Annotated in this window: 47 protein-coding genes and 1 other annotated feature (2 of these 48 cut by a window edge); of the genes, 6 read left to right on the top strand and 41 right to left on the bottom strand. The window is 43.8% G+C overall.

The genetic code is table 11. The annotated features are described in order from the left end of the window. The 3 genes in view from BK120_RS20050 to BK120_RS20040 are tightly spaced (at most 2 nt apart) and all read right to left on the bottom strand, a layout consistent with a single transcriptional unit that may run on beyond the window. Positions 1-729 carry the 5' portion of a heme ABC transporter ATP-binding protein gene (locus BK120_RS20050; RefSeq protein ID WP_076269271.1) on the bottom strand. It extends 54 nt beyond the left edge of the window, so only the first 729 of its 783 coding nucleotides appear in the window; the start codon lies at positions 727-729; its stop codon lies beyond the left edge, outside the window. After that, a complete protein-coding gene (locus tag BK120_RS20045) occupies positions 726-1,763 on the bottom strand; it encodes a FecCD family ABC transporter permease (RefSeq protein ID WP_076269388.1) in 1,038 nt (345 codons plus the stop codon). Before BK120_RS20045 ends, BK120_RS20050 begins: the two co-directional genes overlap by 4 nt. A gap of 2 nt (positions 1,764-1,765) precedes the next feature. After that, positions 1,766-2,758 carry an ABC transporter substrate-binding protein gene (locus BK120_RS20040; protein ID WP_083682211.1) on the bottom strand — a complete coding sequence of 331 codons (993 nt, stop codon included), beginning with the start codon at positions 2,756-2,758 and terminating at the stop codon, positions 1,766-1,768. A gap of 1,379 nt (positions 2,759-4,137) precedes the next feature. Between BK120_RS20040 and BK120_RS20035 the strand changes: the two genes are divergently transcribed. Beyond that, entirely contained in the window at positions 4,138-4,581 is a 444-nt protein-coding gene (locus BK120_RS20035) for a FixH family protein (RefSeq protein ID WP_179089836.1), read from the top strand. A gap of 20 nt (positions 4,582-4,601) precedes the next feature. Here the strand turns inward: BK120_RS20035 and BK120_RS20030 are convergent, their stop codons facing one another. From BK120_RS20030 to BK120_RS20015, 4 genes are all read right to left on the bottom strand, one after another. After that, entirely contained in the window at positions 4,602-5,288 is a 687-nt protein-coding gene (locus BK120_RS20030; RefSeq protein ID WP_076269269.1) for a sulfite exporter TauE/SafE family protein, read from the bottom strand. After that, on the bottom strand, positions 5,285-7,561 hold the full coding sequence (locus tag BK120_RS20025) for a heavy metal translocating P-type ATPase (RefSeq protein WP_076269268.1): 2,277 nt from the start codon (positions 7,559-7,561) through the stop codon (positions 5,285-5,287). Before BK120_RS20025 ends, BK120_RS20030 begins: the two co-directional genes overlap by 4 nt. 95 nt (positions 7,562-7,656) lie before the next feature. Then, positions 7,657-9,528, bottom strand: coding sequence for an arginine--tRNA ligase (locus BK120_RS20020; RefSeq protein WP_076269267.1), 1,872 nt, complete (start codon positions 9,526-9,528; stop codon positions 7,657-7,659). Between the two features lie 46 nt (positions 9,529-9,574). Continuing rightward, positions 9,575-9,811 (bottom strand) — a binding site (T-box leader). A gap of 76 nt (positions 9,812-9,887) precedes the next feature. Then, positions 9,888-10,424, bottom strand: coding sequence for a hypothetical protein (locus BK120_RS20015; protein WP_076269266.1), 537 nt, complete (start codon positions 10,422-10,424; stop codon positions 9,888-9,890). A 121-nt stretch (positions 10,425-10,545) separates the two neighbouring features. On the opposite strand from BK120_RS20015, the gene BK120_RS20010 reads away from it, so the two are divergent. Next, positions 10,546-10,911 (top strand): VOC family protein, encoded by a 366-nt coding sequence (locus tag BK120_RS20010; protein ID WP_076269265.1) that lies wholly within the window; start codon positions 10,546-10,548, stop codon positions 10,909-10,911. Positions 10,912-11,030: 119 nt separating this feature from the next. Here BK120_RS20010 and BK120_RS20005 read toward each other — a convergent pair whose 3' ends face one another. The 17 genes from BK120_RS20005 to BK120_RS19925 form a co-directional block, all read right to left on the bottom strand. Continuing rightward, on the bottom strand, positions 11,031-11,303 hold the full coding sequence (locus BK120_RS20005) for an S-layer homology domain-containing protein (RefSeq protein WP_076269264.1): 273 nt from the start codon (positions 11,301-11,303) through the stop codon (positions 11,031-11,033). Positions 11,304-11,464: 161 nt separating this feature from the next. After that, positions 11,465-11,869: a hypothetical protein gene (locus tag BK120_RS20000; protein ID WP_076269263.1), complete on the bottom strand. Its 405-nt coding sequence runs from the start codon at positions 11,867-11,869 to the stop codon at positions 11,465-11,467. Between the two features lie 452 nt (positions 11,870-12,321). After that, complete coding sequence (map, locus tag BK120_RS19995) at positions 12,322-13,068, bottom strand: type I methionyl aminopeptidase (protein ID WP_076269262.1); 747 nt, start codon at positions 13,066-13,068, stop codon at positions 12,322-12,324. 196 nt (positions 13,069-13,264) lie between these two features. Then, positions 13,265-13,621: a phosphotransferase gene (locus tag BK120_RS19990; RefSeq protein ID WP_076269261.1), complete on the bottom strand. Its 357-nt coding sequence runs from the start codon at positions 13,619-13,621 to the stop codon at positions 13,265-13,267. Then, positions 13,621-14,190 (bottom strand): hypothetical protein, encoded by a 570-nt coding sequence (locus BK120_RS19985; RefSeq protein ID WP_076269260.1) that lies wholly within the window; start codon positions 14,188-14,190, stop codon positions 13,621-13,623. Before BK120_RS19985 ends, BK120_RS19990 begins: the two co-directional genes overlap by 1 nt. A gap of 171 nt (positions 14,191-14,361) precedes the next feature. Further along, positions 14,362-14,673, bottom strand: coding sequence for a rhodanese-like domain-containing protein (locus BK120_RS19980; RefSeq protein WP_076269386.1), 312 nt, complete (start codon positions 14,671-14,673; stop codon positions 14,362-14,364). Positions 14,674-14,779: 106 nt separating this feature from the next. Beyond that, complete coding sequence (locus BK120_RS19975; RefSeq protein ID WP_076269259.1) at positions 14,780-15,856, bottom strand: CHAP domain-containing protein; 1,077 nt, start codon at positions 15,854-15,856, stop codon at positions 14,780-14,782. A 32-nt stretch (positions 15,857-15,888) separates the two neighbouring features. Then, positions 15,889-18,846 (bottom strand): VWA domain-containing protein, encoded by a 2,958-nt coding sequence (locus tag BK120_RS19970; RefSeq protein ID WP_076269258.1) that lies wholly within the window; start codon positions 18,844-18,846, stop codon positions 15,889-15,891. Beyond that, positions 18,830-20,818 carry a vWA domain-containing protein gene (locus tag BK120_RS19965; RefSeq protein ID WP_076269257.1) on the bottom strand — a complete coding sequence of 663 codons (1,989 nt, stop codon included), beginning with the start codon at positions 20,816-20,818 and terminating at the stop codon, positions 18,830-18,832. Before BK120_RS19965 ends, BK120_RS19970 begins: the two co-directional genes overlap by 17 nt. 88 nt (positions 20,819-20,906) lie before the next feature. Beyond that, positions 20,907-21,914 carry a DUF58 domain-containing protein gene (locus BK120_RS19960; RefSeq protein ID WP_083682207.1) on the bottom strand — a complete coding sequence of 336 codons (1,008 nt, stop codon included), beginning with the start codon at positions 21,912-21,914 and terminating at the stop codon, positions 20,907-20,909. Continuing rightward, complete coding sequence (locus BK120_RS19955; RefSeq protein WP_076269256.1) at positions 21,911-22,900, bottom strand: AAA family ATPase; 990 nt, start codon at positions 22,898-22,900, stop codon at positions 21,911-21,913. Before BK120_RS19955 ends, BK120_RS19960 begins: the two co-directional genes overlap by 4 nt. Before the next feature lie 15 nt (positions 22,901-22,915). Continuing rightward, positions 22,916-24,814, bottom strand: coding sequence for a coiled-coil domain-containing protein (locus BK120_RS35355; RefSeq protein ID WP_179089835.1), 1,899 nt, complete (start codon positions 24,812-24,814; stop codon positions 22,916-22,918). A 164-nt stretch (positions 24,815-24,978) separates the two neighbouring features. Further along, a complete protein-coding gene (locus BK120_RS19945; protein ID WP_076269255.1) occupies positions 24,979-25,884 on the bottom strand; it encodes an ABC transporter permease in 906 nt (301 codons plus the stop codon). Beyond that, positions 25,881-26,813, bottom strand: coding sequence for an ABC transporter ATP-binding protein (locus tag BK120_RS19940; RefSeq protein ID WP_076269383.1), 933 nt, complete (start codon positions 26,811-26,813; stop codon positions 25,881-25,883). Before BK120_RS19940 ends, BK120_RS19945 begins: the two co-directional genes overlap by 4 nt. Positions 26,814-26,902: 89 nt before the next feature. Next, positions 26,903-29,266: a DUF4350 domain-containing protein gene (locus tag BK120_RS19935; RefSeq protein ID WP_076269254.1), complete on the bottom strand. Its 2,364-nt coding sequence runs from the start codon at positions 29,264-29,266 to the stop codon at positions 26,903-26,905. Between the two features lie 187 nt (positions 29,267-29,453). After that, positions 29,454-29,765, bottom strand: a complete 312-nt coding sequence (locus tag BK120_RS19930; RefSeq protein ID WP_076269253.1) for a YbjQ family protein — start codon at positions 29,763-29,765, stop codon at positions 29,454-29,456. 83 nt (positions 29,766-29,848) lie between these two features. After that, complete coding sequence (locus BK120_RS19925; RefSeq protein ID WP_076269252.1) at positions 29,849-30,190, bottom strand: DUF3889 domain-containing protein; 342 nt, start codon at positions 30,188-30,190, stop codon at positions 29,849-29,851. Positions 30,191-30,348: 158 nt separating this feature from the next. Here BK120_RS19925 and BK120_RS19920 point away from each other — a divergent pair, with 158 nt between their 5' ends. Then, complete coding sequence (locus BK120_RS19920) at positions 30,349-30,852, top strand: hypothetical protein (protein ID WP_076269251.1); 504 nt, start codon at positions 30,349-30,351, stop codon at positions 30,850-30,852. Positions 30,853-30,923: 71 nt separating this feature from the next. Here BK120_RS19920 and BK120_RS19915 read toward each other — a convergent pair whose 3' ends face one another. The 8 genes from BK120_RS19915 to lepB form a co-directional block, all read right to left on the bottom strand. Continuing rightward, on the bottom strand, positions 30,924-32,504 hold the full coding sequence (locus BK120_RS19915; RefSeq protein WP_076269250.1) for a SagB family peptide dehydrogenase: 1,581 nt from the start codon (positions 32,502-32,504) through the stop codon (positions 30,924-30,926). 56 nt (positions 32,505-32,560) lie between these two features. Further along, positions 32,561-34,501: a TOMM precursor leader peptide-binding protein gene (locus BK120_RS19910; RefSeq protein ID WP_076269249.1), complete on the bottom strand. Its 1,941-nt coding sequence runs from the start codon at positions 34,499-34,501 to the stop codon at positions 32,561-32,563. Beyond that, the gene (locus BK120_RS19905; protein ID WP_305953894.1) at positions 34,498-36,435 is read right to left on the bottom strand and encodes a putative thiazole-containing bacteriocin maturation protein; all 1,938 of its coding nucleotides are present in this window, start codon (positions 36,433-36,435) and stop codon (positions 34,498-34,500) included. The genes BK120_RS19910 and BK120_RS19905 overlap by 4 nt, the downstream gene beginning before the upstream one ends. A 160-nt stretch (positions 36,436-36,595) precedes the next feature. Next, complete coding sequence (locus tag BK120_RS35350) at positions 36,596-36,760, bottom strand: hypothetical protein (protein ID WP_179089834.1); 165 nt, start codon at positions 36,758-36,760, stop codon at positions 36,596-36,598. A 344-nt stretch (positions 36,761-37,104) separates the two neighbouring features. After that, entirely contained in the window at positions 37,105-40,134 is a 3,030-nt protein-coding gene (locus BK120_RS19895) for an efflux RND transporter permease subunit (protein WP_076269247.1), read from the bottom strand. A 24-nt stretch (positions 40,135-40,158) separates the two neighbouring features. Continuing rightward, positions 40,159-40,848: a response regulator transcription factor gene (locus tag BK120_RS19890; protein ID WP_076269246.1), complete on the bottom strand. Its 690-nt coding sequence runs from the start codon at positions 40,846-40,848 to the stop codon at positions 40,159-40,161. Continuing rightward, on the bottom strand, positions 40,826-42,304 hold the full coding sequence (locus BK120_RS19885) for a sensor histidine kinase (protein WP_076269245.1): 1,479 nt from the start codon (positions 42,302-42,304) through the stop codon (positions 40,826-40,828). Before BK120_RS19885 ends, BK120_RS19890 begins: the two co-directional genes overlap by 23 nt. 173 nt (positions 42,305-42,477) lie before the next feature. Next, the gene (lepB, locus tag BK120_RS19880; RefSeq protein ID WP_076269244.1) at positions 42,478-43,020 is read right to left on the bottom strand and encodes a signal peptidase I; all 543 of its coding nucleotides are present in this window, start codon (positions 43,018-43,020) and stop codon (positions 42,478-42,480) included. A gap of 165 nt (positions 43,021-43,185) precedes the next feature. On the opposite strand from lepB, the gene BK120_RS19875 reads away from it, so the two are divergent. Continuing rightward, complete coding sequence (locus BK120_RS19875) at positions 43,186-44,397, top strand: MFS transporter (protein WP_076269243.1); 1,212 nt, start codon at positions 43,186-43,188, stop codon at positions 44,395-44,397. Continuing rightward, positions 44,394-44,993, top strand: a complete 600-nt coding sequence (locus BK120_RS19870) for an HAD family hydrolase (RefSeq protein ID WP_076269242.1) — start codon at positions 44,394-44,396, stop codon at positions 44,991-44,993. The genes BK120_RS19875 and BK120_RS19870 overlap by 4 nt, the downstream gene beginning before the upstream one ends. Here BK120_RS19870 and BK120_RS19865 read toward each other — a convergent pair. Together BK120_RS19865 and BK120_RS19860 are read right to left on the bottom strand one after the other, a co-directional pair. Beyond that, positions 44,967-46,802 (bottom strand): ATP-binding cassette domain-containing protein, encoded by a 1,836-nt coding sequence (locus BK120_RS19865; protein WP_076269241.1) that lies wholly within the window; start codon positions 46,800-46,802, stop codon positions 44,967-44,969. The two genes, BK120_RS19870 and BK120_RS19865, sit on opposite strands and share 27 nt — an antisense overlap. Beyond that, entirely contained in the window at positions 46,792-47,643 is an 852-nt protein-coding gene (locus BK120_RS19860) for an ATP-binding cassette domain-containing protein (RefSeq protein WP_076269240.1), read from the bottom strand. Before BK120_RS19860 ends, BK120_RS19865 begins: the two co-directional genes overlap by 11 nt. 122 nt (positions 47,644-47,765) lie before the next feature. On the opposite strand from BK120_RS19860, the gene BK120_RS19855 reads away from it, so the two are divergent. Further along, on the top strand, positions 47,766-48,380 hold the full coding sequence (locus BK120_RS19855) for a biotin transporter BioY (protein WP_076269239.1): 615 nt from the start codon (positions 47,766-47,768) through the stop codon (positions 48,378-48,380). A gap of 105 nt (positions 48,381-48,485) precedes the next feature. Here the strand turns inward: BK120_RS19855 and BK120_RS19850 are convergent, their stop codons facing one another. The 7 genes from BK120_RS19850 to BK120_RS19820 all read right to left on the bottom strand — a co-directional run. After that, a complete protein-coding gene (locus BK120_RS19850; protein WP_076269238.1) occupies positions 48,486-49,004 on the bottom strand; it encodes a hypothetical protein in 519 nt (172 codons plus the stop codon). Between the two features lie 132 nt (positions 49,005-49,136). Further along, positions 49,137-49,631: a YlbF/YmcA family competence regulator gene (locus tag BK120_RS19845; protein WP_076269237.1), complete on the bottom strand. Its 495-nt coding sequence runs from the start codon at positions 49,629-49,631 to the stop codon at positions 49,137-49,139. A gap of 23 nt (positions 49,632-49,654) precedes the next feature. Further along, positions 49,655-51,265, bottom strand: a complete 1,611-nt coding sequence (gene miaB, locus BK120_RS19840; RefSeq protein ID WP_076269236.1) for a tRNA (N6-isopentenyl adenosine(37)-C2)-methylthiotransferase MiaB — start codon at positions 51,263-51,265, stop codon at positions 49,655-49,657. Positions 51,266-51,656: 391 nt separating this feature from the next. Next, a complete protein-coding gene (locus BK120_RS19835) occupies positions 51,657-51,884 on the bottom strand; it encodes a hypothetical protein (RefSeq protein WP_076269235.1) in 228 nt (75 codons plus the stop codon). Between the two features lie 424 nt (positions 51,885-52,308). After that, positions 52,309-53,727 (bottom strand): BREX system Lon protease-like protein BrxL, encoded by a 1,419-nt coding sequence (gene brxL / locus BK120_RS19830; RefSeq protein WP_076269234.1) that lies wholly within the window; start codon positions 53,725-53,727, stop codon positions 52,309-52,311. A 12-nt stretch (positions 53,728-53,739) separates the two neighbouring features. Then, on the bottom strand, positions 53,740-56,067 hold the full coding sequence (locus BK120_RS19825) for a PglZ domain-containing protein (protein WP_144376800.1): 2,328 nt from the start codon (positions 56,065-56,067) through the stop codon (positions 53,740-53,742). A 3-nt stretch (positions 56,068-56,070) separates the two neighbouring features. Next, on the bottom strand, positions 56,071-57,671 hold the 3' portion of the coding sequence (locus BK120_RS19820; RefSeq protein ID WP_076269232.1) for a hypothetical protein. 2,554 nt of this gene lie beyond the right edge of the window; only the last 1,601 of its 4,155 coding nucleotides appear in the window; the start codon falls outside the window, past its right edge; its stop codon occupies positions 56,071-56,073.

Raw genomic sequence — 57,671 nt, 5'->3', positions numbered from 1 at the left:
GGCAATCACAGTTGTATCGGCCTGATAAACCTGCTTGATAAGACCAGCAGTTATGACCGCCCTGGGTGTTCCAGCTGCTGCAACTTTGCCTTCATGAAGAACGACAAGCTCATCGCAATATAGTGAAGCCAAATTAAGATCATGCAGGACAGCAATAACGGTCAGTTCACGTTCACGCTGCCAAGCACGTACCGTATCCAAAAGCTGAATTTGGTAACCAATGTCCAAATAAGTCGTGGGCTCGTCCAATAATATAATAGAGGGCTCCTGCGCCATAACCTTTGCCAAGGCAACACGTTGACGTTCACCGCCGCTTAGTTGATCCATTTTGCGATGCGACAGCTCTTCGAGTCCCATGGTCATTATCGCTTTAGCAATAATTTCCTCTGAATCATGTATATCGCTGCCAAGCCAGTTTTGGAAAGGGTATCTTCCCATGCTAACCACCTCACGCACAGAGAATCCTACCTGAGGCAACCCGCTTTGCTGCAAAACTGCCATCTTTTGTGCAATTTGTTTTCTTGGATATGCGGAGATGCTCTGCCCCTCGAATAAAACCTCACCTTGCACCGGCTGTTCAACGCCTGACAATACATGCAGCAGCGTTGATTTGCCTACGCCATTAGGTCCAATAACACCGTACATCCGCCCTTTTTGAAATGAGCAGGAAAGCTTATTGAGTACCGTCCTCCCTTGCACCGTCTGAACGATGCTGCGCACCTCAATCATAACGCCCCTCCTTGCTTCAGCTTTCGCCGATGCAGCAAATACGCAAAAAATGGCGCACCAAGCAGAGCCGTAACAACGCCAAGCGGTATTTCCTTAGGCGTCAGCGCCATGCGCGCAAGCGTATCAGCCCATAAAATAAATATACCCCCGCCGATAGCCGATAAAGGGGTAATTAATCGATAGTCGGGTCCAACGAGCAACCGAATGAGATGTGGAACCACGAGCCCAACAAAACCAATTACACCAGAAACAGAGACTGCTGCTGCCGTCAGCAAGGTCGAGCTGATTAAGACGATCAGCTTCGTTCTCTCGACATGGATGCCAAGATGCGCTGCATGGCGTTCACCGAGCACAAATAAATTGAGGGATTGCCCATATGCAAGCAAAAGTGGAAAGCCTACCGCGAGAAAAGGAATAAGCATATATACATGTTCCCAGCTTCTCATCGCAAGCGATCCCATTAACCAGAACAAAATTTGATTCACGACGCCCTCTGAGACGGACACCATGAAGGATACAAAAGCGCCTAAAAAAGACTGGATGATAACCCCTGATAAAATAAGCGTTTCAATATGTATAACACCCTTGTTGCGTGACAGCCAAAAAACACCAAGCAGCGTCAAGGTTCCTGTGGCAAAAGCAACTAGCGGTATCGTCCACATGCCAATCGCTGACTGCAAGCCGAATAGAATAATGAACGAAGCACCAACCGAGCTCCCCGAAGATACTCCTAGCGTATAGGGATCAGCCAGCGGGTTTCGAAGAACCCCTTGAAAGCCCGTGCCAGCAAGTGCAAGACAAGCTCCAACGAGGACGGCAAGCAAAATACGCGATAGACGTACTTGCGTGACAATCGCTATTTCGGCAGGCGTATAAGGGACAGAGTTATCGGCAAGCCAGGGCAGCTGATGAAGCAAAATACCCCAAACATCTCGAATGGAAATACCAGCCGAGCCAATCGACAAACTTACAACGATAGAAACAGCAAGAAGGAGCATAGCTGCTCCTCCATACCAAACTAATTTATAGGTCATCATTATTTTACGAGATCCGGGTGAATCACTTTCGCAAGCTCCAGCAAACCATCTGCAAGTCTCGGCCCTACACGAACAAGCGGGTCCTCCGTTACTGCATGCATTTGCTTATTTTTCACCGCATCAATGACATTCCAGCCTGGACGGCTTTCAATGCCAACAACAATCGGATTCGGGTCCTCCTTCAATGCAGGGTATATAATAAGCTCGGGATTCTGAGTAACAATCGACTCCGCACTCACCTCATACCAGCCTGGGGCAGCTCCAGCAACATTTTCGCCGCCAGCCAGTACTAGCAATTCGTCAAGGAATGTGCCAGATCCAACGGTCCAGCCTGGGGAAAATTCTAAATACACTTTCTTTTTCACTGCATCCTTAACTGCATCCGAAACTTGTTGCTTCACAGAAAGCATGTGGCCAGCAACCTCAGCCGCTTCGGATTGTTTATTCATAATATGACCTAAATTTTCGATTTTGGCAATAACTGCATCATACGTGAGAGGGTCTGTCGCGTAGACTGGAATTTTCAGTTCTCTGAGCTTCGTGATTGCCTCTCCATTCATTGAAGAAGACGCCAGCACGAGATCCGGATTGAGAGCTGCAACAGCTTCAATATTCGTTGTCATATCGCCAACCTTTGCCTTGCTTGCTGCCTCCTCGGGATAGTTGCTTGACTCGTCAACACCTACAACACGATCACCAGAGCCGATTGCATAAATAGCTTCAGTTTCACTAGGAGCAAGCGAGACAATTTTAGTTGGCTGTTGCTCAAACGTAATTTCCGTACCTGTATCATCCTTTAAAGTTAGCGGATAAACGGTCGAATCATTCGCCGTGGATGGCTCGTTAGTTGCAGCCTGACCAGCATTGTTCGTTGTTTTTCCCGGCTCGTTAACCGTGTCCTTATTTGCACCGCATGCTCCTGTGAATACGAGCATCATCACGAGCAGCAAACCTACTAGCGTTTTCATTGTGCTTTTATGTAACCTTTTCATTTTCCTTACTCCTCCTGCGTCAGATATCGTATTAAAAATAGCATCCCCGACCTTGAGTCAGAAATGCTAGTATACGCTTTTTCTAATTAGGCTAAGCGAACAGCTTCTCCAACAATATCGGATCATGCAGGTGAAGATATGGTGCATCTATCCCCTTCCACCATCAATAAAATGATCCGTTGTTACTATACAACGTCTTGTTCTATTTGTCTAATGACATCCATGCCATACTCATCCTAATTATCGACGTTCTGCTTCACTCATTTGCCGCATAGGTAACGTAATGGGTCTATTTCTTAGCGCGCGTTTTTTTAACCATGACAAGTGCGATTAGCCTTGGACTTAACTGAGCATTAAGATGTAATTTTCAAAAAACGGGCTCATATTGGGATCTTACGGACATAGAATCCTCCTCTATTTTGGCAAAAGGGGCTATAAACTAACTCATGGAGCCGAATAAGGGGGGCTTCTATATTCGTTACGGTTGCGTATTCAGCCAAAATGAGCATAATAACGTATCTGGTGTCCGTTAGCTTTTCGCAATTGTCACTTCAGACCTCCTAACGGACATACATTCCGCTATTTTCAACAATCGGGCGCGTATTTGAGTCTAACGGACATAGGATCCGCTATTTAGGCAAAAGAGAGCTAATAACTAACTAGTGGAGCCAAATAAGGGCTTCTATGTCCGTTACGGTTGCGTATACAGCGAAAATGAGCACAATAACGTATCTGATGTCCGTTAGCTTTTCGCACTAGTCACTTCAGACCTCCTAACGGACATACATTCCGCTATTTTCTAGAATTGGGCTCATATTTGAGTCTAACGGACATAGGATCCGCTATTTAGGCGAAAGAGGGCTAATAACTAACTAGTGGAGCCAAATAAGGGCTTCTATGTCCGTTACAATTGCGAAAACAGCCAAAATGAGCACAATAACGTATCTGATATCCGTTAGCTTTTCGCAATAGTCACTTCAAACCTCCTAACGGACATATATTCCGCTATTTTCAACAAGAAGGCTCATATTTGAGTCTAACGGACATATATTCCGTTATTTTCAACAAAAAGGCCCATATTCGAGTCTAACGGACATAGAATCCGCTATTTGTGCAAATGGGAGCTAAAAACCAACTTGTGAAGCCAAATAAGGGCTTCTATGTCCGTTACGGTTGCGTATACAGCGAAAATGAGCACAATAACGTATCTGATGTCCGTTACCTCTCCTTGCAACTTCTTCGCCCATGCTATGCTTTTTTTACCATTCGTATCGCAAGTTGATAGCAAACAGCATTTAATACATCCCTTTACAACACTCATTCTTTTTATGAATCTTACAAAAGAATATGCAACTCATAAAGGAGGTTCTTTCCTAAATATGAAAGCAGAACACAAACCAAATTATAACCTGCTAAAATTCACTATCATTTTACTGGTTATAGCAATCGTCGTTGGCATAGTTTTTACTTGGCTACGTAAAGGAGCAGAATTATCGCCGCCCATGACGGAACATATTTTCGACAAAGGCGAAGCTAAGTGGTCCATCGATGGTTATCCTGCGAAGGTGCTTCACAACAATTTATTTAAAATCGAGCTTACTGATCTATCGGGTGCCCCATTACAAGGAGCTGAGCTATCAGTCAAGCTTGAGATGATGGATATGGTATGCGGCGATTACGAGTTTAAAATGACGGAAGCTGACCCTGGAACGTATACGGGCGAAGGCGTACCACTGATGGCTGGCACATGGAAAGCGACTCTAACACTCAAGACGGTTGACCAAACGTATACCATCGACAGATTACTGCGAGCGGTTCATTAGCAAATTAGCAAATTAGCAATTTACCAAAGCCATGGATTAATCGACGGTATGACACCATTCACCGCAAGACCGCGCAAAATCGAGATGACACCCACAGCAATCGCAGTGACTACACTTGCTTTACGCATAAATCGCCGCCATTTCTTATTGGCAAAAGCAGCGATAGAAGCAGCCGCAGCTAAAGCAGGGAAAGTCGATAGCCCAAACAAGGCCATGACAGCCGCGCCTTCAAGTCCTGAGCCAGTGGAGGCTGCCGTCATCTGCATCGCATAAGTTAAGCCGCACGGCAAAAATCCGAAGGCTATTCCAGTTGCGAGCAAATGGAACGTTTCCTGCTTAGTTGAGCGAGAAGCACCGCCTACTAACCTTTTGTGCAGGAAGCTAGACAATCGGTTCATGAGCGGCAGCTGAAATCTCCGCCAAAGCCAGAGCAGCAAGAAACAGCCGCCAATAATGGATGCCAATCCTTGAACCCCTGCAAATTTACCTGCGACATCCACAAAAGAACCTACTGTTCCCATTACAGCCCCTAATAAGGAATAAGAGATAATGCGGCCTGTATTATATAGAAGCATTGATTTTTTGACTGGCGCTGAGGAGTTTAATGAGACGGTTGATACAATCCCCCCGCACATACCAATGCAATGAGGTGCGCTGAATAAGCCTGTTAAAATAATGAATCCAATCAGCTGCCAAGTCAGCGTCATCTTATTGCACCAACCCGGCTCTTGCTTTGCAACTGACCAGAAAGCCGAAGCGCATTGCTTACAACTGATACAGAGCTTAGCGCCATCGCCGTTCCAGCCATCCAAGGCTCAAGCAAACCAAAAGCAGCAAAAGGGATGACGATAACATTGTATAGGAAAGCAAAGGTTAGATTTTGACGCACATTTCGAATCGTTAATCGGCTAATTCGAATCGCTTCTGGAATGGCGTGCAGACGAGAGAAAAGCAGCGTCATATGGCCAGCGCTAAGCGCTGCATCTGTTCCTTCACCCATTGCTAAGCCAACATCGGCTGCGGCTAATGCCGGTGCGTCATTCCATCCATCCCCTGCCATTGCGACTCGTTTGCCGCGACGCTTTAACTGCTCCACCAGTGCCAGCTTGCCCTCGGGAAGCATGGAAGCATGGATGCTTGTAATGCCAACCGCTTTTGCAGCAGCAAATGCCGGCGCCTTGTGATCACCTGTCGCTAGAACAGCGGAAACTCCTAAATTTTTAAGCTCTTTCACTGTCTCTCTCGCGTTTTCCTTTATCTTATCGCTAAATGCGATTGCACCAGCAATCTGATCGTCTATTGCTGCATATAGTACGGTTTCTCCAAAATCCTCACGCTGCCTTGCGAAAGCAATGATATCGACGCTCATAGTCCATTGGCGTTCTGCTGCAAAACGAGCGTTCCCGATAGCGAAGCGCTGCTCCTCAATTATCGCTTTAACGCCTCCGCCTGGCGTGAAGACATGATGACTAGAAGCTGGAATAATAAGCCCTAGTCTGACCGCCTCCTTCTCAATTGCTCTTGAAAGCGGATGTGTGGAGTCCGCTTCAGCAGCTGCCGCCAATCTCAACAAAGCATTTCGGCTTCCTTTAATAGCTAGTGAAGCACTTATATGAGGCTTGCCTTCCGTTAATGTTCCTGTTTTATCAAAAATGATCGTTTGTATACTTGCCAAACGTTCTAGCGCACCTGCTTCCTTCGTAATAATGCCTTGTTTCGCAAGTCTGCTGGCTGCAATGACAAGTGAGATCGGTGCGGCTAGACCAAGCGCGCATGGACAAGCTGCTAATAAAACAGCAATGCCGCATATGAATGCTCGGCTCCAATTCCCCGGCTCAAGATATAATCCCCACATAAAAACCGTTGCTACGGCGAAGAAAAGCATAACAGGAACAAACCAGCTTGCAGCCGCATCTACATTTCGCTGAATGGCTGATTTCGACCGTTGTGCTTGACGAACAAGCTCCTGTATGCGGTTAAGCATTGTATCATGGCCTGCCGCCTTCGTACGAATGCGAAGCTGTGAGCTTTCATTCCAAGTTCCCGCCCACACTTGATCTCCTTCCCGCTTTGCAATCGGCAGACTCTCGCCTGTTAGCAATGATTCGTTGGTTGCGGAGTGACCGCCGCATACAATGCCATCGACCGGAATCGTTTCACCAGCCTGTACGATAACAATATCGCCCGCTCTAACAAATTCGGTCTGAATATGTAACACTTCACCTGCCCGTTCAACAGCCGCCGTCTGACTTTGCAGCTTGCCGAAGCCGTCCGATCCGCGCTGCGCACGCAGCGAGGCGGAAACTTCAATGTATTTACCCAGCAGGACAGCTGTGATTACGACAGCAGAAGTTTCAAAATACAATGGCGGTGCATGAGCAGCCACCTCTGAGAGCGGCCGAAACAAGCCGTTCTGAAATACCACATAATGGCTGTACAAATAAGCGGCTGTCGTTCCAATGACAACAAGCACGTCCATATTGGCGCTTCGCTCGCGTACCGCATGATATGCACCGAAATAAAAAGGCAAGCCTATAGCGAATTGAATAATCGTGGCTAGTATGAGCTGCAGCCATGGGATAGTGAGCCAAGCAGGCAAATAATCAAGCATCGGCCTTAAAAACGGCAAATGCTGCATCATCCCGGTTAATAGCGGCAACGTTAGCACTGCTGAAGCAATGAGTCGCAGCTTCAAAATACGATGTTCCTTGTGCAAGCCTTCTTTAGCTGTCTCATTAAGCATCGCTTCAAAACCTAATTGCTTGACACGCTCTGCAATTTGTTTCGCTCCGAGCCGCTCAGGCTTAAACTGCACCCAAGCGGTGCGAAGCGGAAAGCTGACGGCAGCCAATTGAACACCATCCATTTTGCTGACTGCTTTCTCTATTCTTGCCGCACAAGCTGAACAGCTCATGCCCTGAACCGCAAAATCTATCGTAAGGTCGCTATCCTCTACACGATTATCATGTACCTGCTCCATTTGCAGCACCCGCCCTTCGTTCATCGCTGTTAATGCCTGTACCTCTGCGTTAAACTATATGACGGGCAAGCCAATTGCATGATTGGAACATCTGTTTACATTCTATTTGGCGCTGGAAGCCCCAGTATGTGAAGTGCATCCTGCATCGTTTGCTTATAACGCTCGGTAAGCCAAATACGCAAGCTTTTCGCTGAGCCTTCAGCCTTCAAAATAGGACATGTAGCGTAGAAATGGTTAAACAATGCGGAAAGCTCATATACATACGTACAAAGCTGATTAGGTGACAGCTCCAAAGCGGCAGTTTCCAGCGTTTCTGGCCAATAAGCTAATTGTCTCAGCAATGAATGCTCTTGCATCTCAAGATCGCTAATTTCAGCTAGAGCTTGTGGGTTAAACTCAGTGTCGCCTGCTCTCTTCAAAATACTGCTGGAGCGAGCATACGTATACATCAGATAAACACCTGTATTACCGGATATTTCGGTTGCTTGATCAAGATCAAACACAACCTCTGTTTGCAAATGAAAACGAAGCAAGTAATAACGAATCGATGCTGCTGCTATCGTACGGCTTGCCAAGCCGCCTTTACGGGATCTTTTTGCGTCTATGATTTGTTCCATTCTTACTAAGAAATCCGCTATTTTTATGCCGATTCCTTGCCTGCCTGACATCGCATACGCAAGCTTGCCATCTGACGTATCGATACCTAAACCATTTGCCGTATTAGGGCTTAATGCGACAACACCATAACTGACATGCTTTAACTGCTCTGCTTGCTCCTGAAAACCTAAAGCGAGCAATGCTTGTTTAACCATAGCCTGCGGATACTCTTGGCGCTGATCAATTACATTTATGACCATATCCGCATGACCGATTTTTTTCCTTACACCGCTCGTATGCGTTGACCACAGGCCATCAGAAAACTTCTGGTAACGGAAATCGTTATCTAGCAATCCAAACTTCCACAGATGGTAAGCAATATCTTTAGCCGTATAAGTCAAAATTCCGTTTGAGCGAACGAGCACTTTATCTGCGTGGAAATCCGATTGTTCCTCTTGTTCTCCGTTTTCATCAGAATGCTTCAGCACATAACAGCCCTTCAGCTTCCCTTCTGTTTCCTTGCGGAATATTCCCGTTGACTGCAGCAGTTCAAACGCGCGAGCCCAGAAGCCTTCACGCACAATATTGCTTTCCCACACCAGAACATCATACGTGATGCCAAACTGCTTCATTTCCTCGACATGCTCGCGTACAATTCTTTCTGCGACCAACAAGCCCATCCATGCTACATTCGAATGCCCTTCTTCCAGCTCTGCAAGAACCTTGGTACGTTGTTCAAGCAATTCTGGCTGCTCTTTATAAGCTCGATTAATGCTTGAATACGTATCCCAGCAAAAATCCCCAAAACGCTCATAAGGCAGCACCGACTTTGTCTGAAGAATGCCTACCACCGTATCCGCCAATTGGTTGCCTAGATCATCAATATAGTTGTGCACCTCAACCTGATGACCCGTCCTTCTCAGCATTCGCGCAATCGTATCGCCTACGCAGGAATTACGTAAATGACCAATATGCGCTGATTTATTTGGATTGATAGATGTATGCTCAACAAGCACTTTTTTGTTAACTGTCGTTTTCTGCGAAGATAGCTGATCTGCATTGACTGCCCACCAAGTCCAATTCACATAAAAGTTAAGAAACCCAGGTGAAGCAATTTCAATCTTTTTTATGGATGAGGAAAGACTTGGATGCTTGATTAATTTTTGTTTGAAGTCGTCTGCAATCAATGAAGGCGCACGTTTTAAAAGCCTAGCAAGCTGCATCGCAATATTGCTGCTATAATCGCCATGCGCTAAGTTAACGGGATGCTCGACCGCAATTTTGAGATTTTCAGGTCGCTCTGTACGTCCCTCTTCCAGCATGCCTTGCGTTATTTCTTCAATTGCTCCAATAATCAGCTTATGAATCATTGTAATTCCTCCTATTATCAAAATAAAAAAGGCCCCCGTCTCTAAAATAAGAGACGAGAGCCATAAAGATCCCGTGGTACCACTCTAAGTGCCAAGCCTGATAAGCAGCTTGACCCCTCATTTTCGTAACGGTCATTGACCGGATTTGCCTACTAAGTAACTTCGTTCGTTTCGGCAAACCATTTCATGGGCCCGCTTCATCTAAGACATCCGTACCGGCTTCCACTAACCCGGCTCGCTGCAACTATCGGTCCTAGACTACTGTCCCAATCGCTAATGTTGTTATTTCTAACTCATATGCTTAGAAGTATTTATACAGGAAGTGTATGGCGGTGTCAAGTCTCGCTGCATTTTTCGAACTATAACTTCCATTTGTTCAACGGTTCATCATCCCACACTTGCACTTCGATGTATCTTTCTGGTCCTCTTTCTCCCTTGGCATTCCATTCTTGTGGCAATCCAAATTCTCTTACTACTTCAATAATCTCGTTCATAGTATAGAGCTGACCTCGATAAGGCTTTCCGTCTTGGAACCTCATCGTTGGAAACAAATCTCCATAGGTAAAACTAATCGTATTTGACTCGAAATTCGAAATTGGAACTTGCAGTACTTTACCTGCTGGATACCATTCTAAGAGCCATGGACATTCCCCGAGAGTCATATAATGGGGAAACTTCCGAATGGGCATACCGCCTTTATTTATAAATAAATCTCTTGCTTTTAATTCGAGACTCCGTCGAATTTTCAGATAATCCGCGGACCGTTTGCTGGCGAAGCCTTTTTTTTGAACAATGATTTCGTTTAAAACACGATCTGCTTCCTCTGGATTTAAGTCTGATAAATTGCGGAATGGACCCGTCGATTCATCATAGTAGTGATACAAGAATTCAAGCATGCCTACATTCCCCCCAATCCATAAAAAGTATAATACTGCTAATGCTTGCTTTTCAATATGGAAAATAGTAGAATCTTTTATAGAACATATGTTCCTGTTAATAACAAAGGAGTTGGACCTGATGTTTAAGAAACTAGAGTGCGTTTGCATTCACACGATCGAAATTGAGAAATCTCTTACCTTTTACAATGCGATGGGTCTAACAGAAAGCTGGAAAATAGAACGAGCATTAGAAGATGGGTTTGTTTGGAAAATCATCGGTCTAAAATTTCCAATGAAGGACAGCTCTGAACTTGTTCTTAGCAATCATCCTGACAATAAATTTACTGAAGTTGAAATTCTGGTTGAAGATGTCATTGAAGCACACAACGAGTTAAGCAAAAATGAAGAAATTCAATGGATTAGAACACCCTTTGCTACGGAGTCTGGACATGTCGCTGTATTCGAAGCCCCTGATGGCAATGTATTTGTACTAGTTGGAAAATAAACCAAGAGCCGTTAAGAATAGTTGTATACGAGCCAGCCCCAGAACGGGTCCAGCACTCATATCCCAACAAACATCTTATCGGCTCTTTTTTAACAATTTGTATTTGAAATACATAGAAGTTATTTCGTAGATTTTTGCAGCAACTGATAAAAAATGACAGCTGCTTGTGCACGGCTTGCCGTTTGACTTGGTGCAAAGCTGCCGTTGCCCATGCCATTAATTGTACTTATATTCTTAAGTACTTCAAGCTTCCTATCCTCAGAAATACCTGCCGTTTTCGCAGCTTGTACTTGCTCAACAGAAATTTTGAAAGTGACCTGCTTCGCCTTATCCACGGCTTTAGCCTGGAATTTCAACAAACCAGCTTTAGCATCAGCAATAGCAGCTTTCACATCGGCTGCACTGATTGATGCCTTGGCATTGCCGTTCGCATCTATAGTAGCATTAATTTCCCCTGGCTTATTACCGGGAATGCTGCCTGTATTGCTGTTGCTTCCAGGATTAGGGTCTCCTGCATATTACGGAACCTGCACATTTGAGAGTTCAACAAGTTTTACATGCACTTTTGTTCATTTTCTGCAACTCCATTATTATCAATGGTTAACTTCGTGCTCCCAGAAAGGGATTCAGTATAACCGCAAGCAACAGTCTCCTTCGTCATTCCCCTGTCATCGGTATATTTCAAGTATACGGCACCTTCACCTGTTAATTTCAATTGCGGTTTTATTCGAACCGTGTCGCCAGCTTTAATTATTTTTGCATAGCTATGCTTTTCAAGGCTTGAAATAATTCCAGTTTCAACCGAAACGATATCATAATCTGATTGATTATTAATCGTCACAGAGAAGCTCTGCAGCATTCCGAAATTGTCAGTATTTGTTCTAAGCCAGTTGAATAAAAAAATGACAAGCAGCAAAGAGAAAACACCCAATAACATATATCCCATTTTTTTGCTCAATATGGCTCCTCCCTCTCTTCAAGGTGTTCATCTGAATATCGATGCGTTTATCCGAAATATGCATGAAGCCTCACTTCTGCCTGATATGTAATAAGACACTCTTTCTATTAAAAAAGTAACCTGTCATTAAAAAATGTTTCAAAAGAAGGGTGTTCCAAAAAGTTAACTTCGGAATCCATAACCAAGTTTTACATATATTAATGATCGAAAAAAGAACCTTTATTTCCACTTTCACAGTGATTTGGAAGGGTCTTTCTGCATCGATAAAAGTCCGCTTACTCACGACCTTTTAGGGACAGTTTCTAAACTTAGAATTTTGTTCTACAAAATAAAAAAGCCTGTGACCCGTTGTTCCACTAGAAACAAACAGGCACGCAGGCCAAGTACAATGAAATTTATAGTAGTGGCCATTAGGCCATATTAATTGGCTAAAGTCTGTTCATTTATTACATCTATTGCTCGGTTAAAATAATCGGACCATTTTCTGTAATAGCAAGCGTGTGCTCGTATTGCGCAGATAAACCGCCATCGATCGTTCTAGCCGTCCATCCGTCTTCATCGATTTTGCTGTGGTACTTCCCAGTATTAAGCATAGGCTCAATTGTCAAAACCATCCCGGCTTTTAGACGTGTACCACGATTCGGCGGGCCATAATGAGGCACTTGAGGCTCCTCATGCATTTTCTGACCAATTCCGTGACCTATAAAATCTCTTACAACCGAGAAGCCTTGTGCTTCAGCAAAAACTTGAATCGCGTGAGATATGTCGCCGATTCTGTTTCCCACTACAGCCTGCTCTATCCCTTTATACATGGATTCCTTTGTCACATCAAGCAGCTTTTGCGATGTTTCCGATATATTGCCGACTGCATAAGACCAAGCGGAATCTGCTAACCAACCGTCTAGGTTGACTACCATATCAATGGTTACGATATCACCATCGACTAATGCCCGCTCACTTGGAAAACCGTGGCATATTACATCATTAACTGAGGCGCATGTTGCAAAAGGGTAGCCGTGATATCCTTTTTGTTCAGGAGTTGCTCCATTCTTTTGCAAAAAAGCTTCGACAAATTTATCAATCTCTAATGTCGTTTTGCCTGCTTGAATAAATGTACGCAGCTCCCTATGGCAAGCAGCTAAAATTTCACCAGCTTTTTTCATCTTTGCTATTTCTTCACTCGTCTTGATAACAATCATTTCAATCACCCAATCCTTTACTTCATGGACAATGATGCCTGAAGTATTTTTCTAAAAAACAGTGTGATTCTAAGGATACCTCAAATGGTGATAAAAATATATCCAAACTGCACAAAAACCGTCAGCATGTTGTCAGTTGCGTGTTCTCATTATATGTGCAAATGTCTCTGCGTGTGTAGAGAGGCATTCTAATGATTTACCCTTTAGGGAGAGATAGCAGCTTATCGCGAAGCTCGATATATGCATGATCCCAGCCCATTTTCGCAAAAAAACGAAGACCGTCCAGACCTTTAAAGTATCGTGCTCCAATAAGCCGTTCTTTAAAGTTATCAATTGGTTTGCCTAAATGCTCATAATGAACACGGAATGCTTCGCCCAAATCTATACCAGGTACTGCTTCTTCTATCGTCGCTATATCGATCATAAAGTCCCCGTAGATGAACCCTGCATCTATAATTCCGGTAATGCTGCTGCCATCAGAAATAATATTCCACTCATGACAATCATTATGAACAAAATGTCTATGTGCTGCGTTATAGCTGCAAAATGCCATCAGCCTCGAAATATGTCTTCAAAAACATCACGCTCTAAACAGGTCTTCTGATACAGCTCATGCCAGTTTTCCCAAAAGGTTCCCTCCTGATTCTCTGCAAAAAACGCTGCTACAAATGACTCCCAATCCGCATATTGACCATTTTTTCCGTCGACGACCGGGCCATATCCTATTGTTTGTCCTAATTGAACCTGATTCATCTTGGAAATGACATGAACCAAATCGGGGACAACGGCCATTTTTTGCTCAGTCTGCAAATCCGCCAGTACGATTCCAAGCTTTCGCTCTGAAATACAATAGGAGAAATGCCGCTCTTCACCGATACCGCAAACTTTCGGATAAGGCAGCTCTTGTGAAGAAAGCAGATTTGAAATCGTCTCTTCCTGCAGAAATGATTCCTTGGATGAATTGAAGCGTATCACATATGGTTCATTTGCCCATTCGAAGAAAAAAACGCTGCTGAAATTACCGCCCTCATTAGCCATAATATGGCTTGCTTCGCTTCCAAAGTGACGCTGCAGCACCGTATTCACTTCTTGAATCGATAAGCTCGGTTTCGTGTGCGACATAATCAAGCCCCCCTATAATTTGGACTAAATATAGCTTGATTTCGTTGATCACAGCAAGAGAAACAATAGATATATTCATTTGATACTTTTACCTCAGGTGATTTATTTCTGCATTCGAATATGCAAATAAAAAAAGCCCGCAATGGGCTTTTTTAGAAACCTATTATTCTATTATTCTCCAGTAGCTACTTCGCCTTGCCATTGAAGCATGCCGCCAGCTACGTTTACAACTTTATAACCTTGAGATTCGAGGTAATCACAAGCTTTCCCGCTGCGGCCGCCGCTGCGACAAATAATAATGATATCTTCTTCCCCTTGCTGAAACTCATCAATCCGCTCTTGGAGCACCGAAAGCGGGATGCTGCGTGCTTCTTTAATATGGCCTTCTTGCCACTCCTCTGTTTCACGAACATCAACTAGATTTAAGGTTTTACCTTCCTTCAACTGGCTCTCTAACTCGGCTGTCGTAATCTCTGAGTACATGTTACCCATCCCTTCAAGCGCTGCATTTAAATTTTCATTTACAAGCATTGTAACGCTATGGCCAGCTCATGTCTATCTTGATTAACCCACTTAATCATTAATAGCATTAAGTATTTGGAATGTACTCGCCGCACCATTCATACTGGTAGTCATTGCTTATCCGTATGTATCCCAGTATAAAGCGTTGTCTCTCCCTGTAAAAAACATCTGAGTAGTTCTGATTGTCTCGATTACCCTCGGCTACGAGTATCTGAGTATCCTCGCAACTCAAAATAATGCCAATATGATCATGAGGCTCATCAGATAACAGCTTATCGTAAATGACAATATCGCCTCGCTGAGGTGTAAATCCATTCTGCCCATCCTTATAAAAAAAACCGGTTTCAGGCAGTTGTGCCCATTCCAGCCAAGCAGCTACACCCGCGAAACGACAAACACCATTCGGGTAACGAATGGGGAGACGAAAGCCGGCTAATTTGCAGCAATAATAAACAAATGCAGCGCACCAGCTATTTTTCAACACTTTATGGATATCAGAGTCCGGCCAATATCGGCATATTTCTCTATACCTTTCATCGCCAGGCACGCCAATAATATCTTCACCCGCAAGCGACTCCGCGATGTCAGCAAGCAGCTCGCGCGTAGTTGAACGCTCATCTATCCCAACAGTATCACTGTCTATTGACGCTCCTACAAACTTGGCGGGAATCATAAGTTCACTAAATACCTTTTCAAGTCTACTTTTCCCGACCTGATCAAAACAATGATTTGGTTGGTGAAGATACAATTGCAATAAATAGGCGTCCTTTAAAATTTCTTCATAAGGCCCTTGGCTTCTGCTTCTGTCTTCATAATAAAAGATCGCTCTAAGAATTGTATTTTGCTCCTCCTTCATAAACAGATCCAAATCCCGAATAAAAGGTCGTACGGACTCCGCACTGTTAAGACCAGAAAACTCACTAATACCGGTTTTGTAATCATAATATCGATGAAGCAATGCTGCGATTGAAGCGAGCTCGGCATCCTGTCCTCTTTTCATTGCCAACATGGAGGCCAAGCTAGCAACGCCGAATAGATGAATAGAAGCTTCTTGTTTTTTCGCCTCATTATTGATTGATGAAATCAATTCTTGGACAAAAAAACGAATACTTTCCATTCGGTGCTCTTTTTTTATTGTGTTCAATTGGGCACCTCCTCCGCATTAATAGTAGTATACTAACGCTTCTTTCTGTTTTTCGCTGCAAGCAGACGATTGATCGTGGCTCCGTTATCTGCTTTGCCTTGCATATTAGCTCGACTCGAATCTAGTTCTCTTGCAACACGGGGATCATTTTCTTGCGCGCGCTCCACCTCTTTGGTTGGCACTTGTAAGCTCGTGTTCCTTGCAATAGAAACGTTCACTTTTTTCTCATCGTCTCGTTTGCCCGAAGCCTCTCCCGATTGACCTTTTTCTTCACGATTTCGTGGAGGGTTATCTCCGCTATAAAAACGGACTGCTTCTGACTTTCTTTCTTTTAAGCGACTCACAGAGCTTGACGAATGGTCACTTAAAGCTCTTTCGTTATCTCGCTCGATTGATAACTTCGTTTTTCTAGTTTGATTAAGCAGCTGAAACCTACGTTTCCATGAAATAGACAATCTGCGAATGGCGATATCAAGCAGCCATAGCAGCAGTGCTGCCAAGAGAAGGCCATGTGTCCAGTTATAAACTTGCCGTGTAAGAACAGGTTCAAATTGGAAGGCTTGCTTTGGGTCTGTTGGATCTAAAATTCTTCCAGTAGTTGTGGCGGCCACCTGTTCAAGCAGCTTTAAACCATCCTGATTTGCGATTCGATATTCTGGCGAATAAGGGATCACAAATCCTGCCGTATTCCCATTTTGAATAGACGATTGACTATCCCCTTGACCAATCTGCGCCAAATAAACACCGGGTTCAGTAACTGTTAGCTTCGTTTCAAATTCACCAGGTGCCACTGGCATTAACCGCTTCCGTTCGCTTTCTCCCTCTTGATTCAGGATGCCTGCGGAAAGCTTGCTGTCAGCCCCTGCTCCCTCCGCCTGTGAATGAACGGTTAACTTTGCTTCATTACCATTCACTTGTGCAGTAATGGAATAGGGTGCACGCTCAAACTGGGGAAACGTCCATTTTACCCAATCAACGAAAACTTTAGGAAGCTCCGCCCATTGCACCCATTGGCTTGACCATTTTCCGCTTAAATCGCTTGTCCATGCAACTGCCCTTCCAGAACCATAAGACCAGCGTGCGAGAAGTGGATCGCCTTCGGGTGTCCATAATGCAATCTCAGCTGTTTCTTTCGGCGTAGTTGCAATATAGGCATGGATTGCAGGCAATCCATTGCGCCAAAGGGAAGACCACTCTCCTGCTTGACCGATACTTGGGGTGAAGGTTTGCTCCACGACGTACGTTCTAGACATCATCACGGTCTCTCGGCTAAAAATAGCGGGAAGCGTGCTTTCGTCTTTCGTAAAGTAATACCGACCTTTGGCATTTTTCGCCAGCTGCTCTAGCAGTTTTTGATCGGCGCCTTCTCCTACAGCAATTGTCGATAGCGTCATATTTTTCTCATTCATTGCATCTGTAATCGTATTGTAGTTGGCATTCGTTGAAGATTGACCATCCGTCAGCAAAATCATGTGCTTGCGCTGTGCGTCAAGCTTATTTAAACCTTCATAACCTTCATTCAGCGCTGAAAATATTTCGGTGCCTCCTTCAGGCTGAATGCTTTGGATTTGATCAAGGACAGCTTGGCGATCAGTAAGCTTCGTCGGCTTTACAACCCACCAAGGTGAAGAATCAAACGCAACTACTCCTACTGTATCTGTATCTCGCAGCAGCTCAATCGTTCGCATGGCAGCTTCTTTCGCAAGGTCAAGCTTGCCATCCGACATGCTTCCAGATCGATCAATGACGAGTACAAGTCCTAGCGATGGAATTTGTTTTCTTCCTTGCAAGTCCATATATACGGGCAACGCACGCTCAACTGGCGTTTTGAAATAACCGCCAAGCCCAAAGCTTTCGTCACCTCCGACCATCATCAAGCCTACCCCATAATCGCTAACGGCTTTTGCAATCCATTCCATCGGCTTCTCCGCTATTCGCGCAGCGGATACATTATTCAAAATAATGCTGTCATATGCTGCATATTGTGCTAGCTCGACCGACAATTGCTCTGGCATGATCGTCTCGTAACGGATGACGGAAGCTTGCAGCGCAGCTTCTATGTTAGCTGAGGAGTCCTGGACGCCTTCCACAATTAATACATTTGGTGGACCACTTACCCGGCTAAAGGCATGTGCTGTATTATTTGCCGGCTGTTCATCGCCTGCCGTAAATATTTCAGCTCTAAAACGGTGAAAGCCCGGGTCCAGTGCAACACTTTGCAGCGAATAACGATTTTCGCCTCTTTCAAGCTGAATATCCGATACAGAAAGCTCAGTATCATCTGCAAAAAGTCGCAGCTGCGCCTGACCCGCAAATGTACTGTTAATGGCAATCTCAAAGGTAAAGGTCTCCCCTTGCTTAAGAGCTGCCGGTACATTCAATTCTTCAATCGAGGTATCCGTTACAACCGAAGTGTTAATATGGACAACATCGACTGAAATACCTGCATTTTTGAGCATACGTGCTTGTCGAAGCACATCACCAGTATTTTCTGCACCATCAGAGAGCAGAACAATACGTCCTCCGCCTTCTTTTTGCAGCATAGCTCCTGCTAACTGAAGCCCCTGTGACAGATCGGTATAGTTCCGATTGACATTCGCTTGGAAATTAAACTCGGTATCCCCTGTTAAGTTCTTATTCGTAACCGTCCGTTCAACTGCCGCATTCAACCCAGAAGAAATGATTCCCCCCCGATCAGCTTCTTCTTTAGCAGTCCACGCCTCATTTATCCACTTGCCTATACGCTTATCGGCTCGCATGCTCTCTGACCTGTCAGCGACAAACACGAGGCTGCGCTGCTCTCGCTCAATATACGGCTGGACTTGAGCCGCAATTGCAATCAGGAGTAGCAGTATAATCGATCGTGTGACAATAGACATTATTTTTCTGCGGCCGCGAAGTCGAAGCGTCATTTTGAACATCCAAACGATATATAAGAGCCAAGGAAGCAGCAATAGAAACGCGAGCGGGAACTCAGCCTGAAAGCCCACGGCGATACACCTCCCATTCAGCTGCCATTATGAAGAGCAATAAAATCGCAATATACAATTGCAATGATATCTGCTGTTCTTCTGTTGAACGATCTATGCCGTGAGCTGGAGCGAGCTCAGAGGCTGCGTTCGGCAAAAACACCCCTGCATCGGCTCCATTATTCTGAAGCTCCTCATGATCAACCGTGACAGCGAGCAACCGACTGCTTACAGCCATTTGTTCTTTGTCGCTTTCCACGAGGCGGTATAACCCTGGAATGGAGGGTGCGATATATAATCCAGCTGAATCCAAATCAAGCTCTGCTGACTGACGAAGCAGCGCACGCTCAGCTCGGGAGTCTCCTCCTGTAAGCTCAACCGCCTCCCAAACCGCTTTGACCGTATTCGTATGTAGAGAAATTTCCATTAACTGATCTGCAATGACAGAACCAAGCTCAAGGTGAGAACCGCCGCTCATCCACTGTGCAGCTTGAAGGATAAGAATCGGAAACTCTGGCCGAAGCGGCAAATCTGTATCTTGAAAATTAAAAGTAAAGCGCAGCTTCGCCTTGCCATTCTCCTTGCCTGCATAAATTGCCGGAATTCCGCCATAGCTAAGTACCGGCTCTCCCCATAAGAGCTCTGAAGCATCAGGCTTCTCCAGTCGACCAATATGAGTATCAGCAAATGTGATATAAGTCGTAAGGGGATGATCCTTCTTCTCTACTCTCGTGTTCGATGGAATGCTTGCTGTTTCATCCGATTGATCGGGATGATCGATCATCCATAGCGGCTTTGATTTAAGCAGCAGAGACCACTCAGCGTCGGCCATCAGCCGTTCATTCATCCCATCCAAAATAATCCAATCCAGCTTATTAACCTGCTCACCTGTTGGAACGGCGCTGTCTGGACTTATTTTTACCGTTTGTACGCCTGCCAGCTGAAGTGCTTTCTCCAGAAACAAATTTCCTTCCGAAATGAGAAGTGCTTGCCTAGCACTTGGAATTGTCGGGAATTGAAATGCCGTGTTATCAATGACAACAGCATCCATGCGTTGTTCAATTCTGGCCTTGTAATAAAGGGCTGGAGGAAGATCGACGATCTCCACGCTTTCCCACTCGCCTGCTGGAACAATAACGGTTCGATTTGCAGCTAAATTCTGCTTTTTTACGTCACTCTCATCATTTGCAGCGAATACATCAAGCGTTACTGTCTGCTCCCGCTTGCTGTCATTTTGAATCGTAATCATACCCACACTTTTACCGTTATCGTTCGAATCTGCTTTGATGCCAAAATATAAAAGCGATACATTGCTGTCAGAGCTCGCTTGTCCTATGATTACACGCTCAACTTTTGCATGCAGGTTGAGCTTGTTGGCTTCTGCAGCATCTGACCACTGGCCATCTGTAAAAATTACGACCTCTCCATTTGAATCCTCTTGCAACAAAGAATCTGCTAACGAAAGGGCTGCGGTATGATCTGTTTTTCCATAAAAAGGAGTTATCGCTTGCAGTTGTCGTTTCATCTGCTCTTTGTTTCTTTGGCGATTCGTCAACACTTCAGGCTGCGCGCCTGTGGCAACAATCGTAATCAACCGAGCACTTGATTGTTTGTCAAGCCAGATCTCTGCTGCTTCTATTGCTGATTCAAGGCTTGTATTTGCAGTAAGATTGATGTCTCCTGTTTTTGCCGACATGCTTGCAGAACGATCAATAAGGAGGACAGCATGACCAGCTGGTGCTGCCTGCCTCAAGACTATTGGCTCCATTAAAGCGAAAACGAGTATTAGCGCAACGAGCAGCTGCAAAATGAGAAGCCAGCGGCTGCGGAGCTTTTGCCATGGCCGATTCGCTTCCTGCTCCTGCAATACCCGTCTCCATAAAAGGTGACTAGCGATATGCTGGTTCTTATAGGTTCTCTTTAGGATATACATGGCAGCGATAGCTGGCAACGCAAATGCAAACCAAGCCGATGCCACGGACAAAAACTGCATCCAATACCCTCCAATCCATTCTAATCATGCTTTAAAGAGAGCTAGGAAAGTACATATGCAAAAACCTTATAAAGCAGTAAATTTAGAACTAGCTGTTAAGTACATGCGAGGATAAAAAAGCGTGTCTAACCGTTTCCTCTAATGGAACGCCAGTATTCACGAAAATATAAGAGGCGCCGCGTGCTGCGCATATGCTCTTCAGTTCATCTTGATAGCCTGCAACCGCACTGCGGTATTCCTGAAGCAGCTTTTGACCTATCGCTACTTCCTTTCCCGTCCCCAGCTCGCTGTCAATTAGGTTGAGTTCTCCGCTCAAATCGGGGCTCAACTCATCAGGCGACAATAGATGTACCAGCACAACCTGTTGACCTGCTGCTGTTAACGAAATGAGAGTCTCTTCGATTCCCTGTTCAAACATAGCATCTGTAAGTACCCACGCTGAACCAGAACGCCTCGGCAATGCAGCTGCCGTCTGGAATGGTGCTGCCATGTTAACGAATTTTGTTTCGGCAGGGGAAGAAGAATCGCTATCCCTCTCCAGCTGCTGCATGGCATCTGCTAAAAAATGAAAAAGCTTTGATGAAGAAACACACCCATGCAGCGGCTGCAGCTCTCTAATGATCGTATCACGAAACAAACGCACAGATATTCGATCATCACCGCAAAGCGTGATATGCCCTATACATGCAGCTAGTCTTAACGCATATTGAAGCTTGTTTGTATCTGAATGTCCAAAAGCCATGGATTGAGATACATCAATGTAGAGGCTAACCTGCAGCTCTTGTTCATCCCAATATTGCCGAATAAACGCTTTGCCTGTTCGGCCGTAAACATTCCAATCTATTCGGCGGATATCATCACCGGATGAATAAGGCCGATAATCAGCAAATTCTTGCGATCCGCCAAGCGAGCTGGAACGCCTTTTGCCTGCCAGCATGCCTTTGATGCGGTTGCCTGCACGAATACGCATTCGTTCAAGCTCCGTTAGAAAAGATAGATTAGGAAATAATAGCTTTAAAGCTTCCTGATTCGAAAGTCCGGCAGATGGAGAACAGCCATTCTGTGATGAGTTTGCTGATTCGTTGCTCACGCTCATCGCGCGGCCTCCACAGCTGTTAAAATCGCTTCGGACATCTGGTCGCTCGACATGCCCATCGCTTGTGCTTCATAGCTAAGCACGAGTCGATGCCGAAGCACCGGCAAAGCCGTTTGCCGAATGTCATTCCAAGAAATATGCAGCCTTCCAGCTGACAATGCTCTAACTTTACTTACAGCGATAATGGCTTGAACAGCACGCGGTCCCGCTCCGAATCGAACGTATCGTTTCACCTCTTCAGGTGCGTCAGGCTCGCCAGCATGCGACATCATAACAACCTTAACCGCTAAATCAAGCACCTCATCGGCGACTAAAATCTGTTTAGCGGACATCTGCAGATCCAATAATTCAGCCGCGGAAAGGACAACCGATACTTTGGGCTGAGTAATTGAAGTTGTGCGAAGCACGATTTGTTTAAGCTCCTCGCGGCTTGGATAATCCACTCCAATTTTAAGCAAAAAACGATCAAGCTGCGCTTCAGGCAGCGGATAAGTTCCCTCTTGTTCTATCGGATTTTGGGTAGCCAGCACAAAAAAAGGTTTTGGCAGCTGATGCGTCTCCCCGCCTGCTGTTACCGTACCCTCTTGCATAGCTTCCAGCAATGCGCTTTGTGTTTTGGGCGTCGCCCGATTGATTTCATCAGCGAGCACTAAATTTCCGAAAATCGGCCCTGCTTGAAACCGATGTGCGGCTGCGCCTTGGGTACCAAAATCTATCAATGTTGTACCCGTAATATCCGAAGGCATTAAATCAGGCGTAAATTGGATACGAGAAAACTGCAAAGAGATACAATCCGCAACAGTGCGGATCAGCATCGTTTTGCCAAGGCCTGGTATTCCTTCGAGAAGGGCATGACCCCCGGCAAACAAACACCAGAGCAGCTGCTCCACAACGGCTTGCTGACCGACGATGACACGGCCAATCTCTTCTTTCAATGCAGCAATCCGCGCGGCTGCCTCATCTAACTGTGCTTTGGATTCAATCATATCGGATCATCTCCATTATCGGTTCGGTTGAATTTGATCAAAATATTGCTTAACCTTCTCCTGCATACTATCAGGCAGCTGAGAGCGTCCTAGCGATTGCTTCGCTTCTGCTGCATATTCGTTATAGACATCCTCATAAGGACGTGTCGTTCCATCGATCATCGGGGATTGACCGCCATTAACGGTCTGCCCCCCTGATGAAGGACCACCATCCTGTTGCACATTACCGGAGCCTTGCATCGTACGAGGCGTTGTGATCAAATTTCTGCCGCCGGCTCCTGTGCCAGCTCCTGGTCCAGAGCCGGAGCCAGTGCCAGATCCAGATCCAGATCCAGAGCCAGAACCAGAACCAGAACCAGAACCAGAACCAGAGCCAGTGCCAGATCCAGATCCAGATCCAGATCCAGAACCAGAGCCAGAGCCAGAGCCAGAGCCAGAGCCAGAGCCAGAGCCAGAGCCAGAGCCAGTGCCAGATCCAGATCCAGATCCGGAGCCAGATCCGGAACCAGAGCCAGAGCCGGAGCCAGAGCCAGTGCCAGTGCCAGTGCCAGTGCCAGTGCCAGTGCCAGTGCTAGTGCTAGAGCTAGAGCCAGAGCTAGGTCCAGTGCCAGAGCCAGAACCTGAGCCAGTTCCAGTTCCAGAGCTAGATCCAGTGCCATTGCCAGTGCCGGATGCAGCATTAGAGCCAGAGCCAGTGCCGGGCGTTACGCCCGCGGCGCCTTCCGCAGCAAGCTGCTGTGCCAGCTGCTGCCCGCTTTGCCCGAGCTGGCCCGCCATACCTCGGGCCAACTGCTCCAGCTCGCCCTGCGACAATTCGCGGGCGAGCGCTTTCTCAAGCGCCGCGAGTGCATCGCCGGCGCTCTCGCCATCCGAGGCGGCTCCGCCGTCCGCCCCGGCATCACCTGCGGCGCGCGCCTGCTGCGCCGCCTGTTCAAGCGCCGCAGCAAGCTGTGCGGCGCTCTGCTCTTGCGGCTGCTCTGCCGCCAGCCGCTCAAGTGCACTCGCCAGCGCTTCACGCTGCGCTGGCGACAGTTGGTGCAGCTGCGATCGCATCGCGTCGATCGCTTGCTGCATGCCTGCGGCGTCTCGGTCCTGTAAAGCTTGGCCGAGCTGCCGCAGGCTTGGCTCATTGCTCATCGCATTCGCCGCAGCTTCCAACCGCTTCGCCGTTTTTTGCGCCGCTTCAGCTGCTAATTCCAGCTTGTTAATCGCAGCCTCCAGCTGCTCTAGCGCCTCAATTCCATCGCTGCCCAGCGAATCGAGCTTGCTGCGAAGCTCCTTCAGTGGTTTAAGCAGCTCCTGCTTCTGATCCTCTGGCAGCTCTGCTGCCTCCGCGAGATCAGTAAGCTTCTCCGTTTCTTGCTCCAGCGCCACAAGCCTTTCCTTAGCCACTGCGAGCGCTTCCGCTCGTTCGTCAAGAGAATTAGGCAGGAATAGCAGTATCGCCAAAACGATCCATACAGCAGCTGCGCTATAGATGAGTAAACGCCAGCTTCGCCAGTCTGGCCACGGCAGCGAAGAATGTAATCCGCTCACATATTTATCAGCAGCCTCTGTTGCCACTTCTCGCTGCATCATAACGATCGGATGAGCCTGATTTTCTTCACGCATTAACCCATCAAGAGCTGTCGATATCGCATCCTCAGTTACTTGTTTATCCATCATTCTAGCTGCTTCCCTTAAGGAAGAACGCTTCCATAATCCAATGCCCGCACCAGCAACGAAACCTAAACTAGCAATGATGAACACAAGCAGTCGAACATGCAGAATAGGCCACAGCCTGCTTGCACCAAGCAGCAAAAGGCCAGCAGCACTGCTTCCAAGTAAACCTATCAGCGCATAACGGCTCACTGTAAACATTGTCAACCTGCGTCTAACAGGCTGGAGCAGTTCAACCAACGACTTCTTTTGCATAACTGGCCCTCCTATAAGTTTTGCGCAGTAAAACTTTACTTCGTAAGCATTATTTGCAAAGCAAAACTTTACTTCGTAAGCATCATTTGCGCAGCAAAACCTTACCTACAGCATGATTTGCTTCACAGCTCTCACTTTCGTAACTATAATTTATTTTTCAAGCATTATTTCCGTCTCAAACGAGGACGAAGTCTACGAATGCCGAGCCATAGAGCAAGGATGGAGAGAAGCGTATAGATAATAATGAACTCCTGCCACAATGCAAGCGGCGCATTATACCCTTTCTGTCCAATCGAATTCACAGAAAAGGCTTGATTTGAGACGTGCGGATCTAAAATGCTGTACAAAGCAGCCGCAGGATTCAAGGCAATAATATGACCGATCCAGCTATAAGCATTTGTAGTCGTTTGCGGCATTTGCTCCATCACGCCTACGAGTACAATAAATAATAATGCTGTTCCGCCAAACATAAACAACGTAACGCCATACGTTACAATGACAGAAATCATTGTTCGCTTGAATAATGTCGAGAATAATATGCCGAAGGAACCGAGTACAAACATAATAAATAAATAAAACAAGAAAACGAGAAAGAGCTGTTCTGGCGAGATGCCGCCATACAAAAATATCATGCTGTATACAGGAATCGTACTGATCACAATCAGTACCATAAAGCTTAGTGACGATACAAGCTTGCTAAGCACAATCGTTGCTGAGCTCTGCTGCGTCGTGAGCAGCAAATTGAGGGTCTGCTTCTCGCGTTCGCCGCTAATAACACCAGAAGTGAGGCCCGGTGCCATAAAAGCAATCAAACCAAGCTGTGCCATGCTCATAAAATAAAACAAAATCTTGCTTTGCTCAGGATTATAGGACTGTCCTCGTCCAGAAGTTACTTCAGTTAAATAAATAGCGCTTAAAGCCATTAAGCCGATTGCAAATAAGTAAAAGAACAGCGTCCACATCGCGCGAGGCGTCCTCATTCTAAGCTTAAACTCTTTATTGAGTACGGGATTGATAAGCTGGTGGCGCCAGCTCGTTCGGCCATCTCTTGCCGCGGATTGCTCCTTCATTCGAGTCCGTCTCCCCCTTTCGTAATTTCCAAAAACACATCCTCAAGATTCGTCTGCGCTTCACTGAAGGATATCAGCTGAAAACCTGCTGCAACCAGCTCATGAAGGAGCAGTGATTGCTCGGCATCCTGTCCGCCAAAGTGAATTTGTATTCCACGATCATCTCGGAAAATTCGGTTAACATAAGGGCGATCTCGCAAAAACAGCTCCGCTTCTGACTCCCGATCAACTAATCTCACATGCAGGAAACGTTTGACACGCAATCTATTTTGAATATCTGCGACATTTCCGATCGCAATCATTTCACCATGCTCAATGACGCCGATTTCATCTACCATTTCGGCGAGCTCAGGCAATATATGTGAAGAAATGATGATCGTTTTCCCCATTGATTTCAGCTCTCGCAATATTTCTCTCATCTCAATCCGTGCTCGAGGATCAAGGCCGGAAGCAGGCTCATCCAAAATAAGGAGCTCTGGATCATGAACGAGGCAGCGTGCCAAGCAAAGCCGCTGCTTCATACCCCGAGACAGCGAGTCAACGTAAGCATCTTTTTTATCGCTCAAATTGACCAGCTCCAGCAATTGCGGAATCAGCTGCTCCCGCTCCGCCTTCGGTATACCATAGCTGGCGCCATAGAAATGCAAATATTCTAACGTTTTGAATTGGTCATACACACCAAAAAAATCCGGCATATATCCAATTCGCTTACGCACCTCATGCGGATGTTTGGTCACGTCAAATCCGTCTACTTTTGCAATGCCTGAGGTGGGTATCATTAATGTCGCAAGAATAGACATCGTCGTTGATTTTCCCGCCCCATTGGGCCCAACAAAACCAAATACCGTTCCTTTTGGAATCGTTAGATCAATTGATTTAAGCGCTTGAAACGTTCCGAATGTTTTGGAAAGCTGTTTGATCTCAATCATCGGAACCAGAGGCGCATCATTTGATGGTTGTTCCGCAGGTTCCGTTTTAAACACTTCCACATTAATGATCTCTATTTCGTGATTTTTGTTCATTTTTTCAGTATCTCTCCTTCTAAAGCAATCTGCGGTAAAGTCATGTCCACAGAACCAATGACCGAAAACTTCATACGAACAATTTGATTGTTAATCAAATACTCTTTTGGCGCTGCTGCAGCTTTGCTTGGATCTGTCCAATTTCCTTCTTTCTCGTTCCAGACAGTCAATATGAGATTTGAAGCAGTTGTACTGTTGTTGTATAGGATTTCGAGATGATCATATACAGCATCATGATCATTTGGCAAAATATATTCAAATATAAGCTCGCCATCGCCTACAAAATAAGAACCGTTCCCGTAGTGCTGCAATTGACTCGTGGCATTCTCTGTAATAATGGGATTAATAAGACCTGCTGGCACGATGACACGATTCCCATCGATAAAAGAGGTATCGACCTTTTGAACCCACAGCTTCAAGTTATCAGTCTTTATCGTTTCGCCGTTTACCTTGTAATTCTGCTCATGATCAGTGCTAAAGCCAACCACTATAGGCTCCGGCGGGACAATACCGCCATTGTTTCGATTCCCAAAGCTGTCTATAAGCTGTCGCTCTCGATTATACCCGTCATTGCCTCTGTTAGTTGGATTAGGAAACATCATCTGTCCATAAGGGAAATAACCTGATTGATTAACCGTACTCGTTGTAATCGTCGTTTGCCCGCTCTCGCCGACCTTCAAATCGCCAAAGAGCTGAGCTTGCCCATTAATTAGCATAGAAACATTCGTAAGATTAGTTGTCGTATTGTTAGTAGCAGTTACCTCAATTGCATGTCTAACCTGCTTATAAGCAAGGGTTAGCTGCCCCGTATCACTGCTCATCGTTTGCTTTTCTATCCATAGTTTCCTTGTCGACCAATAGGGAACGGAGCGCCATAATGCTGTAGTCGAATCATTTTCGGAAATCAATTGCGTTTTATCATCCATAGTCTGATTTCCACTTTGATTGTAAATGGTGTAAAAAGATAAATTTACTCTTTTATCAAATTCCGCAGTCACTGTACCCCCAGTTGGAATGAACACCGCAGTTGCGCCCGATCGTACGGCGTCTCCTTGTCCAGTCAACTCTATGATCTCAATCGTATGGGCTGATAAATTCCGCTTATCTTCAGCGCCAAAGAAAAAGATTGCAAAACCGGTCATAACAGAAAAAGCAGGGATAAGCCACCACGACCACTCTCTGCGATCTGCCTTAGCTAAAATTATATACAGTACTGGCGCTGTGATGATCATATAGCCGATAAACATCCACATTAGCAGCATAAAGTTGGGCGGTTTAATCGACGGGAACTCATCTATAATACTTTCAATATTCCATTTCATATTATTGTTGATGTTCACCATACCAGGCTGAAGCGGCGTCAAATTTTTTTTAAGCACCTTCGCCCATAGCGTCGCGCTGCCAGTCCATGTAGACATAGGCTCAAGTGATGGATCAAAAGCGATATAAATAACGCTCCCAAATCCATGTTCACGGGATACGACAAGCGGCAGGCCATTCTCAGCAAGCTCCGTTTTGCCATCTATTATATGACCTGTCGAGACGACCAAAGGTTTTTCAAGTGAAAGTGCGGTACCTCCGAAGCTGGCAAGTGAATCCGCGCTGGATATGGTCGATGTGCCTGACGATTCTAATGGTGCAAACTGTTTAAAGGCATCTGCCGTTTTGCCATAGCCTACTCCTCCAGTTAACACTAGTGTACCGCCTTGCTGTACCCAATCCGTTATGGCTTTAACCTGTGCTTCTTCCCAGCCCGTGGTTGGCATATCATTGATAACGATCGTATTGAATGTTTTGAGTAAAATGGGATCGCTGGGCAGTTCCTTCTGCGCAATCGGAATGACTGTTATTTCGTAGCCTCGTTGATTTAACGATGGCATAAAATTCAAAGTATCCGGGTCACGAGATATGACACCAATGGTGTAGCTGTTGGCTGTTCTTGCGTTTATGTAATCGTTACCGAAAATCGGAATAAGTTTTCCAGATTTATAGGAGTCCTTAAAAAAACGTATTTTACTGTTGCTCCGATTAAGAAGCTCGCCTTGAATAGATGCTGTTAATTGTATGGATGTGCCTAGAGGCAGCTCTGTGGGTATGATCAAGTCATTAGACCCTACTATAGATATAACAACTTCACCTTTCAAATCCTCAGCTGTCTGGTTTGTCAGTGTAAGCCGTACAGGATACCATTCGGATTGTTTCATGTAGCCCTGAAATCCGACACTCGTTTCCAATGAAATTCCCTTCTCCGTTGCTGCTGCCTGTGCGTTGCCAGTTCCCGCTAAGAAAGCTGCTATCAAACTAATCATGACCGCGTATGCGATGGTTCGATATCTTAAATGAATAAAACAGTTCACCATTTGACCCCTCTCTTTACTTGATCTTCCATTTATACACATCCTTATTTTAACGGATTTTACAATTGAATTGTTGCTTCTTTTTCTAAATAATCATAAAATACAAAAAAAAAACGACAAAACTTGATCATATAAGCTGTGCTTAAGATGATCATCGTTTTATCGTCTTCCAATTTTATGGTAAATTATTTTACAGGCGTACTGCTGTTCCGCTGACAGCTACCATTAACATTCCTTCACGCACAACCTCATAATCAATGTCGATCGCAACGATTGCATTTGCTCCAATCTTAGCGGCTTGATTTTTCATCTCATCAATGGCTACGTCACGTGCTTCCTTCAGCTTGCTCTCATACGCACCGGAGCGTCCTCCAACGATGTCTGTAATTGATGCAAAAAAGTCACGAACGACATTTGCACCCATAATCGCCTCTCCTGTTACGATTCCTATATAATCTTGAATTGGACGGCCTTCTATTGTTGGTGTTGTTGAAATTAGCATCATTATGCTCCTCTCGCTTCATAAAGAAGCGTGTATTTAAAACATTTGCTTATATTACGAAGCTGGCAGCTGTTTTGTTTCAATTAAGTTCCATTCATTAGCTCTTTCAATTCCACATCTATGAGTCTGTCCGTAATCGTGTTTATTCTAATCGTAACGCGAATAGCGAATTGCTTGGCATCTTTATTTAACATTAGAACAAAACTTTCCTCTGACTCTCCATTAGTAAGCTTTTTTCTTCCTTCGTATTTGTAATTGACAATCGAAGCATCCTCGTATGCTTTTGACGTTTCTTGCATAGCCAGCTTTCCCCACTTTGCGTAGGACGGCTCCGCATGCAATTGAACCGCTTCTGTCGCAAACACTTCCGTATGCGTAAAGCTAAGCAGTGCGAACACAGCCTTAATTACAATATTAATTATCATTTTGCAACCACCTATTTCATGGATTGAGATGGTACTAGCGTCACCCTCTTTGCTTCGTCCTATTCTTCACTTCTAAAGGCTGCAGCCCAATTTATAGGGATAAGTGCCCTTTTTTCATTCAAAGCATATTGTAGAGTATGATAAAAAGGAGGCACACCATGATACGCAATCAATCTTATATGCCACAATCGGCTGTTATGCCTGAGTACTATCAACAAATGCAAACAAGTCCTGCCCAGGCCAATGTGGGACCGGAAACTGTGAATGCACAGACGGCTCCCGCTCCAGCTCATTGCTGTGTTGATTTGAGTCTAATGCATCATTATCCGTACATGCACGACTTTCATGACTTTCACCACATGCATCACTTCCATCCCATGATGGATGATTTTCATCCGATGATGGAGGATTTCCACCATATGCATCACTTTCATCACATGATGGATGATTATCATCCCATGATGCATGAGATGTGGGATGAGCATATGCACTACGATCACCATCATCCTCATGATGGATGGGAGCTCTCAACTTTAGATTATCATCATGCTTGGTTCCACCCTATGATGCATCACCATCCGCACCATGTTTGCTTCCCAGTTACATGCCAACCAGCCGGGGAGCATCAGAAGAAAGCGGCAGCTGAGCAGCCAAACGGTTAAAAAAGCAAAACATAAAAAGGGCAGATTGAATGATTGCCATCATTCAATCTGCCCTTTTGTCTCCTCATCAACTATTGCGACAAACTGCCTTCGAGTCGTGAACGAGGTCGACATGGGCCAATAGGGATTTGAATAAGACTCGTTAGTCCATTTGGCGTTAATCCATAAAGCTCATTCATGGAGCTAACATCGAAGCCTAGCAACGGTCGACCTTCCATCCTCAATGCGGAAGCAGCAATCAGCAAACGTTGAACGAGCATTCCCGCTTCCATTTGCTGAATACGATAGCCGCGAAAGCCAAGCTCCTTATGAAAATGCTCCAGATTACCTGCCACATGAAAAGTAAGCGGCACCTGGAATAAATTTACGTTATCCAAAGACATGCCATACTGAAGCCATGGCCTTTGGTCACCCACACGGACAAGCTGCAGCGCGTGAGCCGCATCATCATAGTAATACGCTCCATCTTGAATCCCATCAACACCATAAAAACAGCCATATAAATGGACGCGCGACGATGGACTTCGCACTAAACTATCCAAATCATTACGATACCTATAAGAAATCATGATCTCCTGCAATAGTGCTGCCAAATCTGTTAGACTCACGGTTTGCAATACATATTCATTTTCTGGCGAGTAGCGCTGCCTGCATACCGATGCTAAATCATACGTCAATCGATTTACACTCGGTAAAGCAAAAACATCGCTACTGCTGGCTAGTATTTGCTGCGCCTCAAGCAGTTTAAACGCGCGTGCGGATTCCATAATGGAGGCTTCATTTATCTTAATCAACAGCGGATATTCCAATACCTTTTTTGATCGGATGTAGTGCTCATGTCTAATTAACGGAAGCATACTGCATAATTCATCTGAAGAAATATTTTTTTCAGCGCTATCACCATGGTGGAACCATTCCATATTTGCATCAATCGCAAGAGGAATCGCAGCGTAAACACTTTCTTCTGTATCAGGAAGCCCAAGCATATGATTGATGGCACCATCAAGAAACTGAAAGTAAACACCCGCCTCAAAGTCAAAACGTTTCGCTACTTCAAGCAGCTGGCCAACGAGCAAGCCAGCATCTAATCCCTGCAATCGATAAGAGAAGTTATTGTATTTATAAAAGTTTTTCCAAAAAAAAGTAGACACAAATACAGCTCCGAAGCCGTTTGTTATGTCGCACCGATCACCTAACGCATTACTCAAATACCGATCAAATTGGCCTTCACGCAGCAGCACCAAACGATGATGTGCCACATCATAATGATAAATTCCGTTAGGTAATTCATCCAGCTTCAAATAAAGATATACTTCGCTTGGATACAGCCCTCCGCCTGATGGAACAAAACGTCTACAAAGCTGCAAGGAGTCCTCCCATTCCTCCCCTGTATGTTGTTCAAGAACAGATTGGCTAAGCTGTGTCATCCCGAACGTATACCAAAGAAAATGTCCTATATCCCGTAGCGTTGGCATCGTATGCTCCCGTTTGCCCGTTAAAGTAAGCGGAACATCCGAAGCGAGAGGAAATACCGGTACATGACGATATAATTTGTACGGTAGAGGAGCGTTATCCCAATCGATTTCCACATCTTGAGGTTTGGTTTTGTCTGGATCATATTGCAATTGGTGCAAAAAAGCCTTCAGACTCATATCTCCCCTCCTAAGTGCCAACTCGCCGAGATCCACTGCATGACAGCAGATAGTGCTTATGGAAACGGATGCGGATAAGGATTAAGCAGCTCATGCGTGAACCTCTCCTTGACGTAACCCAGCTCAGCTGGAATTCGCAGCACCCTCTCAAGTCCTCTCAAGCGGACAAGATGTTGACCAAACGTCATCGGGAGCATACCTGGAATGATCACCTTTACACAATGGAGCCCATTTCTCAGCGTTTCCTGCGTCGTTTGATCAACAACGATAACTTCTAAATTTAATTCACGGAAAACTTTGAGGAATACGTTTAATTCATCTGTCAAATCCGCATGCTTTGGCCTTGGTTTAAATGCCTCTTCGAATGTACGGAGCGGCCTCTCATTTTGAAGAAGGAAGTTCAACCGTTCCTCAGCTTCCTTCAAGCTGTACAGCATCGAATGATCATCCATTTGCCGTACTAGAAAAGGATCATGAAGCATGCGTTCATACTGCTCACGGTTTTCTTCTAACTTCTCATTAAAAGCGAGCAGCATGCCAGCGATCTCATGGATGGCTCCTTTTGCTGCCCGCACCGGATCGGGATGCGCCCCAGCAGCACAAATCATATTAACGCCATTTTCCGTTCTGTTTTTGGCAAGCACCCATACACTCGGAATGCCATGCTCCATCGTCGAATCGAATAAATGGACATCATATTGGGTGACATCACGTAAACGCTCCACCATTAAGGTTAATTCCAGATCTCCGGAGGAATAAGGATCTATAGGAACAAGCGGAAGCTGTGCATACCAGGTCATGAGAAATGAATCCCGTTCTACTACTTCCAGTATTCCGTAAAAAATAGCTTCCTCCAAGCTGCCTCCTAACGCACAGCCATTTGAGGTTTCGTATACAAATCCATGGCCGCAGCCAGAGCTGTAATAAGCAAGCAGTTCCGGCACGAGAATAGGCTTCTCCTGCAAAAACGAATAACCCCACACCCAATCGATTTTTCTGCTCGGGTCGAATGGTTGAAACGGAAAATCGGGACGCTCATACTGTTCCTTCTCGTGAACGCCTACCCGAACGGGATCAAGAGCAATCTCACTCAAATGCTCATAGCTGTCATGAACCGCCGTCCTCTTTCCTCTAGGCGATATACCGCAATAACGTTCTAAACCCTCTAGTATTGCTGTCATTTCACTGTCTGCAAAAGAATTTGTACGGCCAGCGCAGCCTTCATCTCCCGAAAACATCGGTAAAATAATGCTCGAATCCGCAAATGGCGACATCAGATCAATCATTTTTCCGTTCAAAAACCCTGTGCGATTGTCCAAATAATCATTGGCTAATACAGCTTTCAGCTCACTCATCGAACGAGTTCGATAGCTATTTTCGCTAATTTTCGGGCTTGGATGTAGCTTAATTCGCGAACCTATAGCCGAATCATCAGGTATTTCTCCACAAATCGTACAAAGCGGATCAGGCAAATAAAAATGAACCGAACTGTTGAGCGTTTGCAAATGTACCAGCTTTACACGATTTTCAAGATGAGCCTTGTTTTTAAGGAGGAATTGTTCAGCTTCAACAGCAATATGATGAGCCACATGCAGAAGACCGCTTCGAGAAGACCAAATATCCGGATAAACTTCACCGTGCATAAAAAGATGCTGCAGCTCCCACATTTCTTTCCGATCATTTCCAGCCATCAAACGCCGCAGATCAGCGCACTGCGAGCAGCCTGCTGTCCCGGGAATGACAAGCGGACCAATTACGCCCTCACCAAAGGATACAAAGCCACGCAGCCATGGAGTCCCCGATTGCTTAAACATTTCCTCTGCCATCAGATGAGAAGCTGAATCATAGCCATCACTCAGTACGAGCGCAAGCTCTGCCTTTTCTGGAACACCAAACGACAGATCGCTCACTCGTTCAACCTGACAAAATTCAGATAATAGATCGGTTACGTAATCTGCGAGCAGCCCTTCTCCCACAATTGCCATTTTAGCGCTCACTCTTCTGTCTCCTCTCGGAGCGAGATGCCGAATACTCCCGCTAGCTCCTCATTGAAAAAAGCTTCCGAAGTTAAGTTATACACAAGAAGACGCTTTTGGTTATTTTGTAGATGCATCAATGCATTCTTCAGAACCTCTCGATGTTCAAATGGATCACACTCGGTTATGGAGAGATTCATCACTTCGTCTTCCTTCACATTTACAGAAGCCAATTGATTTATTTTCCCTTTAAAGAGAGATTCTTTGTTCTGAATGTCCAGCAAAGCGCCCAATAAAACTCTGCGAAGTGCTCTCGTTTCATTTAAATCAACTGCGTGATACCAGCAACCGTTTGTTCTCAGCCATACAACTGGAAAACCAATTACAGTTTCACTGATGCCAAATGAAGGTGATCCTTGCATCGTGGTTAGCGCATTTATATAGTAACGACATCGTTCATCCTCAATATGACTAAGCTTAATCGGTGTGATAGAAGGAGGTTCTGCTTCGTATAGCCTTATCCATTCTTCGGATAAAAACTTTTGCAAAGCGCGGCAGACGCCCTCCTCGATCGTTACCCCTGCTCCTACGCTCATAAGCACAGGCTCTAATGCAGAGCCATTTTCAGACGTCTGGCTGATGAAAATGTTGGCCATACGCGACACATAAGATTCAATTCCAGCTAGCCCCGCTTCTCTGCGTGCCTCCTCATGTCTAATACCGTTGCATATAATTTCCGAGAGCAGCAGCGCTGGGCCTTCTGACAGCGGATCAACTGACTGAACCCGGCATTGCGACAACGGCAGTTGACGCAGCTCTCCTTCCTCCCAAATATGAAAGATGCCCGTCTCCATGGATGTTAACTGACTGAAGAAAGGGAGCAAACCGCTTGGATCACGTTTTCCTGTGCTCTCTTCCGACAGAAGCTCATAATCTTCAACCTTCTTCGCCATTTGTTTTTCATTGACTAACGGATGGGGAAGAAACGGATGCCACTTGCCTTCCAGCGTCTCTAGGTTCAGCAGAAACAGTTTATTATTTTCTAATTTCGTTACACCTGCAGCTGTTTTTAGCCATTCAAAAACGATCACGTTAGCGAGCAGCGATTCCGCGACAGATGAACCAGCATAATCACTTGTTTCCTCATAAATAGAAGCATAATGGACTCTGCGCCTTGCTGATTCCCAGTCACCCTCCGGAATTGAATACGTAAGCGGAACAGCTAAACCTGCCTGACCTAGAATTACAGCTGGCAGCAGCACTTTATTATTTTGTCGACATACTTGGTTAAGAGATTGAAGCTCAGCTTCCCCTTCTGTGTCTGACACATAAAATATTGCATCGTATTGCTGTATTACTAACGACCATTCCACTCCGCCATCCTTCGGCAAGCTGATCTCGTCCACCTTGACCTCTGAATCGAATGGTCTGTAATGGTGTACCAGCTCCGTAATTCGACTAGGTCCCTTCGTTTCCGTGTTCATATTGATGAAGTGAAACTGAGGAAGGCCGGATTCAAGTAATGATTTCACTACTGACACCAAAAAATTCCCGTTCCCAACAACAAGTACGCTGGACTTTCGAAACAGCTCAAAACGGTATGCCCCAGACCCATCAAAGCTGTCCAAAAATTCAATCTGAGCCTCATATTGCTTAACAATATGGCTCGGAAGCTGATGTGGTCTATCCTGACTCACATCTTGGACATAACCATTCGCATACAATACTTTTGCAATCTCATAAACATGATCACGGTATTGATCTGTCAATCCATCCGTTATTTCATGCATCGAATGCTCGCCATTAAACACCGGAATTAATTTCTCTATCCATTGATCAATCGTACTGCCTTCCATCCGAAATGAACCGATATTATTGCGGAAATAGACACTTCCGTCCGAGCTCGGGAGAAAAAAAGTATCTCCTCTCACTTTAAGGCGCATAGAAGGATCCAAAATTCATTCCTCCTTATTTTGAAATCTGGCTTTTCGTAACAAGAGTTCCTCTATAAAGATATGTAAGGCTATTTGTCCGTCATACCTGCACTCGCATAGAAAGACACCCCTGCATCCCGAAAAGCGTTTGCAGGGGTGTCTTGAACCTTCTATTTACATCTCAATATTGACTAACGGCAACGGGCACAGCCAGCACAGCGGGCACAGCCGCCTCCGCAGCGAGCACAGCCACCGCATCTTGCACAACCTCCGCAGCCGCCACAGCCGCCGCATGAACAAAAGCCGATACAAAAACCAATACAAAAGCCAATACACAACCGAGCATTATTGGGATCCATTTGGCCTTGACCCGCATTCGGCGTCATTCCACTCGATTTAAATGCATCCGTGTTTAAATTTTGAAGATCATTCTTAAATTCATTCATCTTAGTAGCCTCCGTTATATGTTCATGTGATGATCATCGGCATTCACAAAATAGGAAATGAAAATGAGAACAACCCAAACTGGTCATATGCCGATAATCGTTCATGACATATACGTATGAAAAAAGCTCCGCTAGTGTTACTAATCCATTTACCCAGTCGCCCAATATGTAAACGGAACAACTAAAAAAAGAGGCTGTCACAAGGTCAATGACCTTGTGACAGCCTCTCTGCTATCTCGAATCGTTATGCTTCTTCTGCAGTGCGTGGTTTGCGTTTACGGTTCAAGAACTCATAAACGATAGGTACAATAATGAGCGTGAGCAGTGTTGAGCTCGTCAAGCCGCCAATTACGGTAACCGCCATACCTTTAGAAATCAAACCGCCTGATTCAAATCCAAATGCAAGCGGAAGCAATGCACCAACGGTTGCAATCGCCGTCATTAGAATCGGACGAAGACGTGTACCCGCTGCTTCAATAAGTGATTCGCGGACGGAAAGTCCTTCTCTCTCTTTTTGAATAACACGATCAACAAGGACGATCGCATTTGTAACTACGATACCTATGAGCATCAGGGCACCAATCATTGCGGTAACGCTCAGTGTTTCTCCTGCAATTAACAGTGCTACTAGCGCACCGATAATCGTAAACGGAAGGGAGAACAGAATTGCGAATGGTGTAAGTCCTCCACCAAATGTAATGACAAGCACGAGATAAACGACAGCAATCGCTGCAAGCATTGCTAGGCCTAGCTGCATAAATGACTCATTGATCTGCTCTGTTACTCCGCCCATTTCGATATCGACGCCAGCAGGAAGATCAGTCTCATCAATCATTTTTTGCAATTCTGTCGAAACCTTGCCGACGTCAGATGAAGTTGCATCTGCTGAAACCTCAGCATACATACGACCATCACGTCTTGTTATCGTATTCGGTGATTCACCTTCTTCGATAGTCACGACATCTTTCAAAGCAACTTCAGTACCTAACTGAGTAGTCAACTTCACATTCTCTAGATCTGATTTATTTGTATAGGTTTTAGTATCAACCTTCACATAAACGTTAAATTCCTCGCCATCCACTTCAACTGTCGTCAGAACGGGACGCTCGCGAACCGGACTAAGCGCCATTGCAATCTGGCCTGCTGTTAATCCGTTTTGACTAAGCTTCTCTTGATTAGCTACAAGGCGGTACTGCTCATACGTTTCTGATAAGCTGGAATCAATATTTTTCAAATCCTTATGATCTGCAAGCTTCTTCATAAGGTCATCCACGATCGGTTGAACCGTGTTCATATCCGGACCATACACAAGCATCGATATGCCCGATCCGCCAAGACCTCCGCCTCCGAAGTCCTGCTGTTTCCATTCGCCTTTGCCGCCTAGCTCTTGCAGCATAGGTACAATTTTTTCTTTCTCAGCATTAAAACCAGCATAATCCTCATCATAGCTCAAGTTAAACAACGCTTGTTTTGAAGCTCCAGGACTAAATGGATTTTGGCTGCCAACTGCATATTGCACGACTGAAACACCTTCACGATCGAGCAATTTCTTTTCAGCTTCAAGAGCCATTTTCTCTACCTGTTCACGTGTTTCTCCAGGTGCTGGATTGTAGGAAACAATCATCATTTTCTGTTCGTCGCCTGCGATGAAGCTCGTTCCAATCACTGGGAGCAGGAACAAACTTCCGATCAGTAGAAGTGTTGCTAAACCAAAAGTAACCAATTTATGATCAAGCGACCAGCGAAGTACACCTTTGTACCATTCCGCTAAGCGGCCCGGCTTATCGTGATGCGCCTTGCCAGCTTTCATCCCTTTGCGGAACATCATATGCGCCAGCATTGGAACAACCGTAATGGCAACAAGCAAAGATGCTAGTAGAGCAAATACAATCGTTAATGCAAACGGCAGGAACATCTCACCAATCATGCCCGAAACAAGTCCAAGAGGCAGGAATACGGCAATCGTTACGATTGTGGAAGCCAAAATCGGTACGAACATTTCCTTCGTCGCATCAAGAATTAATTCCTTGCCCTTCATCTTCTCTGTAGGGAGCGCCATTCGTCGATATACATTTTCGATAACGACAATCGAGTCATCGATTACCCGCCCAATTGCAACGGTCATCGCACCAAGTGTCATAATGTTCAGTGTAATATCCATCCGGCTCAAAATCAGGAGAGCGATCAAGATGGAAAGTGGAATCGAAACGACAGCAATAATCGTAGAACGAATATCGCGCAAGAATATCATAATGATAATGACAGCGAACAATGCGCCGATTACCGCCTTGCTTAACATCGTGTGAACGGAATCCTCGATCGGCTTGCCTTGATCAAGTGTCGTTACAATAGACAAACCATCATTATTGCCTTCAAGCTCTTTTATTTCTGCTTTAACATTATTAACAACGTCAACCGTATTGGAATCAGCCGCTTTGACGACGTTAAATCCAATGGAGTCTTTGCCATTCGTACGAGAAATTGACTCTGCTTTGCCTACGATGCTTAAATCAGCAACATCGCTAAGCTTAACACCCGGCACGATGACTAAGTTTTTCAAATCACTCTCTGTCGTTATGTTCCCATCAACGACCAGTGCCTTCTCTGTCTCGCCAAATTCATAAATACCTAGCGGTACAGAAATGGCTGACGCTTGGATGATGCCTTTCACCATCTCTTCGGTTAAGCCGATTTGCTTTAGCTTATCCGTTTTGAAGGATAGTTCACCTTCCTTAACATTTTGTCCAGAAACTTGAATGCTCGCTACACCTTCAATGCCTTGAAAGCGCGGCAATACATTTTCTTCGATTTCCTTCGTAAGCTGCTCCAAATTCATCTTTTCATTGGAGATACTCATCGCTAGGACAGGGAATGCATTCAAGCTGATCCGTGAAACGGATGGGGTTTGCGTTCCTGTTGGAAGCTTAATCTCGGAGAGGATATTTTTAACTTCCGCTTCCGCCTTTTCCATATCTGTCTCATAGGAGTACTCAATAACGACAGATGAAGCATTTTCATAGGATGTTGAGCTAATAACTTTAACACCTTTAAGATTGCGAGTCCGCTGCTCAATCGGCTTCGTAATTTTCTCCATTACCTCTTCAGGTGCAGCACCCGGCAATACCGTTGTGACGCTTACGATTGGAACCGTAATATCGGGCAATGTTTCCATTTTCATATTCATTCCTGAATAAAGACCAGCAAATAACACAAGCAGCGTCAAAATCCACAAAGCAAATTTGTTATTAAGCGAAAATCGGATGATGCTCTTCAATCTCTTCCACTCCTCATCTTCTATCTATACTTTAAAACGGTAGCCCACTCCCCAAATTGTTTCTATATATTGAGGTTTGGACGGGTCATGCTCAATTTTCTCACGCAGCCTTCGAATATGAACCGTAACCGTAGCTGCGTCTCCATTTGAATCAAGCCCCCAAATTCGTTCAAACAACTCTTCTTTCTCAAATACGCGATTAGGGTGTGACGCTAAAAGCAGAAGAAGCTCATATTCCTTTGAAGTAAGCATCGCTTCCTGCTCATGAATCATGACTCTTCGTGAAGGTTTATCGATAAACAATCCGCGTATGCGAATATGCTCGCCTCGCTCCCCTTTGTCAGCTGTCAAACGCTCGTAACGAGCCAAATGAGCTTTCACGCGTGCTACCAGCTCACTTGGACTGAAGGGCTTGGTCATATAATCGTCAGCGCCAAGTCCTAATCCTCGTATTTTATCAATATCCTCTTTTTTCGCGGTTACCATCAGCACTGGAATATTGATCGTTTGTCTAATTTGTCGACAAATTTCAAAGCCGTCGATTTTGGGGAGCATTACATCCAAAATGATAAGATCAAACTTTCCTTCGAGCGCTTTTTCAAGCCCTATATCACCTCTCCCTTCAATTTGAACGTTAAAACCGTAACTTTCCAAGTAATCTCGTTCCAACTCGGCAATGGCTTTCTCATCTTCAATAATTAGTATGCTCTTCATGACCACCCACCGTTTTGACGGATACTGACTTAGGCAATTTCAGACAGAACAACGCACCTCCATGCTCTGCATTTTCCGCCCAGACCGTACCGCCGTGCCCTTCAATAATTTGTTTGACGATTGCAAGACCGAGACCACTTCCACCTGTCTCTAAATTGCGTGATTGCTCCGCGCGATAGAAACGATCGAAGATATAAGGCAAATCATCCTTCTCAATGCCGGGACCTGAATCCTCAATTTCAATCAGAGCGTGCTCCTCCAGTTCTGTTACTCGAACAACGATGTTATGTTTTTCGAGACCAGTAGATTGTCCCATATACTTGACACAATTGTTCAGTATATTAGTTAAAACACGGCTTAGCTTGTCAGGATCGGCTGCGATCATCAGCGGATCAGAACCATGCTCGATATAATGCAATCCTACCCCTGATTTTTCCAGATCAAACCGCTGCTCATCCAAAAAATATTCCAAGTAACGTTTAATGTCCATCACTTTAAAATCAAAGGCAACCGTTTGAAGATCAAGCTTCGAGAATAGGAACAGCTCATCAATTAATTGATCCATATCTGTAGCTTTACGATAAATTGTCTCCATGTAGCGCTTCCGCTTTTCATCCGTGTTCGCAATGCCGTCCATGATCCCTTCAACATACCCTTTAATTGCAGATATTGGCGTTTTCAAATCATGTGAGATGTGCGAGAGCAGCATTTTACGGTTTTCCTCATACTGAAGGCTTTGATCAATCGACTGCTTCAATCTTACCCTCATATCCTCAAACGCGATGCTTAGCTGTCCGATTTCACCCTTCGTCGTGGCCTCAACCTTGTGCGACAAATCGCCATCCTTAATTTGCAGAGCTGCGGCTTCTAGTTTCTTAATGGGACGAATGATGCTTCGTGATACAAAGTAAGTAAGCAGCAAGCTCGTTAATCCAATAAAAGCTAAACTGAAAGCTGTGCCGACCGGTCTCCAATAGATAGGAACCGTATCATTTCGCCGGAACAGAACCGCACGACCTTCTCCTCCATCAGGATAAATAAAATCGACGGTACTCGTTTCGAATCGAAATGAATTAAATGCAACCTTCAAAGGCGGCTCGTCCAATAATTGCTGCCAATCCGCATGAACAGCTGTCTGCTCCAAGAAAGGCGCTACAGAAGTAATCTTCCCATCCCTGGAAATAAGAAGTCCAGCCCATAGCTTGCCTAACCGCTCTTGAATTTCGGCTACGTATTCCTTCTTCTCGAGCTCGCCGGAATCGTTGCGAAGCACATAGGATAATTCGCCATACACCAAGGCTTGAAGATAAGGCTCTCTGTTCTCATTTTCATAATAATGACGAACATCCTCAACACCGCGAGCATAAAAGATAAATATCATAAAAGCACTCATTAATATGATCGGTACAAAAATCATCGCCAAGTATGACATATACAGCTTTACTCGAATGGACAATCCTGTTCACGCCTCGCTGCTGCTTTTTTGTTAAGTGTGTGTCTGTCGTTGTTTCTATGGTTAATCATAACGGCTATTTCTAAACGAATTTGTAACCATTTCTTACAAAAGTATTACGTTTGATGATCTTGTTCATTTAATTAATGACGTTTTTATTTAATGCTATAAAATAATTATTCGCTTAATGTACCGAACTTAGGCAGCGGCCATATCCGGAAAACGGCTTTTCCTTCGATGCTGGATCTAGCAATTGGACCAAGTTCACGGCTATCCATACTATGCTCGCGATTGTCACCCATAACAAACAGCTGTCCTTCTTCAACTGTAAAAGGCACTGAAACACTGCCAGCTACGGTCTGACCCTTAACATACTGCTCTTCGATTTTTTCGCCATTCAAATATACTTCCCCGTTTTGTATATCAACCACGTCGCCAGGCAAGCCTACGACACGTTTAATTAAACGCAAATCGCTCTCTGGCCCGCTAATAATAACGATGTCGCCGTGACGAGGTTCATGAAGCCGGTAAGACCATTTGTCTTCGATTAATCGTTGTCCAGCGACCAGCGTATTTTGCATAGATACATTATGTACTTCCGATTGAGCATAGACATAGTTTTGGAACAGCAGCGCTACAACAACGGCAATACCAAGTGAGACGACCCATTCTCTTACTTCTTTCATCCAGCTTTTTGTTTTGCGTTTTTCTGTTTGCATGAACATTCTCCTCATCAGTTAGTGTTTTTTTCTTGTAATAATAATCATAGTTGTCTGCTTAATACGTTTTTTGCTGTACAAAGTTTTCATTATAGCGCCCAAAATAGGAAGTGACAACCGAACCAGACTTGCGATAAAGTGAAAGCGAAGGGGGCTTCCACAACGATGAATCAAATCTCTGGAGCACAAAGATTGCTTTTTACAACTATAACCATTTTATATTGGACTTCCATGTATGTATATGTCCCTACGCTTTCACCTTACCTTAGTGATCGGGGATTGTCCTTGCCTTTTATCGGCATCGTGCTTGGAAGCTATGGTTTTGTCCAAATGTTCGTAAGATTTCCGCTTGGCATTTTGTCAGATCGTTTCGGAAAGCGCAAGCCTTTCATCCTATTAGGAATGTTAACCGCAGCAATAAGCTGCTTGCTGTTCCTCATCCCTGATTCATGGGTATGGCCGCTTGCTGGCAGATTGATGGCAGGCGTTTGCGCATCTACTTGGGTCGCGTTCACTGTGCTTTACGCCAGCTATTTTGGAGCCGGGCAGACAGGTCGTGCTATGGGCAATATAAGCGTGATGACGGTATCCGGACAAATGATTGGCATGCTCTTTAGCGGATGGTTAACGGATGGTTTTAGCTCAAGTGCTCCATTTATTGTAGGCGCTGTCATTGCTGTCCTTGGTCTAGTGCTTGCTTTCATGCTGAAAGAGCCTCGCTCGGAGCTGAAGGAACAGCCAGGAATGTCGTTTGCCATGATCAAAAATGTGGTAAAAACTAAAACATTGCTGCAGGTTTCTTTGTTGTCCATCCTTGCTCATGGCATTCTTTTTATAACGATGTTCGGATTTACACCTCTCAAAGCACAAGAAATGGGTGCAGACGGTCTGAAGCTCACCTTGCTCGTATTTTCTTTTATGCTCCCCCATGCTTTTGCCTCACTCGTTACAGCGAGGTGGTTTACGCCTAAATTCGGCTATTGGGGTACGATTGGCACTGGCTTTATATTGAGTACCATTTGTACAGGAGCTATGGTGTTTGCGGATTCTTTTGGCGTTCTTGTCGCAACGCAGGCGATTAATGGTTTTGCGCAAGGCTTACATATGCCGCTTTTGCTGGGACTGGCGATTCGAGATGTCGAGCTTCCTGGCCGTGCAACAGCAATGGGCTTATATCAAGCGCTATATGCCATTGGAATGTTCTCTGGACCTTTCCTTGCTGGATGGTTAAATGAAAGCTGGGGCTTGAACGGAGGTTTCCTATTTGGCTCGCTGCTTGGAGCTGTCGCATTTGCACTTGTAATCAAGTGGGCGATGTCAGATCGCAAAGCTAAGTTTGCCGCGCGCACGAATCATGCAGAGGAGGTAAGCGGATGATTAAGCCGCAGCTCGTTCTCGATATTGGAGGCGTGCTGGCGACAAACCTGTCGCCGCTCTTCTGGCAGCTGCTAGCTGCGGAAGCGATCGTTTCTGAAGAACAACTTTACTCCGAATATAAGCAGCAAATTAGCGAGCGGTTATGGACAGGCCAAATAACAGAGAAACAATTTTGGAGCTGGATTGCTGAATATACGCCAAACTTAACTAGTGCGCAAACCAGAAGTTTTATCGATAGATGCCTACTGCCGCTCCCTGCCCTTGCAGAAATCGGTAATTGGAATGCTGTTGCTGATATTCATGTGTTAAGCAATCATTTACCTGCATGGGTTGAACCCATCATTACACCTATCAAGCCTTATTTGAAAAGTATTACGATCTCAAGCGAAGCAGCACTCCAAAAACCTCATCCGGCTATTTTTGACAAAGTAAATGAACAGCTGCCGCCTGACAGCTTTGTTTTATTTGTTGATGATCATCCTAAAAACACAAAGCAAGCAGCGCTGCACGGATGGCATACGCTGCATGCTGATGAAGATGGACGTTGGATTTCACAGGTTATCCCTCTTTTAAAACAATACAGCAATAAGAAATAGAAATGAGCCTGCTGCTGCTGCAATACTCATTAAACGAGCATCTGCTCGTCCGAAGCGAAGCCGAAAGCTATACGTCGGCTTTCGCTTCGCATAACCAAAGCCGCGTGCTTCAAGCGCATCCGCCATTTGCTCCGCAAGACGCAATATTGAACGTACGTAGGGAATCAGAATCGGTAGAAGCCTTTTCATCGGTACCGTCTTAAGAGGCGTAACTGCCTTTCCTCTCGCATGAGCCAGCTTCGCAAACCGTTCCCATTCTCCTGTGAGTAAAGGAATAAACCGAAAAATAAGAGTGACGATGATTGCAAAGGAATGAATGGGCACCTTCAGCCTCTCTAGGACACCGAAGGTTTGCTCAAGCGAGCGCTGAAGTCGTAAAGGCGTCATCAGCTTTAGCATAGGCAGGCCTAAAAGCATAATCAACAAAAGCTTGCCTAATCGGATAACTATTGGCCAAACCTTGTCTAAATCAAAGGAAAGCGGTCGAATGCCAATTCCTGCTATTACGCAAAAAATAATAATCATAATGGCATACGCGCGAATGACTCGTCTCCAAGGCCAAATAAGTGTTCGAAACGGAATTAAAAGCAATATCGTTGAAACAGCTGCGACCGTTAGCTCCAATGCTGTTTTTTGCGCAAAAATGCTCGCAGATAGAAATAAATAAACGAGTATAAGCGCACGAGGATCAAAATAATTTGAACGAAGCAAAACCGATGGTTTAGCGACTTCTAATTGAGAAAGCTCTGTTTTCGCTTTTTCAACGAGCTTATCTTTTGGTTCTTCTTTTGGTTCTTCTTTTGGTTCTTCTTTTGGTTCTTCTTTTGGTTCTTCTTTTGGTTCTTCTTTTGAAAACGTGTTTGGCTTGTTGTGCTCAGTATCTATGCTGCTTACTATACCTTTTGCTATAACAACGCCTGCTGCTTCTGATTTCTGGTCGTCTCGACTCGCGAGAGCAATGGAAATCGCCGCAGCGAGCTCTTGCGGCGCCGGCCAAGGCGCCCCATCCGCGTCTGCGCGCTGGATGAACTGCTCCAGCGGCAAAGCCGCTTCCTCGCGCAGCGCGTCCAGCGCGCGAAGCGCCTGCGGCGCAGAGGCGGCATGCGCTATCGCCGCCGCCTTAGCCGCTGCGCGGACCGTGCCGCCGTCAACAACGGCGACCGCGTCCGCCAGCGGCAGCAGCGCGTCGAGGTCGTGCGTTGCCACGACCGCTCCGCACCCCGCCGCCCTGTGCGCTTCCAGCACCGCGCACAAGCGGCGAATACCGCCGGCGTCTAACCCCGCCGTCGGCTCATCCAGCAGCAGCCAATCCGGCTCACACGCCAATAAGCAGGCGAGTGACAGCCGTCGCTGCTGACCGCCGCTGAGCGTCCATGGATCACGCTCCAACAGCTCCACTGGAAGCCCTACTCTCGCAAGAGCTTCCGCGATTCTCTCCTCGATTATGGATGAATCGAGCTTATATGGCTTAAGAGAATAAACCATTTCTTCTCGTACAGATGACGCAAACCACTGTGACTCCGCATTTTGCATCGATATGCCAAGCTTAAGCACCACTTCTGGATTTAGACGGCTGCGGCGGCCATTCTCCATCCATAGCTGATCGGTGCCAAGCTCAATATTTCCGCTTTGAATCGATCGTATGCCCGCCAATGTCTCAAGCAGCGTTGACTTACCAGCACCATTTCGCCCGATTAAAAGTGTGATTTCACCTGCTTTAAAGGACGTATGTACTTCTTTTAGCAGCTGTTTTTCATTGTCATTCTCCGCGTGCACGCTAACGCCGTTTAACTGCCAGTCATCGCCCATATTGCTTCACCGCCTCTGCCAGCATAGTTGCTGTGAACGGAAAAGGCGAAAGCTTCACACCTTGCTCCTCTAACTCCCATGCCACCTGAGCACAATAAGGAGCCTCCAAACCAAGCTGCTCACAAAAACTATCCCTTGCTCCAGCAGCAGATCTAGCAAACCATTCTTCTACCCCGCCATCGTACATAATCGTACCGGCATTCATCGCAACGATTCGATCTCCCGCCTGCAGCTCCTCCAGCTTCTGCGTAATCCAAATGACCGTAATTCCGGCTTGCTGCAAACTTCTCGTTTGCTCCAGCACAGAGATGGCTGCTTCTGGATCCAGCATCGCTGTTACCTCATCAAGCACAAGCATTGGCGCTTTTAGTGCCAAACACCCAGCTATCGCAACGAGCTGCTTCTGCCCTCCGGATAAGGTTTCAATCGGTTGATGCATTCGCTCACCCATGCCTACTCTTTGCAGCGCTTGCTCGGCTTCAGATCGAATACTAGCCGCTTCCTGCTCATTCTGCTCCAGCATGACAATAATATCCTCGAGCGGCGTTGCCCCGATCATCGCTGCCTCAGGCTGCTGCATAACAATTGGAATCGGCTTCCCCTTTGCAGCAGTATGAATGTTCCTTAAGACTTGACCGCTGACGCCTGCTACACGAAAACCAGCAGCTACTTTCGCAACTGTGCTTTTCCCGCTTCCATTGCAGCCAAGCAGAGTAATCCATTCTCCCTCTTTTATAACAAGCGAAATATCTCTTATTATTGGTTTCCGTTTTTGTCCTTCACCTATTGCTGGAGGCGTAACGGTAACCTGCTTCAATTGTACCTGAATGCTCTGACTCAAAAAATTTCACCCAACCTCTTCCCGAAAACGATAGGCTATGCTACAATTCGATTTGTTAACCTGTTTTAAATATAAATGGTTAACAATATTATCGCAAGTACATAAAGGAGACTAGCATCATTATGCAAACCAGCAACATTCGCTCACTCGTCTTTATTTCTTTGTTCGCAGCTTTGTTTATCGTCATGAGTTCTTTGACAATAAAGTTCGGCGGCTCATTCGTCCCGATTACTCTTCAAACCTTAGCTGTTGGATTAGCCGGTCTCTTTCTAACGCCGCGCAACGCTTTCCTCAGCATATTTATCGTCATTTTGCTTGCTGCTATCGGCCTGCCCTTATTTAGCGGGCAAGGCGGTATCCCTCATCTAACAGGACCTACTGGCGGCTTTATATTCGCCTTCCCGTTCTGTTCGTTTTTGGTTAGCCTAGCGATTGGCGGATTTCTACGCAGTAAAATGTCCAAGGGAAATAAAGCCTTAGCTTTTATAGTTTTTTTCATCATTTTCGAGCTATTCAGCTCCATCACCTCATACATTCCAGGCATTCCATGGCTCATGAATGCTCTAGATCTTTCGTTCCAGAAAGCGATGACGGTCGGATTCTATCCGTTCATCATCGGTGATGCGATTAAATCATTGGCAGGCGCTATTTTAGCAACCTCTTTAACACCTTACATTGTCCATATACGCTCGTCAACCGTAAGAAACAGCGAAGAGAAATCGACATTTAACGTTTAAAATCGTATTGCTATGAAAGCAAAAAACCGCTTTTTCCGATTATGCATTTTGAATCGGAATATAGCGGTTTTTGTTTTAGACATCTACTTCGAAATGCCTCGCGAGTTACTTTCCTAAAGTTCTTAAAATGTTCCCGCGATATTCAGTATCCTTTTCTTTCAATTCAAAAACCTTATTCTGTACCGATATATTCATATATATTTCGCAATACAAATCAAGCTCATTATTATCATCGAAAAAGACCTTAAATTTAATATCTTCATTTGCAATATTTCTAGGGTCACCCTCTAGTGCAAAACATGTAAATGAGATTTCATCATCACACTTTAACTCTCCCTCATAGCCATAAAGCTCCAACAAAGCCTTAATGAACGAATCTGATTCTTTACCAATTGATTTAAGCGTTATTCCCTCAAAATAAAATGCCTCTTGATTGATTTCTCCCTGATTCCATCCAGGAATCATATCATTATTTATTAGCACTTCAAAGCCAACAATTTCATTTCCATATTGACCATGCACAAGAAAATAATTTCGATGATTTATCTCATGACTCTCAATGATGTCAAATTCTAAATCTTGAAAATCTTCTTCAGTGTTTTGGTTTATTTGTCTATATTTCATATGACTTAATCCCTTCCGCCAGTTATGTTAATTTGAAAAAAGTAACATTTCATATGTAAAAATGAAAGCCGCATGTCTGCATCCCAAAAAGAGCTGCAAAACATACGGCTTATAACGCTGGTCTAGCTTATTTTAGTCGCTGCACTCTTCAGGAGCTGGCTCTGACGCATCCTCAACGTTGATTTTCTCAGACACAGTATCACGGATGATCGAAATAACGAGCTGAAGCAAATAATTGATGTCGCTTTGACTTTGTTGGAACTCGGACACGATAGGAATACCGTCAAGCTCGTCCTGCAGCTCTTCCATTTCGCCTTCGATCTTTTTAACCATGTCTGCATTTTTGAAAGTGGTTTCGAAAGCAACAACTTCCTTTTGTTTTTTCTTAATTTTTGTAATTAACTGCTGCACACGCTCATTGCCGTTAATTTGCAGCTCTGCGCGGCGGTAGTGCTGTACTTCCTCAGAAGTAAAGATGAGATTCGCTAATTCTTTTGCTTTTTTCGAAATATCTTCGCGAACGATGAGATCCCGAGTATGGAAACTTGGAATTCCACAGCCTTCGCCATGCTCATGATCATGGTCACATTGCGCTGCTTGATTATCTGCTGTATGTTGCTCTGCCATTTGTCATCTCTCCTGTTTTACCGTTAGCTAACGGCTTCTTGTGCATCCTGTTCTATACTTTCGGCTTTGATATACCAAGTTTGTGCCTCGGTAACCTTAGCCATAATAAACTGGCCAACCCATTCCTTTGGACCTTCCAAATGCACTAATTTATTCGTACGCGTCCGTCCGGAAAGGACATTAGCGTTGTTTTTGCTTTCGCCTTCAATGAGAACCTCGACAATTTCGCCGCGAAGCTGCTCATTTTTTTCTCTCGCATTTGCAGCTAGCTGTGCATTGAGACGCTGTAAACGAGCTTTTTTCACCTCTAGCGGAACATTATCTTCCATACTAGCGGCAGGTGTACCCTCACGCGGAGAATAAAGGAAAGTATAAGCCGAATCAAAGCCAACTTCTTTCACCAGCGTCATCGTATCCTCAAACTGCTCGTCTGTTTCACCAGGGAAACCGACGATTATATCTGAAGTGAGCATCGCACCCGGTATTGCTTTTTTAATTTTAGCAACCAGCTCTAGATACATCTCGCGAGTATACTTGCGGCTCATTCGTTTCAATATTTCGGTGCTGCCGGACTGAACAGGCAAATGAATATGCTCAACCAAATTGCCGCCTGTTCCAAGCACCTCAATCAAATGATCGTCAAAATCACGCGGATGGCTCGTCATAAAGCGGATACGCGGAATGTCAATTTTGGACATATCATGCATCAAATCGCCAAAGCGATAGTTGATGTCTTCAAAATCCTTGCCATAAGCATTAACATTTTGCCCAAGCAATGTAATTTCTTTAAATCCTCGTCTAGCTAAGTCGCGCACTTCAGCAATGACATCTTCTGGACGTCTGCTGCGCTCTTTCCCGCGTGTATATGGCACGATGCAATACGTACAAAACTTATCGCATCCGTACATAATATTAACCCAAGCTCGCATTCCTTCGCGTTTCTTAGGCATATTTTCGATAATATCGCCTTCCTTGGACCATACCTCAACGACCAGTTCCTTACTGAAATAAGCATTTTGCAGCAAGTACGGAAGTCTATGAATGTTATGCGTACCAAAGATCATATCTACAAAAGAATGCTTTTGCAAAATACGTCCTACAACCGATTCTTCCTGCGACATACAGCCACAAACACCTAACAGCAAATCCGGTTTCTCCGTCTTCAGCGCTTTCAAATGGCCAAGCTCGCCAAACACTTTATCTTCGGCATTCTCACGAATGGCACATGTATTAAGTAAGATTACATCTGCAAGATTTCGATCCTCCGTAGCTGTATAACCCATTTCTTCGAACATGCCCTTCATGACTTCGGTGTCATGCTCGTTCATTTGGCATCCGTAAGTCTTTATTGCATAATAATGTTGCTTTTTACGGTTCATTTCTCTGAACATTTCTATAATTTCTTCTGTTTTGGCATCTTCGAACGTCAATACCTGAATATCTTCTTTACCCCGCTTCTTTTCGTCCCTATGATTTGGAGTTGAATTTATTTGGACATTGCGACCTTTGATACGGTAAGTTGTTTTACCGTCTTCTTGACTTAGGATCTTCGCATCCGAAAAGTCAAAGTATTTGGAGTAATCCTTAACCTTGTCGGATTTTAAGTCCGATGTATTTTGGTTCTCCTTTGACATGTTAAAAATCACTTCCCTCTATCTAAAATATAACTCATTATTTTTTTAACCCAATATAAAATTATAGCACAAATGACATAAGTATATCCATCTACAGGGAACGTAAAAAATTTAAACGAAAATGACCTTCCTTTAAAAACGAATTCTCTTTTTCCTCTGTAATTTGTCTAAGCTAGTTCTTATTGCTCTTAGATGCTTTAGATGACCTTAGATGACCTTAGATGACCTTAGATGACCTTAGATGACCTTAGATATTTTAGATACTTCTAGGTACTCTTAGATGTAAATCGTCCCCATATCGAATCGTATATACTTTGAAGTAATAAAAAGAGCCTTACATCGTAAGACTCTTTAAATAGTAAGTATGTATTATCATTTTTCAAATCTCTATTTACAAATTAAACTCATTTTTTAAAATTTCAAATAGCTCCCTTGCAGATTTCTCGTCAAACTGCATAGATTGACTCACAATATTGGTATGTACTCGTTCTTTAGATCCATATGTGTTTAATTGAATGTACTTCTTTCCATTTGTCATCAAAGTATTATAAGTACAATTCGCTTCAATCTGCAATCTTGAGTTTCTTTCCGCTTTTTCTATCTCTTTAATTAAAGCCATTAATCATCAAGCCTCCTATTAGTATTTGAGCAAGTTTTTTCACAATCAGTGCATCTCTTGCTTCAATGAATTCTTGAAAATTGTCAATCGTCAAAGGAATATCCGGTATATAATGTTCTTTCTATAATCGCTCTTCTTTTGGTCTGTTGAACAAACTGTATCTAGCCATTTATCAATGTCCATGTAGGATTTCTGCTGATTCGGTACCTTCAATCAACTGTAAATTACCTATGTAATTAAAATTCTCCGTATACATTATCAATTGCTTCTTTAATTGTAATTGGTCTTTCGAATGCTATATTTTTATCCTCCACATTGTTATTGGTTATATCAAAACAAATTAGGTCTATTTTACCACTGGGCGATCGCTGAGCATACTAAAAAAGAACTGCTACAAAAACAGTTCAAATTTAGAATATATAGACTAATCGGCTTTACTAATTTCAATTTTTATTTTTTTATACTCAGGATCCATCTTATGCAGTTCATCTCTGACCCTCTGGCGTAATTCAACAGCCGGTTTTAAGCAGTGTGCAATGAAGTCTTCATTACTGACTTTCATATCAGGGAAAATGATTTTGAGGAAGCCAGTCGCAAGTCTCTGAATCGCTTTATAGTCCCGTAAATCCTTACAATTTGTTAAATGCATATAACCACTTACAAAATCGGAGTAGTCCACTTTACCACGCAAATTATGAAGTATCTCAGAAAAGAAATCTCCTTTGAACCCAAGTGTTTTCGAAGGAGTATCATTAGACACTCTGGGCATTTGCCATCCAGGGATAATTCCATGTAATCGGTCAATAAATGCTGTTTCTTGCAAAAAGTTAGGTATTTCTTTCAAAATGCCCTCTTCTAGATAAAGCGGGTTTCGATTTTCATCGAGTGCAACGTTCCCAAGCATTACAAATCCTGCTTCGGAAGTAGCTTCCGTATTCCCACGGCTGAACTTCCCACTCTCTAAATATGTTTTTAGACCAGCAGCCAGTTCGGGATCTGCTTGTATACTCTGAATCTCATCAAGCACAACAGCATCATATTTAGCTATTAAGCCAGGTGTATTCTTGGTTTGATGAAAAAACATTACAGCAGGGCTGACTTTCCCACCGCGCACAACACGAGCATATCTCGAAAAATTATCATACACGTATGATTTACCAGTTCCTTTAGGTGCAAGTTCAATTAGATTGACACGAGGCTCAACAAAGGGAACAATCCTTGTAATTAAAATCATTTTTTGTTCGAGTGTGTATATGCCAGGATTAAAACCCATGCTTGATATTATAAGATTTATCCATTCATCAAATGTAAATTGCTCACGGCATTCAATAAAATAGTCTAAATCAACAGCATTGATTTGGAATGGTTTGAACGATCGGAGTATTACACTTCCACGATTATTTTCACTATCTGGCGGAGCGTAGAACAACTCCCCAACTCCCCAGACTCCACTCGCTAGCATTAAATCATTATCTTCCACTATTTGTGGAGAGATCATCGCATCATTGATGTCCAAAAATGGAATTCGCAAATTCCTGTTGCCTGTCTTTAAATTAACAGAAACACTATAATCGTCAAGTAACTTCACGCTTTCCATATTCAATAATTGGTTTTTAATTTGTTCCTTTTGTGCTTTCTGGGGTAGAAATTTATTTATAAAATCAGCTATCTTTTTTCTTGAATCATCAGTCAGTATACCTTCTTCTAGGAAATTAAATAGTATCCATTCTCCTACATAGGTGGGAATTGAACGTGCTGTAAAACCAGCCTGATGTACCAGATTCTTATTAATTACAACTTCTCCATAATTGTCTAGGGCTTTTTGTTCAAATTGTTCGAGCATTGCAATCCCCCCTTAAAAATCAAAATCAAACGTATTCTCTTGCATTGATTTAATTACAATTGGCAATTTGATCTCAGAACTATACTGTTTTGAAGCAAAGTCATATTGAATGCTAATAGACAGTTCAGTCGGAACAATACTCCCCTTACGCATGATTCGGACATTCTCAATATTGACATCAATTTTAGTCATTGAATCAATCTTTTCCACGATTAAGATATCATTATCGACAGAAACGAAAGGACTTAATATCGTAAGTTGCAAATTTTGAACAGGAATTTGATTTGTATTCTCAATAAGCAATAATAATTGACTCTTTACGTTAAATCTAAATGTGTTATCCCTTATAAGTACATTTGGTGGTATTACGGTGTGAGTTGATCTATGAAAATGTAGTAATGGTACTAGAATTTCTTCTGGAGATACTCCACCATGCAGATATTGATCTGCCGTGTTCTTCCTGAATGAATTGTAACCTTTTAATATCACATAGTTTGCATCAAGATTATATCGAATTCTCTCAAAGATATAACCAATTGTTTCAAGTTTGCTGCGGAAACGATTTAATTGTTCATCTGATACACAGATATACCGCTCCGTACCTTCAATAATTTTATCTCCTAAAAATATATCATCAACGTTTATTACTTTGTCATTAGAAATTTTTACAGAGCCATGGTCGGATACCACATAGATATCTATTTGAGGTCTATAAGCCAGACTCTTGCATACCAAATCAACTAAACCGTTCAGCTCATTGGAAATAACCTCTAATTTGGGACTTGCCATTTTATTCTGATCCATATGCATGTATTCATCAATCATCAAATAATTTAGAATTGCAAAGTTGACATCTTCCGGTAGCTGTTTTAAATCAGACACCTTTGTTGTATAAAACAACTGTTTGTTTTGGAATTGCTCACTAGTTTTTTGTTCAATCAGCTTCCGATAGTCTTGTTCATTTTTTGAAAATGTATAATTTGCCGAGAGTAATGCTGTTTTTGAAATCCTAGTTTCGGTAGGGATAGCAGCAATAAGGTTCTCTTTTTGTAGTAAATTAATGCTGTTTTTCTTAAACAAATTGATAAGGTGATTGTTCCAGCGTAATCCGATATTATCAATGATTAATAATAAAGTGAAAGATTGTTGGTCAATCTTTTGTTTTATATTAGGTAACAAATTCATGACAGTATTAGGATAAGAATATTTAATTTCGAAGTAATTTTTCGCAATCCAGTCAGAAAACAGGATACCATAAGAATCCAGTAGTTCATTATTTTCTTTACGTGTTTCTTGCCAACGCCGATATGGAAGATATTCATTCTCCGCCCATTCAAACCATGTTTTTGCATCTTCAAAGTTAGGTGCCGACGGGAAATCGGGGGAAAAAAGTAAATCTAATTCAGTTGATAGTTCTGGTTTTCTTGTCAATAACCGTATAAAGTGTGATTTAACTACTACAATCAATTTATTACGATCGAAATGTATCTGAGAGTTGATAAACTCAACCAGCGTCTCAAACTCGCTTTCTAATATCCCGCTTGTGCATCGAATTATTTCAGCTACTTCATCTAAGGTTGAAGCGCTGGTTAATAAACTATTTAATTCAACTCTAATAGCATTTGTTATTTCTATAGGAAGAGTGTTGGTATTCGGATAAAATTGCTTAATGCTCAAACTTGAAAGTTCGTAAATATATCCTTCTAAAAATCTGTTTCTAAGCTCGTTTGTATAACCTTTCAAAACAGCAAAGCTTGACACTATTTTTATGAATTTTTCAGGCGATTCAAACAGAATCTCAATTAATATCGAAATATTTTTATTATACTTTAAAGCCTTTTCCTTTTGATGATCGAGAATCAATTTTATACATTTAAGTTGTGACTTGTTTCTATAATCAGCAAACTTTGCCTCATTGCAGATTTTTTCTAACGTTGTTAACGTTAACTCAGTGAAATCAAAAGAGAAAAGAAAATAATGTTCCAATACGCTTTTCTCAAAATCACTTTGATCCTTCAGAACTGGAAAAATATCTAGAATTTCTTTCAAATCATCATCTAGAAGATAAGAAGGGGGAATAATCCCCCAAGTGTTAGTAACAAACTGTCTTAAAGTCATTTCACGAAACGTTAACATATCATTAGGTTCAAAGTTGTTTAATTCTCTAAGCCATGATAAGAGCTGCTGGTTTTGAACAATGATATCCGAGCGGCTGATGTTATTTGCTAACATTTCTCGAACTGTGTGGTACAGTTTTGGATAATCAGAAATCTTACTGAAAATTAACATGGAATCAGATAGATGCCTATTTGGATCGGCAAAAATTTGTATGCCGCTCAACACTTATTCCTCCAAACTGCTTAACATATTTAATAAAGTTTCTCTTATTACAGTATTAGTGACGTTCTTTTTATTTATTGCTGTCTGTATAATGCTATTGATGCATATCTCAAGAGAATTGTTATCATAAGGAATACTTGGAATCATAATAGACTCTTCAGATTCTGCTGCAACAGAAGAAGATCCAAAATTCATTACCGCTTGATGCTCTTTAATCATTGGTCGAGCTTGAAACCTTAATTTTCCCGCCCTAAATTTGTACTTTCTTATCAATCCATTTCTATTTTGATCGTCAACACTAACCAATTGTAAGATGAACTCATCAATCAATGGAGTAAAGTTTATCTCATTCTTTATCTCTTTAGGATTGCTTACCGGACTTAATGGGCTACTTCCATCGTCAGTGTATAGTACAGTGTAATTTTCACTAGGACTCTTAATTGTTATAGAACCCTTTTGGAAATAGTAAACATCTTGATTGCCCTCGGGGACTTTAATCCAGGCATCAGGAATAACCAATATTGGATCTTCTACATCAACTACAAATTGTTCAATATATACCTTAGCATGTTTAATTTTATGAGCCAGGTCAGCGGTCTTATCAGTAGACCATTCTAGCACTTTTTGTTGTACTAGCTGTTCTGACATATCAACTGCCAAGGTTTGTTCAGCATTGATACACGAGGCAGCATTCTTTATAACTATTTTGCTATCAGGGCTATGCTTGTGAAAACTTGTATCCTTCTGTATTTCAGTAAGAGAATCATACCAATTAACTATGCTCTTCCTAGTTTCTTCTTCAGTATACTTTCCAGTAAAACTTGGATTAAAGAGATTTGTAACTTGTTCAAAAATACTATCCAAAACTTTCTGCTTTGAATAAGGCATTTCTATTTTGGCTGATCTTAGGAAATCTAAAACACTTTCAACAGCAGAGTCACTTAGTAAGTCATTCTCATCACGTCCAATTATTGTTTGCAGTTTAGATATAATAAAATAAGGCATTGAACTATTTTTCATACCTGAAAATACATTAATCAGATTATGAAAACGTGTGTCCGAGTAAATAGAACCAACCTTGGAAACATTAGGTAACATTTCGTACCATTTCATTAATCGAGAATAACATTGGTCAACTGTAATGTTCTTATTAACAGGTATTGTCTCATATATTTGATAAATGGAATTTACGAATTTTTTTTCAATCTCTGTTAACTGTAAAATATCAATTACTGCATTTGGATGTTTCTTCTTACCTATTAAATCTTCTAAATCTGAAAAGGAATTAATCTTTAGATTATCTGGTGCATTAGGAGCTGACTTCAAATAGAGTGCACTATCGTAATAACGTAATATTATAGAAAAATAAAGTAGGAAAGCATATCTACCAACTCCATAATCTTGCGCGATTTTTATGAAATTAGAAAAAGGAATATTTTTTTGTTTGTTTTCAATTTCTAAAAACATAGCAGCCAAAGCCGGTAACGTTTCCTTATACGACGCAAACTTAGTATTGAGTTTACCTTTACACATGTTCTTGTTCTGTTCTGATATCACTAAGACATCCGCCGCGGCTAATACGTTATTAAAAATCCTCATATCTG

The sequence above is a fragment of the Paenibacillus sp. FSL A5-0031 genome, assembly GCF_001956295.1.
Lineage (GTDB): Bacteria > Bacillota > Bacilli > Paenibacillales > Paenibacillaceae > Pristimantibacillus.
The sequence above is the reverse complement of the archived record's forward strand: the minus strand, read 5'-3'. Positions and strand labels throughout refer to the sequence as shown.

Coding starts and splice junctions, on each gene's coding strand:
- BK120_RS20045 (WP_076269388.1), bottom strand. CDS start 1,763: ATGACCTATAAATTAGTTTGGTATGGAGGAGCAGCTATGCTCCTTCTT.
- BK120_RS20040 (WP_083682211.1), bottom strand. CDS start 2,758: ATGAAAAGGTTACATAAAAGCACAATGAAAACGCTAGTAGGTTTGCTG.
- BK120_RS20035 (WP_179089836.1), top strand. CDS start 4,138: ATGAAAGCAGAACACAAACCAAATTATAACCTGCTAAAATTCACTATC.
- BK120_RS20030 (WP_076269269.1), bottom strand. CDS start 5,288: ATGACGCTGACTTGGCAGCTGATTGGATTCATTATTTTAACAGGCTTA.
- BK120_RS20025 (WP_076269268.1), bottom strand. CDS start 7,561: ATGGAGCAGGTACATGATAATCGTGTAGAGGATAGCGACCTTACGATA.
- BK120_RS20020 (WP_076269267.1), bottom strand. CDS start 9,528: ATGATTCATAAGCTGATTATTGGAGCAATTGAAGAAATAACGCAAGGC.
- BK120_RS20015 (WP_076269266.1), bottom strand. CDS start 10,424: ATGCTTGAATTCTTGTATCACTACTATGATGAATCGACGGGTCCATTC.
- BK120_RS20010 (WP_076269265.1), top strand. CDS start 10,546: ATGTTTAAGAAACTAGAGTGCGTTTGCATTCACACGATCGAAATTGAG.
- map (WP_076269262.1), bottom strand. CDS start 13,068: ATGATTGTTATCAAGACGAGTGAAGAAATAGCAAAGATGAAAAAAGCT.
- BK120_RS19990 (WP_076269261.1), bottom strand. CDS start 13,621: ATGGCATTTTGCAGCTATAACGCAGCACATAGACATTTTGTTCATAAT.
- BK120_RS19985 (WP_076269260.1), bottom strand. CDS start 14,190: ATGTCGCACACGAAACCGAGCTTATCGATTCAAGAAGTGAATACGGTG.
- BK120_RS19980 (WP_076269386.1), bottom strand. CDS start 14,673: ATGTACTCAGAGATTACGACAGCCGAGTTAGAGAGCCAGTTGAAGGAA.
- BK120_RS19965 (WP_076269257.1), bottom strand. CDS start 20,818: ATGCAGTTTTTGTCCGTGGCATCGGCTTGGTTTGCATTTGCGTTGCCA.
- BK120_RS19960 (WP_083682207.1), bottom strand. CDS start 21,914: ATGAGCGTGAGCAACGAATCAGCAAACTCATCACAGAATGGCTGTTCT.
- BK120_RS19955 (WP_076269256.1), bottom strand. CDS start 22,900: ATGATTGAATCCAAAGCACAGTTAGATGAGGCAGCCGCGCGGATTGCT.
- BK120_RS35355 (WP_179089835.1), bottom strand. CDS start 24,814: ATGCAAAAGAAGTCGTTGGTTGAACTGCTCCAGCCTGTTAGACGCAGG.
- BK120_RS19945 (WP_076269255.1), bottom strand. CDS start 25,884: ATGAAGGAGCAATCCGCGGCAAGAGATGGCCGAACGAGCTGGCGCCAC.
- BK120_RS19940 (WP_076269383.1), bottom strand. CDS start 26,813: ATGATTGAGATCAAACAGCTTTCCAAAACATTCGGAACGTTTCAAGCG.
- BK120_RS19935 (WP_076269254.1), bottom strand. CDS start 29,266: ATGGTGAACTGTTTTATTCATTTAAGATATCGAACCATCGCATACGCG.
- BK120_RS19930 (WP_076269253.1), bottom strand. CDS start 29,765: ATGCTAATTTCAACAACACCAACAATAGAAGGCCGTCCAATTCAAGAT.
- BK120_RS19925 (WP_076269252.1), bottom strand. CDS start 30,190: ATGATAATTAATATTGTAATTAAGGCTGTGTTCGCACTGCTTAGCTTT.
- BK120_RS19920 (WP_076269251.1), top strand. CDS start 30,349: ATGATACGCAATCAATCTTATATGCCACAATCGGCTGTTATGCCTGAG.
- BK120_RS19915 (WP_076269250.1), bottom strand. CDS start 32,504: ATGAGTCTGAAGGCTTTTTTGCACCAATTGCAATATGATCCAGACAAA.
- BK120_RS35350 (WP_179089834.1), bottom strand. CDS start 36,760: ATGCTCGGTTGTGTATTGGCTTTTGTATTGGTTTTTGTATCGGCTTTT.
- BK120_RS19890 (WP_076269246.1), bottom strand. CDS start 40,848: ATGAAGAGCATACTAATTATTGAAGATGAGAAAGCCATTGCCGAGTTG.
- lepB (WP_076269244.1), bottom strand. CDS start 43,020: ATGCAAACAGAAAAACGCAAAACAAAAAGCTGGATGAAAGAAGTAAGA.
- BK120_RS19875 (WP_076269243.1), top strand. CDS start 43,186: ATGAATCAAATCTCTGGAGCACAAAGATTGCTTTTTACAACTATAACC.
- BK120_RS19870 (WP_076269242.1), top strand. CDS start 44,394: ATGATTAAGCCGCAGCTCGTTCTCGATATTGGAGGCGTGCTGGCGACA.
- BK120_RS19865 (WP_076269241.1), bottom strand. CDS start 46,802: ATGGGCGATGACTGGCAGTTAAACGGCGTTAGCGTGCACGCGGAGAAT.
- BK120_RS19855 (WP_076269239.1), top strand. CDS start 47,766: ATGCAAACCAGCAACATTCGCTCACTCGTCTTTATTTCTTTGTTCGCA.
- BK120_RS19850 (WP_076269238.1), bottom strand. CDS start 49,004: ATGAAATATAGACAAATAAACCAAAACACTGAAGAAGATTTTCAAGAT.
- BK120_RS19845 (WP_076269237.1), bottom strand. CDS start 49,631: ATGGCAGAGCAACATACAGCAGATAATCAAGCAGCGCAATGTGACCAT.
- miaB (WP_076269236.1), bottom strand. CDS start 51,265: ATGTCAAAGGAGAACCAAAATACATCGGACTTAAAATCCGACAAGGTT.
- BK120_RS19835 (WP_076269235.1), bottom strand. CDS start 51,884: ATGGCTTTAATTAAAGAGATAGAAAAAGCGGAAAGAAACTCAAGATTG.
- brxL (WP_076269234.1), bottom strand. CDS start 53,727: ATGCTCGAACAATTTGAACAAAAAGCCCTAGACAATTATGGAGAAGTT.